Source organism: Virgibacillus necropolis (assembly GCF_044793635.1).
Classification (GTDB): Bacteria; Bacillota; Bacilli; order Bacillales; family Amphibacillaceae; genus Virgibacillus_F; species Virgibacillus_F necropolis_A.
On the sequence record NZ_CP084992.1, the window covers coordinates 3,687,447 to 3,745,117 of the forward strand.

The following is a 57,671-nucleotide window of genomic DNA, read 5'->3' on the forward strand; positions in this document are numbered from 1 at the left end:
TTACGCGGTGTATTATTTCTGGTGGAGATAAACGGTTTAATTTCCTATCCAGCATTAGCTGATAGGCTGCTGCCCATTGGTTATTTGATTTGGATTTTGATTTGATGTTTTTATCAATTAAAAGCTGCAAGTCCTCATAAAAACCATTCATATATAAAAATTCCAAACCCTTTTTCATAATTTCATTTTCATTACTTTGCATACATAACTTACGAACAAGGTTTAGTACCGTTTGTTCATCGTGTTGTACTGAAAGCATAGATATCGCATGTGCCAACGATAGCTTTCCATTTTGGATGATGTCTAGTTTAGAATTATTTACAGATTCAGTAGTCATTTTTATACTCCTAACTGTAAAAACTTTTCTGAAAGTTTAATACATAATACCACAAAATTATACAAAACCCATGAGCATAAGTGCCTGATATTTCGACAAATTTCGCGTTATTCTATCAAGAAATTTACCCTTGATAGAAAGTGTGAAAGAAGGGGCAACTTACTTTAGAGTAAAACCAATAATACCCTGGAACCTTACTGTTAAGCCGGATTCCAGGGTATTTTATTTGATTTTTTCAAATCCTTTAAAAGAAGTGTGGAGATGAGCCATCTAACTGTAAGGATATTTATATAACTTTCTTCCTGCTTAATAAGAATCAGTTTGATGACCTTGTTACTCTACCTCTTTAACGTTCAATTATTTATTTCGTCGTTGATATATTGAAAAACTTTTGATATCTTGCTTTTTAATTCTAATATCGATATTTTTTATTTGGAACGAGGTACAATAATAATAGAGACATTATCTGAATAGGGAAGGGAGATTGGTATGATGGTTAAAGATCAAAACCTGACAGACGAGCAATGGAAAGCGATTCGCGAAAATGATAAGAGGTATGATGATGATTTTTTCTATGCCGTGAAAACTACTAAAATATTTTGCAGACCTTCATGTAAATCCCGTGTTCCGAACTTTGATAATGTAACTATATTTTATCGTCGGGATGATGCACAAAAAGCAGGATACCGACCATGTAAAAGGTGTAAATCAGGTGGATACCAGTTGCCTGACGAAGAGTGGGTACTTCAGGCTGAGGCATACATGAAGGAAAATTATTCGAACTATTTAACGCTAGCTATCATAGCAGAAGGTTGCCATGGCAGTCCATATCATTTACATCGCGTGTTCAAGCGTGTGAATGGAATTACGCCGCTTGAATTCGTGCTTCAAATCCGCATGGATAAAGCGATACACTATTTAAAGCATACAGACAAATCTATCAAAGAAATTAGTACCCTAATAGGCATGCCTAATGCTGCTTACTTTTCCACAACTTTTAAAAATAGAACAAATATGACACCAAGAATGTTCCGCGAAAATTATAAAAAGGAGGTGTTACGTGATGAAAAATAGTAAAGAGCAAACCGTATATTATGGGCACATTGACAGTAATGGTTGGTCACTTTATCTTGCGGTTACAGAAACAGGACTTTGCTTTGTTGGAAAAGGGGGGATTAGTGAAATGAACCAATGGTTTGAAAAGTATAGACCAAAAGCCAGGTTGGTTGAGGGATGGGATAACGTATCAACGTATGCGGCTGAACTAGTAGAATATTTAAACGGGTACCGCAAAGTCTTTGATTTATCAGTAGATTTAAGCGGCACAAAATTTCAGGAAGCAGTTTGGACTGAATTGCAAAATATTCCATACGGTGAAACGAAAACGTATACGGACATATCCAAAAACATTGGCAAACCAAGTTCAGTTCGTGCTGTAGGAACAGCAATTGGTGCGAATCCTATATTAATTGTTGTTCCTTGTCACCGTGTTATTCGTAAGAGTGGGAAACTAGCGGGCTATCGCGGGGGAATTTTAATGAAGGAAAAATTAATTGGGCTGGAAAGTATGTAAGCACCTAATCTTTGTTAGGTGTTTTTTTAGCAGTTAAGAAAGCATAAATCCTTTCTTATTGCATAAGTGCAACTAAGGCTTGGCGATAAGCCAAGTTATTTAAGAAGTTGCTGAAGACTTTGCCACTTAATAATACATATAAAACAAGACAGCCACAAAACTGATACTTACTTTTGTAAGAAATCTCATTGTGCACCTCCAATGAAAATATTTCTCTCGAAGTATCTTTTAAATGAAGTTTCACTTTATATCTTCAACTTAAGATTAGTACACAATCTTTAAGTGAGTATTGAGTTAATGTAAATTTTGGGTAAATTTATACATAGGTATAAGAGGAAATAAAAAAATAGCCCGTTAAGGCTATTTTTTTATACAAATAATTGATTTCGAAAAAAGTTAACGTTGGATGAAGGAGACCATTGTAGAGACGTGATCAAAGCGTCTTCCATTAGACGAATGGGAACAGAGTTATTTAGATCCACCAACCACATTTCATGGGCAAATTCTTGTTCTGTGCAACCGGCAAGATAAGCAATTTTATTACCATCCGGGGACCAAGTTACAGGTGTGGCATAACAATCAGATAAGGCGTGAATCCGATCATTTTCTCCTCGTCTTCCCACCGTCCTTACATGATTGAAATAACCTTTCTCAAAGAAAGCAGTTGCACTGTAAGCTATTATTCTCGAATTTGGATTCCAAGTTGGGTTGTAGTTTTTAGCAAGTGGTCCTCCTTCTAATTCAAATACAGTTCCAGTCGAAAGTTCAATTGTGCGGATGAGCGAGATACTGACGCCAGGAGTTGTATAAAGCACAAAGGAATCATCAGGAGATAATTCGACTTCATGCATAGGGCCTTCGGTGTTTTGCGTTATTTGCCTTTTCCCAGTACCATTAACCGAAATCCGGTAAAGTTGGCTAGTGCCATTTTCATCTGGTGCTTGAAAAAGTAGTTCTCTTCCAGTTGAAAACCATTGAGCATCGGTTGCATTGGGCTGTCGGATACTTTGAGCCTGATGGGATGTGACGTCATAAATAACAATTTGATCCCTTGTTGTATACGTCAACTTTTTGCTGTCAGGTGACCAATCCAGATTAATTATATCTTCCTCGTCTATTTGATCTATACCTGCAATTGACCCTGCTGACAAGTAAATTACGTATAAGATTCTGTTTCGACCGACAAATGCAATTTTATTGCTGTCAGGAGACCAAACAGGACTTGAAAATGTGTCCGCTAAGCCATTTGTTAGCTGGACATTCCCACCGTTTCTAAGATTAAATAGCCAAATATCGTATTGTCCACCACGATTTGTTGTATAAGCAATAGCACCTCGCACTGGATTAGGATAGTTCATGTAATCACTTCCTTACTTATTTACTAAAAAGCTCGATCAATCACTTTTTTTCCTCTAAAATAGACTTTTCGTATCTCCTCGATATCCGTAACATCCAATCCAGGAATTCCATCTACAACTAAAAAGTTCGCATCCATTCCATTTACTAATCTACCGAACTCATTACCATTCCCAAGAATATCTGCTGGGTTTGCGGTTAATAAGGAAAGGATATCGTTCTCGTCATAGCCATTTTCTTTTAATAGTTTCATGGAAGGATGGGCAATTAACATAAGCATATCAGGCCCCTTTAAATCCTGGTCTTGAAATGGTAGCCAACTTGCATCTGGATATGGTGGTAGATAAGCGTCTGTTGCAATGGAAACAGGGATATTTTTTTGCGTTAATTTTAGAATGTTTTCTGGTGAATTTGGTTCAAGATGAGTGCCGCCCATTGGAGTTGCTACAATTTTTACACCTTGTTGCTTGGCCCTTACAATTTGTTCATCCGTAATTCCGTGAGCATGATGGAGCACATCAAGCCCTGCGTCCAGCGTCATCTGGATTGCATCATAACCAGCGACATGAGCACCGATTTGTTTGCCAAATTGATGATAAATCTCAACTATTTTGTTTAATTCTTCAAGGGTGTACATGATTTCACCAGCCCGTGGAACTATATCTGCCGTAAAATTAGCTGGTGTTGCATTAATGAATATATTCTCCCCAGGATAGTCGCTGCATTGTGCCATTTCCTTTACCAAAAGAAAGTTTGATAGATCCTTTTGTTTTACCGGACTTGATTTTGTAATGGATGTAAAGTGTGTTAATTCCTTAAATCCAATGGATATACTCGTAGCTGCAAATGAAATGTCCAGTGGGATGTCTTTAACCACTTCACGATATTCATCAATTGAGAAGTCACACATGGGATGCCCACAAATTTGTTCGCCAAGTGCGGTTATTCCCGATGATAATGCATGAAGAAGAATAGCCTTTCCGGAAAGGAAATGGGTTTCATTTGTAATGGGATGTAGGGATGTAGGTGCAAATTCTAATAAATGGGTGTGACAGTCGACTAAAGAAGGTGTGATTACATAACTGGAGTAGTCGATTACCTCTGTTTCAGCGTATTTGTGGCGAAAATCCGTCCAGCTACCAACTTCTATAATTTTTCCATCTTTTATGAACATGGCCCCATCGTAAATCGTACCTTTTTCACTTACTGTAACTAGTTTTTTTCCTCGAATAACATAAGCATTATTCATTAATTACACCACCAAAAAAGGAGTTAAGAAATAACCAAGTATACATGCGGTTGCGACTCGAATTATCAATCCTACTACAGCAGCCATAAGTGTTTCCCGCTCGTTTAAATCAGATGTTTCCGCCCACGTGGCTGGAACCTGACCGAAGATTACCGATAGTGGTAGACCGGAGTTTGCCAAAATAAACGAACCAACAATTAAGCGTGGATCAATGGAAGCAGCCAATTCGGCCAGCTGAGCAACCGCGAGTGTCGGAGCTGCCAGGATGGAGACAATACCTGTTGATGGTTCAATGCTTATCAGTGTCAGAATGGATGCAAGACTGGATTCAATTGGCTCCCATATTCCCATGAATTTCAAAATGCCGATCAAGAAAAATACAACGGCGACAGCTGGAATAATGATCAAGAATAGTAACTCAGTTCCTTCTTTTGCGGAAGAAAATATGGTGTTCATAAACTTCGTGTTTGGTGTGAACCGTGGTAGCTCCTCTAGTGAAACTTTTCTGGTGTCACGGTAAATCGTTTTGGATAAGACAAATGGAACAACAATGATCGGTACAAAGATTGATAGAATAACGAGTGGAAAAGAATTAATATCGAATGCTGCCAACGCAATAAGTCCTAGTACAAATGTTGCAAAGGATTGTGGCGATTGAATCATTGTAGATACAGCTATTTTTTGTTCAGCTTTTGTCGCATTTGCTTTTACTAGGATTGGTCCAGCAATTTTCCCTGCTGCGTTAACATCACCCAGGATATTGTAAACACTCGGAATGATGACAGCTGGGTTTATTTTGAACAATTTCATAACAGGGACGAAGATTCTAATCAACCCATCTGTAAATCCCAGCCTTTCCAATATACGTCCCATAATGACACTAACGATAATCGCAATACCGACTTCACCAGTCAGAAATACATCAACGACTATTGGTTTGACTTCTTTAATTACGGTATCAAATAAATTCGATAGAGAATTTGGTGCAAAGAAAAGAAGAGCTAGCGAAATAAGAACTAACAAAATACCAATTACTTCATAATAATGCCATTTCGATCGATTAGAAGGAATGTTTGCTTTAGTGCCTTGTTTATTCTCCATAAAAAATTCCCCCAAGCCATTTTTCTTAGTGAAAATAAACCCCATTTAAATTTAGGATATGAAATCATGAGAAAATGTGTGTTTGCCCAACGCTCTCTATTATGCGAATCTTTTACACTATATTTTAGAAAATTTGGTGAATCTTATTGCTTAAATTGGTATGATTAGATTTAAAATAGGGTTGTTTTGGTAAGTTTCAAGAAATTGTAATGAGGTGAACGGGTGGAAAAAAAGGACAAAAAGAAAAAGTCCGATAAATGGGAATGGATTACTGAGGTGCTCTTGTTTATACCCGAACTAATAATATTTCCTATTAAATTACTGTTTAAAGGAGCAGTTAGTATATTTAAATATTGGAATTAATAGCTGACATCATCCTTATTAAGCTTTTTGCATGGCTGTCCTGTAGGGAGTATTGGAATACAAAGGTACAAGGAAGGAGGTTTCTTAAATGAAAAAGAATACGGGTGTTACATTCCAAGTAAGAATATCTAATTATGAGAAAGGTAGAGAATGGTATGAAACTCTTTTTAACAGAAAACCCGACTTCGTACCACATGAAGATTTCGCTGAGTGGGAAATAATTCCTGATGCTTGGATTCAGGTAGCTAAAGGGAAACCCGCAATAGGTAATGGCCCTATTCGATTGGGAGTAGATGATATAAAAAATGAAAGAGAACGCCTTATGAAAGAATTGAATATAGGAATAGAAGAAATTAATACAAGAGAAGGTGTGCCAGCGGCCTGGTGTTCCTTCGAAGATCCTTATGGAAATAGGATAGGGTTATATCAGGATCTTTAATTATTAGGACGTTATTCAAAATAGGGGTAGTTAGTTTATTTAAATATTGGAATAAAGATTAATGATTTCTATAATAGAAAAATGAAGGGGAGATAACTATGACAAGACAATTTTGGATAAACTTGCCGGTGAAAGATATCGATAAATCAAAAGATTTTTTTGCAAAACTTGGATTTTCTGTTAATAAGCAAAATAGTAATCAGGCGGCATTGGTCATTGGAGATAAAAATGCTCCAGTGATGCTTTTTCAGGAGTTAGCATTCAAGAATATTATTAGAAATGAAATCGTCGATACAAATCAAGCTTCTGAAGTTTTACTGTCCATTGATGCGGCTAGTAAAGAAGAAGTAGATGAATTGACAAAGAAGGTAGTAAATGCGGGCGGTTCAATCTTTGAGGAACCTGCAGAGCACCATGGGTGGATGTACGGATGCGGTTTTGCTGATTTGGACGGTCATCGGTGGAATGTGTTGTATATGGATATGAGCAAGATGCCAAAAGATTAAGAATTTAAAGAGCTAAACCCTAAGCTAACTGGTGGCTTCGTTACATAAAAATACATAAAAACGAGTTTGGATTACAAACTCGTTTTTATGTATAGATTTTGTGAATGTTTGAAGTTTTGTACCCTATGATTCAAATAAGAGGTTACTTCTTATTCACTAGATTAATTATTACTTTTTTCTTCACTAGCCGCCATTTTATCGCTAGTTTCTTTCGTCTCATATCTTAATCGGTCAAGATCAATATCATCAAGCATGTTATTTTTACCAGATATGTTTTCCAGTAAATCTTTTACATCAATACCCGAAGAAGCTTTTAGTGATTCCTGTAAAGTAGACATCAAATTTGTTGCATAACCTGTTACTTTATTTGCGCCGCCTTCACTCCCACTACCGCCAGTATCGACTACTGTAATTTTATCAATGTTGGCTAATGGACTTGCTACCTGTTTTGCATATTCAGGAAGCATTTGCATAACCATATCGAGAATAGCCGCTTGACCGAATTCCTCGAATGCTTCGGCAATCTTTCTTTTTGCTTCTGCCTCTGCCAAACCTTTCAAACGAATAATCTCTGCTTCCGATTCTCCCTGAGCTCTTTGGGAATCTGCTTTTGCTAGACCATCCACTCTTACTCGCTCGGCTTCGGCTTTCGCCTGGGATTCGATTCGGTATTGGTTTGCTTCTGCCTCCGCAATTTCTTTTGCCTTGTTTGCTACTGCACCTTGCTCCACAGAATAGCGGTCTGCATCGGCTTTCTTTTTGACTTCCGAATCGTATTGCTTTTCACGACGAAGTATTTCTTTTTCTTCCAGTTCAATTTGCTTCTTACGCTCGATAATTTTGATTTGCATTTCTTGCTCGGTAACTTCCTGTTTCGAACGGGCAGTTTCCAAATCATATGCTTGGTCAGCGCGAGCTTTTGCAGCATCTTGTTCATAACGATACTCAGCCGTTTTTAACTGATTCACTTTTTCGGCTTCGGCAATTTCAGTTGCACGCTCTAATTCGGCTCTTTTTGCATCCTTTGCTGCCTCTGCCCGTTTAATCCGTGTTTCTTTATCGGCTTCAGCTGTAGCGATATCCGCATCACGTTTAACCTGCGCAATCCGTGGTTTACCTAACGAATCTAAATAACCATTTTTATCTTTTACATCTTTAATGGTGAAGGATACAATGATCAATCCCATTTTAGCTAAATCCTGGGAAGCGACTCGTTGAACTTCTTGTGAAAATTTATCCCGATTCTTATAAATTTCTTCTACCGTCATCGAACCAAGGATGGAACGAAGGTGACCTTCTAGGACCTCTTTTGCCTCGTTTTCACGATCTTCTTTCGTTTTTCCTAAGAACTGCTCTGCGGCGGTGGCGATTTCTCCAATCGATCCACCAATTTTGATGATCGCAGTTCCATCAGCCATAACCGGTACGCCTTGCTCGGTGTATACTTCTGGTGTTGTAACTTCGAGTTTACTAGATAACAAGCTTAGTGGCTCTGCCTGTTGGAAAACAGGTAATACGAATGTACCGCCACCGCGAATAATTTTTACTTTATTGCCGGATTCATCTACATGAACATTCTTTCCACCAAGATAGCTACCTGTTACAATTAGTGCTTCATCAGGTCCTGCTGTCCGGTATTTGGTAATAAATACACCAATGAGAGCAATAAGTAAACATGCGGCAATACCAACGACTATCCAAACTCCTGTAAACATTTCTTTTCCCCCTAATCTGTTTAAAAATTTATTAAAATACTCATCCAGCTGGAATCGTATGTTTAATCATCTAAATTTTCATATGGATCGACATATAAGACACCATTTTTCACTTCAATAACGAGCACTTTCATTCCTTCATCAATAACTGTATTTTCATAGCTTGAAGCGGGCTTAGAAATCATGCCGCTTTTACTCTCGATGACAATCTCACCAAAGCCATTTTCAGGAATAGGTATAATAATTTTTCCGACTCTTCCTACTAAAGATTCTTCCGTATAACTAAGTGATTCTTCTGCGGAGGCCATTGGAATAAGAACAAAAATATTTAGAAGTGTGTCCAGTATGAATGCGATAATAATAGAAATAACAATGATGAATAGACTGGATATAGATGTTACGAGCTCCATCACGTACCCTGAAGCAGAGAAGAAAGTAATAAATGCTAGGAGAAGGGCAGGATGTAGAAAACTAATGGATTGCCCAACCCCCTCAAGGATATCTCCAAAGAGGATGTAAAGAAGTGTCAAGCTTCCTGCCACAATCAGTAAAATGACATAAATCGTTTCAATTGGTGCTCCAAATATAGTCATACGCATCAATCCTTCTTATGTAATGAATTTTATTTTCCATGTTACTTACTTGTACGAATGTAATTAATGATAGGTTTCAAAAAAATCAAAAAATTTTTAAGGGACCGGGACTCTGGTGAATCTGAAGTGGTTATTATCCTTTCAATAATAGTAAGAATAAAACTTGCGCGAGAACGTTTGTTCTGGTTAAATTAGATTATAAGATTTATTTTGGATTTATGCAAGTCTTGATTGTGGGAGTCATTGTGGATGAATTAAGGTAGAGGTACTACTTCAATCAGACTCTTATCTAAGGATTCAATAAAATTTATATAGGCTAAATAATAGTTAGATTTTTGTGTTAATATAATCATAGGAAATCTATTGCCTATGCAGTAATAATGTATATCGTTATCTAGGATGTATTCGGAACGTACAATGGCTGTGATTGTTGCAAGGTGGTTGATTTTTCGAGCATTTGATATATCATTATCACTATTAACTACTGCTATATCAATCTTCACATAACTAGCATCAACGAAAATGGCGAATTATTGAACTCTTACATAATCAAAATGTTTGAACAGAGGTGTTTTCTATTGAAAAGCGAGCAAATCAATCGTCATTTTCAACAACTAAAACAACAGAGAGACACTTTTTATAAGGACAAGGGTATAAATTTTGAAGAACCATGGAGAAGGCCGATGCCAGATAAGTGGTCAATAGGTGAATCCTTATACCATCTGCTACTAATGGTACGGTTATTTCGCCGATTTTCTACAATTTATATTCCTGTTATGATGCCATTAGCTTATTTACGCAGGAATAAACCTTATAAAATAGAGACCCATGATATTTATCAAGACTATCAAAAAAAGAAAAAGAAATCGATGAATGCCCCGTTGTTAATAAAACCACCTGAAGGGTTAGCCAATAAGTGGAGTTTTGAAGAAACCAAGGAACTACTAGGAAGAGAAACTGATAAACTTATGGGAAATCTCAATACGATTAAGCAAGATGTAGCGGGACAAATCTATTATCCAGATCCAATTGCAGATTATCCAAATTTGGTACAATGTGTACATTTACTAGCGATTCATGAGCAACACCATTTTAACATTATGGGTAAAATAAATAAGTGAAGTAGAAAAGGAGATTATTATAATGTATGAACAAAAAACGAAAGAAAACGATCGCAGTGTCATCGAATTCATTGAAAATGTCGATAGCCCTAAAAAGCGTGAAGAAGCATATAAGTTATTAGATATTTTCACCGAAACAACAGTTTGTAAAGCAAAGATGTGGGGGACAAGTATTATTGGATTCGGTTCGTATCATTATAAGTATGCTTCTGGACATGAGGGTGATGCCCCGTTAGTTGGCTTCTCACCTCGAAAAGCGAAAATTAGTTTGTATTTTGCGACTGGGGACTCAAAAAGGGAAGAATTATTAAAGGACTTTGGAAAACATACGTCAGGAAAAGCTTGTGTGTATATTAATAAAGTAGCAGATATTGATGTGGATGTATTAAAAGCATTAATCAATCAATCTGTGAAGTTTTTGAATGAAACCTATCCGAATAATTAGCAGGAGTTGTTACCGTTGAAATCTCGTGAACACAACATATAAAAACATAATAATTTCATAAGAGGACCTCCATTTTAACCAGATATATCTATATGAATCTTAAAAACTGGAGAAATAAATATGATAAATGATAAGCTTTTTTTAGATTATTTAAAGGATGTAAATCAGCATTTTGAAGGCTGGGATTTTTCCTATATATCTGGAACAGGGAGGATGGGAAGTGAGTTACTTTCATGGTCATATGGAAGTATGGCTAAGCCTCTTATTCAGAATGCTCATTCCATGCTCGATATGGGAACTGGCGGTGGGGAGTTTTTGTCCATGCTACGTCCGTTTCCAAAAAAAATAGTTGCGACAGAAGCGTACAAACCAAATGTCCCAGTTGCTAAAAATAGGCTAGAACCTTTAGGTGTTCAGGTTGTTCAGATTGAAGAAGATTCGGAACTTCCATTTGAGAAGAATCAATTCGATCTGATTGTTAATAAACACGAGGCTTATTCCCCGAAAGAGATAAAACGATTACTTTCGAATGGTGGGATTTTCCTCACTCAGCAGGTCGGTGGAACGAACGATTCTGGGATAAATGAAAGTCTAGGTGCCCCTGTTAATGATGAATTTATAAACTGGAATCTAGAAGCCGCATTGAATGAATTGGCGGGTCATTCGTTTAACGTAACTTTTAGCAACGAAGAATTTCCAGTCGAACGTTTTTATGACATAGGTGCATTGGCATACTACTTAAAGGCAATCCCATGGCAGGTGCCTGATTTTAGTGTAAAGAAATATGAAGAGAAGCTATATCAGATTCATCAACAAATTCAATCTGTGGGATATTTTGAAGTGAAACAGCATCGGTTTATAATTTTAGCAAAAGCGGTATAGATTAATTTTTTATAGGCTAGGAGTGATGATTATTTGATATACGAAAACTGTTAACAACCTATTTTGCTTCAACAATCATCGCTCTTACGTTAGCCTTCTTCTCTTTAAATGATAGTTACCCTGAACCTAACCTTGGCAATTCAGTTATGGGTTAGTTTTTAACGTACATTGAGAATAATTGAACTTCTGCGAAAGCACCATTAAAAATTGGTGCTTTTTTTGTGTTTAAAATTTTTGGGTTTTGAAGCGTGGATAACTAATGCGCATAAACAACAGGGCGCTTGCGCTTTTCTTATTGGGTTAGGTGTGATATAAGTCACTTCCTGAAATTAGTTTTAGTTTTACTATAAGTAATAATAAATTAATCCAAAGGAAGGAGTCGTGAAAGTGAATAGGGGATCAGATCATACTATTACCGATAAATTTAATCGACCACTCCGGGATTTACGTATATCTGTCATAGACCGTTGCAATTTCCGCTGCACATACTGCATGCCTGCGGAGGTATTCGGCTCAGATTATCCTTTTTTGAAAAAACAAGAGCTTCTTAGCTTTGAAGAAATAACTAGGGTCGCTCAGTCATTTGCAAAATTAGGAGTCAACAAAATACGAATAACCGGCGGAGAGCCGTTAATGCGAAGGGATTTAGAACAATTGATTCAAAATCTATCATGTATCCCGGGAATTAAGGATCTTGCCATGACAACCAATGGTAGCTTGCTTTCTAAAAAGGCAAAACAGTTGAAGGAAGCGGGCTTAAAACGGGTAACAATTAGTTTGGATTCGCTTGATAACGAGAAATTTGGTCGAATTAATGGCAGGGGAGTTAAAGTTGATAGCGTATTAAACGGAATTAAAGCAGCACAAGAAGTTGGTTTGAAAGTAAAGGTGAATATGCTAGTTAAGCGTGGTGTAAACGAGCATGAGATTATTCCCATGGCACGTTTATTCCAGGGAACTGGGACAGTACTACGATTCATTGAGTATATGGATGTTGGGAATTCAAACGGTTGGACGTTTGCTGATGTTATATCAAAAGAAGACATAATTAATAGATTAGAAGAAGAGATGCGGCTAGTACCAATAGAACCTGATCACTATGGCGAGGTAGCAACTAGATATCTTAACAAGGATTCGGGCGACGAATACGGGTTCATTTCTTCCATAAGTGCACCGTTTTGTTCATCATGTACGCGGGCACGCTTATCTGCTGACGGGAAAATTTATACATGCCTGTTTGCTGCAAACGGAACAGACCTTCATACCCCAATAAGAAGTGGGGTTAGTGATGATGAATTGAATGGAATAATCAGCCAAACCTGGGGTAACCGAACGGACAGATATTCAGAGGAAAGAACTCCAGAAAAAGTGGCAGAACGGAACAAACAAAAAATTGAAATGTCCTATATTGGCGGATAAGGAATTAGTAATGATACCGAATGGCACCAACTTGATAAGAAATTACAATAGTGTGATATCCGTCACATCATTCACTTTTTTGCTTGGTTACAATGAAGTCAATAAATAGTCAATCTGTTGAGGAGGTACGGTAATGGCGGATATAAATGGGAATGAAAAGGCTGCTCGTCTGCATACGATGCTACAAGAGACGCTTGAACCAATAACGATGAAACTCGAAAAGATTGAACAAGAGATGATAGAAATCCGCAAAAACCAAGAAGAATTAAAAGTGTTGTTGAAAGAGAACAGAAAAGGTTTCTGAAAAATTTAAGTTGGAAGGGATGAATGATGATGTCAGGTCCGGCATTAAAACATGTAGATAGCCACTCGGCCATTCATGAGGCAGCTTTAATTGAAGCGACTGAACTAACTAAAATACTTGATCATCTGGTAACGAACAATCAATTAGATAAAGCTTTAGAGGTCGCTTTTGTCATTGTGGAGCACTGGGAAACACGAACACTTCAGCACGCAGAATCAGAAGAAGAGGGGTTATATAAAGAATTAGAGGAGTCATCACCAGAGTTAAGAGATTCTATTATTGCTTTAAAACGTGATCACAATCTATTGCGATTGTTGGTCAAGGAAATTAAAACTATTTTAGATGGAAAAGGAGTAAGTGACGAGGTTGTTCAGCGACTCCAAGCCTTAATATTGGTTGATTTGCTGCATAACCAGGAGGAAGAAAAAATATTGCCGCACCACTAATAAGTCGGATGCAAATGTTGGACCAGATAATGAAACCAGATTGGAGGTGGTCGTCCTTGACTTCCGAAGAAAAAACATCTAAGCCAGAGCGGTCTATACGGGCAATAGCGCCAGAATTATACGCTAATATCATTTCTGAATTGGAAAATGCCCATATTCATCCATACGATATTCAAGCTAATGCTGTAAAAGAGGATGGTGGATATAAGCTCATTATACGATTTGGCGAAGATTTCGCGCATACTGAGTCTGAATTTTTTTCATTTCAATCTATTGAAAGAATGGACACTGACTTAACTGAATTTGTAAAGAAAATTGGTGAAGCTTGTAAGCAAGTAATGATTCAGGATTATTATAAAATGATGAAAATGTAAAGCGAAGGGGATGATGAAATGTTTTCATATGAAAATGATGCAAACTTTGTTCAGGATCGCGAGGACTTAATTGCAATACTACGAATGAGATTTGGTGATATACCATCTGGTGTTGTGGAAGCCGTGTATGAACTAAATGAATTGGACACTTTAGAGCGGTTAATATTGGTTGCAGCAAACGCTCCGAGCCTGAAGGTTTTTCTAGAGGAATTGGAGGAAGGCAACGGTAGTTTCCGTATTATGGGCGAACGTTTTAATCCAATCGAAGCATTGTCCGAAAGGGATGGTATCAATGGGGAAAAAGGAAAATAAGTTATTTCAGTCATTAAAACATTTAAAACCTGGCGAGCGAATTAATGATGGGTGGACAGAGGAAAGTCCCCGTCCAAGAGATTCGGAAGATCTTTACCGCAGACGCTGGCAGCATGATAAGATAGTTCGCTCAACCCATGGTGTCAATTGTACAGGATCATGTAGCTGGAAGGTATATGTGAAAGATGGGATTATAACTTCTGAAACACAGCAAACAGACTATCCAACCACTGGTGACGACTTCCCTGAATATGAACCACGTGGATGTCCTAGAGGGGCAAGTTTTTCCTGGTATACATACAGTCCCATTAGGGTGAAACACCCATACATGCGTGGGGATTTATATGAACTATGGAAAGCAGAACGTGAACAAGGATACGATCCAGTTGAGGCTTGGGAAAACATTGCAAGCAATCCTGAAAAACGTGCAAAGTATGTTAATGCAAGAGGGAAGGGTGGCTTTGTTCGTGCCAGCTGGCAAGAGACTTGTGAGATCATTGCCAGTGCTTCAATTTATACGATAAAAAAATATGGTCCTGATCGTGTTGTAGGATTCAGCCCAATTCCTGCAATGTCAATGGTCAGCTATGCAGCGGGATCGCGTTTCCTTTCGTTAATCGGTGGATCAATTTTAAGCTTTTATGATTGGTATGCTGACTTGCCACCTGCGTCACCGCAAGTATGGGGAGAACAAACGGATGTGCCAGAGAGCGCGGACTGGTACAATGCTAAATACTTTATTATTTGGGGAACCAATTTGCCGCAAACCCGTACACCTGATGCTCATTTTATGGTTGAAGCAAGGTACAACGGTACAAAGGTTGTTGGTGTAAGTCCTGATTATGCGGAATATGAAAAGTTTGCTGATGTCTGGTTACCTGCAAGAGCAGGTACAGATGGAGCTCTCGCAATGGCGATGACCCATGTAATTCTAAAAGAATTTTATGTTGATAAAGAAACACCATACTTTATTGACTATGCGAAAAAATTTACTGATTTACCTTTTCTCGTCACGATAAATGAAGCGAATGACGATTGTCGTTCTGATCGTTTTTTACGAACAGCTGATATTGATGATACCCATGACCTTGGTGACTGGAAAACATTAGTTTGGGACGCCAACACCAATCAGTTAGAAGCACCAAATGGAAGTCAGGGTTACCGTTGGGATGAGGGAAGAAAGTGGAACCTTGAGCTAAAAAAAGAAGATGGAAGTCTGATTGATCCCAAGCTAAGTTTTATTGATATGGCTGATGAAACAGCTATGATAAGCTTTCCAGACTTTGCAGTAAAAAATGGTGGAGTAGTAAAACGTGGTGTACCAATAAAACACATTCAGGATAAACATGGAAATGTACGAAAGGTAACAACAGTCTATGACCTTATGATGGCCCATACAGGCGTGAATCGCAACCTACCAGGTGATTATCCAGTCGATTATCACGATCCGAAACCATTCACACCTGCGTGGCAAGAAAGCATTACCGGTGTTAATAAGAATCACGTCATTCAAGTGGCAAGAGAATTTGCAGATAATGCAGCACGAACAAAAGGTAAGTCGATGATTGCGATGGGTGGAGGAACGAACCACTGGTATCATAGCGATCAAATTTACCGTTGCATTCTAAACCTTGTTCTATTGACAGGGTCTCAAGGTGTAAATGGTGGAGGCTGGGCACATTATGTTGGTCAAGAGAAAGTACGACCACTTGAAGGCTGGCAACAGGTTGCTTTTGCTAATGATTGGTTAAAACCGCAGCGATTGCAAAACGGTACTTCGTTCTTCTACTTTGCAACAGATCAATTTCGTTATGAGGCAGAAATTAATCAGGACCAGTCAAGTTGGGGTGGAAAGTATAATAATATGCATCCTGCAGATGTCAATGCACTTGCAGCAAGACTTGGGTGGCTTCCGTCATTCCCGCAGTTTACACAAAATTCAATTGACATTGTCAAAGAGAGCCGGGCACGAGGAGCGCATAATCACCAGGAAATTATTGATGATGTCGTGGAACAAATAAAGGATGAAAAATTAGAATGGGCAATTGAAAACCCAGATGATCCAAAGAACTTTCCTAGAGTATTCTTTAACTGGCGCTCTAATTTGTTAGGTGACAGTGGTAAAGGGCATGAGTATTTTGCCAAGCATTTAATTGGTGGGGAAGATCAAATTTTAGCTGAGACTGAAAATTCATGGCAGCCAAAAGACGTTAAGACAGACGGTGAAGCACCAACTGGAAAGGTTGATCTCTTAGTCAGTATTGATTTTCGCATGACGAGCTCGGGTTTGTTTTCCGATATTGTTTTACCTGCAGCTACATGGTACGAAAAGTTTGATATCAGTAGTACGGATATGCATCCTTTTGTTCATCCGTTCAATGCAGCTATTTCCCCTCCATGGCAGGCGAAAAGTGATTGGGATACATTCCGTGAAATTGGTAAAGTATTTTCCGAACTTGCCAATAAGCATTTGCCGGCTACGGAAGATTTAATGATGACACCTCTTGGTCATGATTCCAAAGGTGAAATTGCACAGCCTCATGGAAAAATTAAAGACTGGCGAAAAGGTGAAATTGAAGCAATTCCAGGTAAGACAATGCCTAATTTCCAAATTGTTAAACGTGATTATCCGAACGTTTATCAACAAATGACAACGATAGGACCAGAGATTAAAAAAGGCTATGGCGGAAAAGGGGTAACCATACCTGGCGAAGATGTATATGAAGAATTAAAAAGCCGCTTAGGTGTTTCCAAACGGGAAGGTATTGGTAAAGGTAATCCCGATTTATATTCCGATAGAAAAGCAATTGACGCGATTTTGTTAATGTCAGGGGCAACGAACGGGAAACGTGCTGTAGCGGGTTGGAAGTCTCTTGAAGCTAAAACAGGACAGAAGCTAGAAGAAATTGCAAAAGGGCGCGAAGAGGAAGATGTTACATTACATGATTTAACCATTCAACCTCGTCATGCGATTTCAACTCCAGTGTGGAGTGGATTAGAGAAAGATAATAGACGTTACTCGCCATTTACTGTGAATACAGAGTATAACATTCCATGGCGTACGCTCACGGGAAGACAAAGTTTTTACCTTGATCATGAAATGATGCTCGACTTTGGTGAAGGATTGCCATTATATTTACCACCATTGTCACATGGTCCATTTTTAAAAAACGAAAAAGAAGTTAAAAGTAATGGGAAATCGATAACAGTAAGATATTTAACTCCACATCAAAAGTGGGGAATTCATACGATGTTTACTGATACTACCAACATGTCCACGTTGTTTAGGGGCTGGCAAACGGTATGGATGAATGAGGAAGACGGTGCTTCGATTGGGATTAAAGATAATGACTGGATCGAGGTTTACAACCGAAACGGTGTAATAGCGGCAAGAGTTGTTCTTACCTACCGTATTCCAAAAGGTATGGCTTACATGTATCATGCACAAGATCGAACATTGGGTGTACCAGCAACAGCTATCAACAAAAAACGTGGCGGTACGCATAATAGTGTGACACGTATTTCTTTAAAACCTACCCATATGATTGGTGGCTATTCACAATTAAGCTATGGTTTCAATTACTACGGCCCAACAGGTCATCAAAGAGACACCATTGCAGTTATAAGAGGACTTAAGGAGGTTGATTGGCTTGAGGATTAAGGCACAGGTAGCGATGGTTATGCACCTTGATAAGTGTATTGGATGCCACACGTGTTCGGTAACATGTAAAAATACTTGGACTAACCGTCCGGGGACAGAATACATGTGGTTTAACAACGTGGAAACTCGTCCAGGTCCGGGTTATCCTAAGGCTTGGGAAGATCGGGATAGGTATAAAGGTGGATGGGAACTTAAAAATGGAAAGCTAAAACTTAAAGCTGGTGGACCAATTTCCAAGCTTGCAAATATTTTTTATAACCCGAATATGGCGAGCATGGACGACTTTTATGAACCTTGGACATATGACTATGAAAACTTGATTAATAGTCCTAAGAAGGAAAATATCCCTGTAGCACGACCAAAGTCAATGATCACGGGGAAATATATCGATAAACCAGAATGGGGTCCCAACTGGGATGATGATTTAGCTGGTGGAAGTGAAGTTGTACCTCAGGATCCAAATGTGCAAAAGTTACAAGAGCACATTTCAATGGAATATGAAAAGACGTTTATGATGTATTTACCAAGAATTTGTGAACACTGTCTAAATCCTTCATGTGTGGCATCGTGCCCATCTGGCGCGTTATACAAACGAGATGAAGATGGGATTGTACTGGTTGATCAGGATTCATGTCGCGGGTGGCGTTTTTGCATGAATGGTTGTCCGTATCACAAAGTTTATTACAACTGGAATACACATAAGGCTGAGAAGTGTAATTTCTGTTATCCAAGAACAGAAGCAGGACTACCAACAATTTGTTCGGAGACTTGCGTGGGAAGAATTCGCTATATTGGTGTTGTTTTATACGATGCAGATAAGGTGAAAGATGCAGCATCTGTCGAGGATCCACAAGATCTTTATGAATCACAGCTTTCTTGTTTCCTTGATCCATTCGACCCTGAAGTTATCGAAGAAGCAAGAAAAGCAGGGATTAATGACGCATGGATTGAAGGGGCACAGAATTCACCGGTATATAAAATGGCAATCAAATGGAAAATTGCTTTACCATTACATCCTGAATATCGTACATTACCAATGGTTTGGTATGTGCCACCGCTTAGCCCGATCATGAACCATATTACAAATGAAAACGAATTAAGTACGGACGGCTATATTCCAGCTGTAGACCAAATGCGTATCCCGATGGAGTACCTGGCTTCGCTTTTGACAGCTGGAGATACGGAAGTAATTCGAAAAGTACTTCTTAAGTTAACTGCAATGCGTGTTCATATGAGAGGAAAAACAGTTGGTGGTATCGATCAATTTCGGTCAAGTGAGTTAGTAAGAGAAGCAGGCACAACTCCTGAAGAAATTGAGGATATGGTTCGTTTATTAGGTGTTGCCAAATACAATGAACGATTCGTAATTCCAACTGGACGTCGGGAGATGGATGATGATCTGCATTATAAACAGGGGGCGTGCAGTATTGAAGACCTGGCACCACCTGAAGGTATGGTAACCTATCCATTTGGAAAGGGTGAATAAGCTATGGATCAACAACAACGCGCGTTACTAGCCATAACTTCTCGTCTGTTAAGTTATCCTCTAGATACATTTAAACAGGAACAAACAGATATTAAAAACTGCATTATGGAAAACATCACTTCAGAAGAATTACTTAAAGAATTGGAAACTGCATTTGTTTCTTTACACAGTTTGACGTTACAGGAACTTCAGGAATTATATGTGGCAACATTTGATTTGAAATCCAAGCTCGGACTGTACCTCACAGCACACGAGCTTGGAGATAGCAGCAAACGTGGTGCCGCGCTAATTAAACTACAAAAAATAATTAATGAGGCTGGATTTGAACGGATGGAAGGTGAATTAGCCGATTACATGCCAATGCTTTTTGAATTCTTGGCAGTAGCACCTGAAGATTCCCATCATGAACGCTTGCAAAGGCGTCTTGCTGTTGCTGTGCAGCGAATGGTAAACAATATTGCCGATGAAAACCCATATTCTGCAATTCTATTAATCTTAATGGAATATGTATTTCCGGTACCAACCAAAGAAGAAGTCGAGAAATTGGAATTTGAAAGAGAAGAAGCAGATTTAGAAGAAATGCCATATCCAATTATGTATCAGTAATTAGGTGAGAAATTATAACAAAAGGGGGATATGCAGATGACCGCTATTTTCTGGTGGGCCATTTTCCCGTACATTACAATAGGAATCATGATTGTTGGAGTGCTTTACCGGTATGCTTTTCGTCAGATGAGTTGGGCAGCACCATCAACAGAAATCTTTGAAAAAAAATGGCTGCGCATTGGATCACCTTTGTTCCATTGGGGTATAGTATTCGCCTTTATTGGCCATCTAATGGGGATGGTAATTCCTAAAGGGTTTTATGAATTTTTAGGAATTACCGACCATCTATATCATATTGGAGCAATTTATGGTGGTGGTCTTGCTGGTTTAATGGTGGTTGTAGGACTTGTCATCTTACTTATTAGAAAAATAACGATTGACCGAGTACGCGTCCATGCAACATTTGCTGACTTTTTCACTGTCATTTCGTTGCTGATTGTTGCTGGAATGGGGGTATATATGACGCTCATCTATAATACAACAGTAGTTGAGTATGAATACCGGACAACAATTGGGCCTTGGTTTCGTAGTCTGTTTGTATTTCAACCAAACTATCAATTGATGGAAACTGTCCCACTTATTTTCAGAATACACGTAATTTCAGCCTTTGCGTTGTTTGCATCAATTCCATTTACCCGGTTAATTCACTTTTATAGTGTACCGTTAAAGTATCCACTTAGAGCACCACAACAATATCGCTCGAGATCAGGATTTAAAAGAAAAGGGTTATAAATGATTAGAAAAACCGGTTGCTAGCTAGAAGCAACCGGTTTTGTAAAAGAATTAGCGAAATACAATCCGGTTTCAGCTGGTTATACAAAACAACAGGCAACCAAATGGCTGCCTGTTGTTTTAAGATGCATTTTCTTCGATTAACCTTGGAAACATAATGTTGTTTTCAAGATGAACATGATTAAAGATATCTGATTCTAGTTCCTGCAGTTTTAGATAGGTTAGATGGTAAGTTTTACAAGCACCATCAGGCAATTTATAGTCATTTGTTACTTCACGTATTTCAGATAATAGATTTCCGGAATGCTCATGTTCACTTTCAAGCATATTAATTGATTCTACAACTTCTGCTAATACAGTTTTTTTCTTTTCTTGTTCATACGCTTTAATTTTCGGGAATATCATCTCTTCCTCACGAATTAAATGGAGTTCAAGTTCTGTTTTTAGTTGATGGAACTTCGAAAATACTTGGGAGAGCTCCGGATGATTCTTGCTGTGAACCCGATAAACTTTTGTAACGAATCCACTAAGTTCAGGCAATACCTGGTTTAGATATGCATGGTGTTTGTTAACCACGTAATCGATTAGTTCATTATAGCTCTTTTCTGTCCAGTCGATTTGTTTTTCCTGCATTGCGATCGTGGAATTATATAATTCATTTATTTCTTTTAGAATGTATTCTTTATCTAATTGCTTTTTATCGATAGCTTCACCAATTGGACGATCTCCACCACAACAAAAATCGATTTTATAGCGTTTTAAAACTTGACTTGCCATTGGAAACTTCACTACAATATCGCCAGTCTTTGATTGTTCGGTAAATAGTTGTTCCATTATAATCCCTCCAATTATTTATTTCACCTTTACTATAATCCTTTTTCAGCTAGTAGTCTGTGAGGTAAATCACAGAACAGATAGAAATTATCTATTATGATAAGATGGGATACAATTGTGTATAGGTCGTAGTGTGCGAGAGCATATTTCTGTCTTTGGAGGTAGTTGGAAATGATAAATTTATTATACTTTAGCATTGTATTTGCATTTTGTTATTTCATTCAAAGATTGTTTTTGAAAAAAGAATTCTCTTCCACTGCCTCGGGTGCAATCGTGATGGGGAATGGAATATTTCTTTACAGCGCAATGCAACAGTTTCCATCCCTGTATGATTATGGGGAAATTTTTGCGTTCATTCTTGCTGCAGTATGGGCATTGATCGTAATATCGATTATTTCAACAATCCCAAAGCATTCATTTAAAAAAAGACACTTTCCTAACTCCATTCATGTATTTGCAATTGGGACATGGGTGGCTGGGACTTCTGTTTTAGGAAATGTTATTCATCAGTTTTCTCTCAATCTAGGGATATTCCCATATATTATGGGAATATTGAATGTGGCTCTTTATATATGGTACATGTATCATATTTTCAAAGCATACAGGGAGATTTTTCGGACATCGGCAAAAAATCAGGTTCATGGTGTGATTTTGCTTTCCACAGTCAGTACTCAATCGATTGTACTTTTACTATTTAACATTTTTAATAAAGGACTACCTGACTGGGGGAGTGCGACTTTAATTGGTTTTGGCATATTATTATATTGTATTGGATTATACTTGATCTTTAGGCGTTATGTTTTTATACGAAACTGGAACATGAAAGACGATTGGAAAAACACAAACTGTATTTTACATGGTGCAATCTCAATTACGGGTCTAGCAACAGTGACAACAGGAGTGTTTAACTATAATTTTATTTTATTGTTGTGGATTTGGGTAATTGCTCTATTCGTCATTGTTGAAGGTATTGAAATTTCGCGGATTATTATTCGAATCAAAAGTTATGGACTTGTTCTGGCGATAGGAAGTTACGATGAATCTCAATGGTCAAGAAACTTTACGTTCGGTATGCTATATGCATTCACAGCTCGTTTTCAAATGGATACCAGTTCAATCTTTTACCCAATACGAAATATAATAATTGAGTACGGACCATGGGTAGTCCTGCTATTTCTAGTCAATGAAATATTATTATTCTTCAAAGTCAAATGGAATAAAAAACGAGATTTGAAACAGGGAGAGGTCGGGACAAATGGAAGCAAAGCATAAAGGAATAAAACGACATGAGGCACTTTATTCATTGTCACATCATCACCATCATGCATTGGTTGTTGCATTACATTTAAAACAGGCGGGTACTGAAAAAAGTAAACTTTCGTTAGAGGAGATTAAAAAGGAGGTACAGGATTTCTGGGAACCAGGTGGACTACAGCATTTTCGTGAGGAAGAAGAAATCCTGCTAACAGCTTACGCTCAATACGCCTCAATCGATCAACCGGAAATCGCAGAAATGCTTTTGGAACACATAAAGATTCACGCCAAAATTGATTCACTAGGTAAGTTAGAAGGTAATCCCGTCTCTTTAATGAATGAACTGGGTGAATTACTTGATGGGCATATTAGAAAAGAAGAACGTGTAGTTTTTCCAATGATTGAAAGTGCACTACCAGAGGATAAGCTTAAGGAATTGTCCTCTCATCTGCATGTTAATGACACAAAGTTGTAAAAAAGTTTGATTTTCGAGATGAAAATAAGGGGATTCCCCGATATTCAGAAACTGTAAACTTTTATATAGTGGATATATGAAAAGATAGACGTAGCTTCAACATGTGTTTAGAAGGAGGCAAGTTACAGATGAGTCCTGTCAGTCAATTGACCGTGGAAACGAATACCGCACACTTTTCGAGTAAGTGCTTTAAAAAGATACGTGAAATTATGTACATGGAGAAATTCAGTACAGCTTCAAAAGTATTTTGGGAAGGTGATCCCAATGAGAAGTTATATTTTATATTGGAAGGCACTGTGAAGTTAACAAAATTGAGCGAAGACGGCAAAGATTTAACACTGTATTATTTTTTTCCTGGAGACATGTTTGGAGAATTTGATCCAATGCATAAACAAACAAGTGCATTCACTGCAGAAGCAATGGATGATTGTATTATTGGAGTAATTCAACAAAAGGATTTAGAAATGGTCCTTTGGCAAAATGGTGATTTAGCAATTGAATTCACACAGTGGATGAGTCACATGCAACGTTTTACACAACTCAAACTAAGAGATTTGTTATTTCACGGTAAGAATGGTGCACTTGCTGCCATCTTAATAAGAGCTGCTAATACTTACGGCATCAAAAATGGAAATAAAATAGTTATTACAAAAAAATTTACGAACAGTGAAATGGCCAATTTAATTGGAGCAACCCGTGAAACTGTGAATCGTATGCTAGCTGCATTCAAACGAGATGAAATGATTACATGTGAACATGGGCAAATTGAAATTCTAAAACTAGCTGCATTAAAAAAGTTGTGCAGATGTGAGGAATGTTCTTTGGCGATTTGTAGATTATAGGTTTAAACATCATCCAGCACGGATCAGTAAGTGAAAATTGGTGGTTATTAGCCCTTGCCGATGGTAGAATATAGTAATAACTATATTCAAATTGGTGAAGGGTGATTAGATTTGTCTGAACAAATCCGCGTATTAGTTGCAGATGATCATGTAATTGTTCGAACAGGATTAAAATTATTGCTCGCACAGCAAGATGATATTGTGGTTATCGGTGAATCGGCGGACGGGAAAGAAGCAGTGGAAACAGCATTGTCTATCCGTCCAGATGTTGTAATTATGGATTTAAGTATGCCCCCTGGAACAAACGGAATTGAAGCAACAACACAGCTGAAAAGACTTGATCCAGCTATTCATGTGTTGATTTTAACCATGCATGATAATGAGAACGAACTATTTCGCGTTCTTCAGGCAGGGGCATCTGGTTACGTTCTAAAAGATGCTATTGATTCAGAATTAATTAATGCTGTTCGTATTGTAGCGAAAGGGGAGGTATATTTATACCCTTCCGCAACGAAAAAGTTGGTGGAGAATCTTCTCCAGGAAATTTCCAATGAAGAATCACCGTCTACATATAAACTGTTATCTGATCGGGAAAGAGAAACACTTGTATTAATTGCAAAAGGATATGGAAATAAGGAAATTGGAAATTTATTGTATATAAGTGTAAAAACAGTTGAATCACATAAAAGCAAAATCATGGCGAAGCTAGGTCTGAACAAACGCCATGAGCTTGTTGATTATGCGATTAAAAGAGGAATGCTAGATCTTGATTATTATACTTGATGTGAGAAAACCTCCTGTGACGGAGGTTTTTTTACAAGGAAAGTATAAAACTTTGGCGTTAATCTGTCTAGCTCCAGCGCCTAGCCCCTCGAGGTTTTAAGTCAAATCTCTTTGTGATAAAAATCATCACTAAGAGATTCGTCTTAAACTTGTCGGGGCTGACCAAGGCGCTTGCGCTTTTCTTAACGATTATCAAAAAATGTTTTAAGCTCATGAAACGAACGGATGAGCTTTTCAAAAAGACTATTTGCTTTATCCCAATCTTCTTGTATGACAGATTGCTCAATAGCCTTACTAATAGTGGCCATTGTTGTTGCTTCAACAACTACGGAAGAACCCTTTAATGCATGGGCAGATTCGGACGCTGATACGCTATCTTGTTCATATAGGCTGTCATGTAACTTGTCTAGCAAGTTTGGAGTTGATTCGATAAATACTTGAATGAATTCTTTAACCACATCATCCCCATAGGTGTTTTTCAACTTTTTTATGTTAACTGGAGATGCTCCTTGCTCTATCGTATTGAAGGGGCTTTTTGACATCCATTTATGAAGAATCTTCTCTAATTGTTCTAGTGTAACAGGTTTACTGAGGTAATCATTCATGCCCGCTTTTAAATACCTATCTTTGTCAGACTGCATGGCATTGGCTGTCATAGCAATGATTGTTGTATTGCCTTTTTTTTCTGTCATTTTACGAATTTCTTCAGTTGCTTCGACGCCATCCATTTCGGGCATTTGAATATCCATAAATACAATTGCGTAGTCTTTTTGATTTATTTTTTCAATGGCTTCTTTTCCATTCATTACAGCATCAACTGTATAACCAAGTTTTTTCAATTGATAGATGGCAACCTTTTGATTTACTGGATTATCTTCTACAAGTAAAATCGATGCATGCGTATCTGTCTTTTCATTTTGCTGGCTCAAAATACTTTGTGGATTAACCATTGTCTTTGTCATTTCGAAAGTGCTGTCTGCGTTAGGACCTTGAACAGGTTTCCTTTGTTCTTCGCCAGCTTTGATTGGAAGGTTAAACCAAAATGTTGCACCTTTATTTTTCTTACTTCTAACCCCGATTTTACCACTCATCAATTCTACTAAACGTTTAGAAATGACCAATCCGAGTCCCGTTCCTCCATATTTCCGTGTTGTAGACCCATCTGCCTGAATAAACGGCTGAAAGAGTCGACTAATTTCTTCATCTGAAAGACCAATACCAGTATCGATAACACTAAAATGAACGGATATTTTATTGTTATCGTTAGTATAAAGTTCAGTATGAATCATAACACTTCCATGTTCGGTAAATTTAATCGCGTTGTCTGTAAGGTTTAGTAATATTTGACGGAGACGAATCGGATCGCCAAACAGATATGTAGGAATTGCAGGGTCGATAAACGTATATAAAGAAAGCCCTTTGGACCGCGCCTTTGATAATAAAATTTCCGCAATTCCCTCAACAAGTTGCTTCATGTTGAAAGAAACACGGTCGATCATCATTTTACCTGCTTCCATTTTTGAAAAATCAAGAATATCATTAATGATGGTTAGTAGGGACTGGGCCGAATCATGAATAATGTTAACTGATTCCCGCTGTTGTGTGTCTAACTTTGAGTCATTCAAAAGATCTGTCATCCCGATAATTCCATTCATAGGTGTTCTGATTTCGTGACTCATATTAGCAAGGAATTGAGATTTAAGTTCGGAGGCTTCCAGTGCCTGGTCACGAGCAAGTTCAAGGGCATCTTCCATTTTCATTCGATCTGTCATGTCAATTCCAGATCCGACAACTTCTTTAACTGCTCCGTTTTCATAAATGGGGGAAAGAGATACATAAAGTGATTTACCTGCTTGCTCCATGATGTAATTGACATGATTCCCCTCAAAAGCTTCTTTAAATTTAGTAGTTAACAATACAGCTAGTTTTTGATCATAGATGTCAACAGGTCTTTGATTACGTATTTTTTCAGTAGTTATGTTGAGATCTTGTGCCAATTTCCCTTCAGAAAGTGTATAAATGAAATCGTGATTGTCATTTTGTTGGTATTTGAAAACCAGTCCTTGTAAATTTTTTACGGTATATCTAAAGTCATCCTTCAAGGCTTTTTGTAGTGCTTCTTCAGTTGCTTTCCTTTCCGAAATATCCTGGACGATACCAACAAAATGCACATTATTTTCAATATAAAATTTGGAAACGGCAAGATCCATTGGAAACGTTGAACCATCCTTTCGTTTTCCAACTACTTCACGTCCAATTCCGATAATTTTTGCTATACCGGAGTTTAAATAATTATTGAGATAACCGTCATGGTTACTTTTGTATGGTTCAGGCATTAACATGTTGACGTTTTTTCCGATTACTTCATCGGCAGTGTATCCAAATATTTTCTTAGCGGCCTGGTTAAATGACTCGACTTGACCATTCCGATTTATTGTAATAATTCCATCCAAAACATTATCAAGTACAAGTTGCGCAATTTTTTCTTTTTCTGATGAAGAATTTTCTAATGGCATCTATATTATCTCCTTGTATTTTGGGTTAATCTTAATTATATCGTACAATAGATGGGTTTGTTAGAAAACTTAAATAACATAATTGGGCATAATTCATAGTCAGTTTTTCATCTTTAATCAAATGGTAGTAATTTCACTGAGACAAAGTGGGTCAAGTTCATTTTTAGTAAATAAAACCTCATTCACTTGAATCCAATTAATGTGATTCAATAAAAAGGATGGATGTCCAGCATTCGCAAATAGTCCCTCTTCTATTTCAGGTATTATATTTTTTCGGTATAGAGAATGATAGTATACGGGATCCTGTGCTAGAACTGGTAGCACTGCCTGACAGTTAGATTCATTTCGTAGCTTTAGCATGTATTTGACTACTTTTGAATCGATAAAAGGCATGCCACAAGCGACAATCCAGATTGTTGGTCGGTTAGCTAATGATAGGGCGGCATGAATTCCCCCAAGTGGCCCCATTTGTTTATGGTAATCCGTAATAATTCGAATATCTCTTGGAACTACCGATAAAAAGGATCGTGGCTGGTTTGTTACAACGAGAATCTCTGAGCAAACCTTTTTCATTTCATGTATTTGCTTCGTAATGATTACTTGCCCGTCGAATGGTAAAAACGATTTTAAAGTGCCATCAAATGTATCATTGGGACCTCCCGCAAGTATTGCACCTGTAAGCATTCTTTACCCCCCCTTAGAATAATTTATTTAACCTTAACTTAAAAAAGGAATGATGACTGTTAGAATTGTCACAGTCGGATGTAATTTAAAGCAAAATGCTTTTGCACAACCATTTAATAGAATATGATTAATCTATTGTTTTAAAAAATAGTTCAAGCTAGTGCGACATGTTAAAATAAAAGTCGTGGATATTCGAAAAAAGCCCAGAAAATAGGGACAAACAACAGGAACTCCCACTAATATGTCGAAATTCATAGTATAGCGATTTCTAAATAAGTGAGGTGATAATCATTAAAATTGCCAGAATTATATTTGCCGTTTTATTAGTAATTATAATAATCCTTTTAGTAGATGCGTTTCCATCTAATCAAATAGATAAATCTGTTAAAGACACAAAGGAGGAGAGTGTTGTGAAAAAGTCTAAAAACCAAGCAGCCGCTGTTACAGAAACTAGTTCACTACAGCGACAATTGGACGAGTATATTAAAAGTGAACCCCATTTAGCTGGAGCCTTGATTGGAATAAGTGTCAGATCAGCTGCAACAGGTGATGTAATCTATGAACATAATGGCGATACCAGGATGCAACCTGCTTCAAATATGAAGTTGTTTACCGGCGCGACTGCATTATCTATCCTTGGTAGGGACCATACGTTTACGACGGAGATTTTGGCCGATGGACCGATAATGGCCGGCACGATTCAGGGTAATCTCTATCTAAAAGGAAAAGGTGACCCTACACTTTTATCTACTGATTTCACTGATTTTACTAAAGAGATTAGTGAACATGGTGTAACAAAAATAAACGGAGATATCATTGCAGATGATACGTGGTATGACGATATTCGAATTTCGCCGGATTTGATCTGGGACGATGAACAATATTATTATGGGGCGCAGATTTCTGCCCTGACTGTATCGCCAAATTCGGACTACGATGCAGGATCGGTGATTGTTGAAGTACTCCCCGGAAGTAGTGTGGGAGAGAAACCTGAAGTTTCCGTCTCACCTCAAACGAATTATGTGGAAATTGTTAATCATGCCAGGACAGTACCATCAGGAGAAGAAGAGGAAATTAAAGTGGGGCGTGAACATGGAACAAATGTAATTACGATTAATGGCTCCATTCCTGTTGATTCAGGGGCAATAAAAGAATGGATGGCTGTTTGGGAACCAACAGGTTATGCGTTGGATTTGTTTCAGCAATCATTGAAGAGTCAGGGGATATCTTGGACAGGTGATGTAAAAGTAGGAAACGCTCCTGATACTGCTGAAGTTTTGATAGCCCATGAATCCATGCCTTTATCAGAGCTACTCGTACCGTTTATGAAGTTGAGTAACAATGTACATGCAGAAGTGCTTGTAAAGGAAATGGGAAAAGTTATAAAAGGCGAAGGAAGCTGGAAAAAAGGTCTTGAGGTAATGGAAGAAGAACTTCTTAAACTTGGAATGAATATCGAAACAATGAAAATCAGAGATGGTTCAGGGATTTCAAGCATCAATCAAATTCCACCAAATCAGATTTCAAAGCTTTTATATGTTGTTCAAAAGAAAGATTGGTTTCCAGCTTTCATCCATTCCTTGCCCGTTGCTGGTGCAGAGGACCGAATGGTGGGTGGAACCCTTCAAAATAGAATGGAAGAAATCTCTAATCATGCAACGATACAGGCTAAAACTGGAACAATACACTCGGTTAGCTCCTTATCTGGTTATATAAATTCAAGGGAAAGTGAAACCATAATTTTCTCTATTGTAAGTAACCATCTTTTGGATGAGGATGATGGAAAAGATATCGAGGATAAAATTGTAGAAATACTTGCTAGTAAATAATAAAGAAGTAGGAAACAGACCGGTATACCTAGTATCCGGTCTGTAGATTATTTCCGATTGTTGTCCTCGTCTAATGAATCCTGATTTTTCTTTTTTATTTCAGGAGAGTCTTCGGCAAATTCAGTACTGAAGTTTTTTGCGGTAAATTTCTTAGGTCCTTGATGCACATCCTCTTCAAATACATTTCTGTCCATATACTTATGGAAAAGTACTTCCCCAACCGCCAATACAACGGCACTTATAATAGACGCTATCATAAGTGGAATTGCTTCTTCAATAACACCTTCTCCAACAAGCCAAATGATAAAAAAAGCAAGTCCCAGATCAGCAAGTGTTGCTACTGTATTGCTCGTATGCGGTAAAACGAATGCATCACCTAAATAGGAAACTCCAGTTAAAATTAAACTTATTAGAAGTACGTCACCAAAATCAACACCAAAAATCAATCCTAAGACTACAAAAAGAACGGCTGTTACCATGATAAACTTTATTAAAAACGCGGATAAATGTTTAATTATTTTCATCCTCCTTTCCACAAGCAGTAGTCGTTTGATGTTAACTGCTTATTTTGTCATTTTTAAAAGTTTTAAAAGATCTTCTGATGCTGCTTCATAGGAGGAACTTTTAATATTTTTCTCTATACTTACAATAAGATTGAGTGCCTCAGGATTTGTAACCGTTAGGATTTTAACATTGCCTTTAAACATTTCATTCATTTTTTTCTTTGCCTGATTGAAGTTATCATGACTTTCGCTCTGTGAATCCTCAACTCCCTCGGGTTCTCCCTTTCCAGACATACCCTCGGTTCCGCTTAATACGTCATTTTGCATCTGATCATATTGGTGGGAGGTAGTTTGCTTTTCTTTCCTTGCTAATATGACAGAGTCATCGACGACAAAGACCTTGACACCAGTAATACCTTCTCCTTCCAAAATTGACTCAAAGTAGGAAGAAACGCCACCTTCATGAATGCCAGAACTTCCAATTGAACTATATATGTCTTGACCCATACCATTGTTCGTGGTCCCGTGTTCATTGGTTGTTTCCGTTTTTTCACCAGATTCACTTGGAATAATTGAAGGATCATTCAGATTCGTATCTGTTTGATAATGGGAGACATTGTTTATATCTGCTCCATCAGGTTGATTTGCGTCTATAGCTTCTTCTTGCCCATTAGCGCAGGCTGAAAGCACTATCGCAATCCCTAAAATAAAAGCCATTGCCTTACCTTTCCATATCTTCATAGGTTTTCCCTCCATTTTAACGATTACCTCTATATTGCCCTAAAACTTTTCATGTATGATTGGATTTTTTTGTAACATAATAAAATAAGTTTATTGATAAAGAGGTGAATTCTATGGCTGATGATAAACAAAATGAAAAATCGGAAAGCGAACGATTGTCCCGCAGAAAATTTATTAAGAACTCAGGATATGCAGTTGGCGGTCTAGCGGTTGGTGGGGTTATTGGTAGTGTGATTCCATGGGATACCCAAGAAAAAACAACACCACAAACAAATAATAAGAAGACAACTAACTTTACCCATGCCTTAATGAATTTTAGCCAGGCAGAATTTAAAATGGTTGATGCTGCGACGGAAAGAATTTTTCCAAAAGATGAAAGCGGTCCAGGAGCAAAAGAATTAGGAGTGGCCTATTACATTGACCATCAATTGGCAGGTTCATATGGATTAAATGCTAGAGATTATATGCAACCGCCATTCTATCATGGTGAAAAAGTTCAAGGGTATCAAGGCAGGCTTAGGCGAAAAGAGATTTTTCGGATTGCTTTAAAAGAAATGCAGAATTATAGTCAAAAAAAATATAAAAAGGGATTTATAAGTTTAACCAATGAGGAACAGGATACTATTTTGACAGATTTTGCGGAGGACAAGGTTAACGTGAAGACAGTATCTACGAGTGGATTCTTTGATTTGCTTCGCAGTATGACATTAGAAGGGGTATACAGTGACCCGCTTTATAGTGGCAATATTGATATGGACGGATGGAGAATGCGGAATTATCCAGGTAATCAGATGAATTATACAGATATCATAGAAGGTGATTTCAAGGACATACCCCCAAAAAGCCTCCGCGACCATATGTAAGAAGAAAAGCGAAGGCGACTGCTTAGCGACGTACAGATAGATGGGCATGTGAAATGTACGGTGATCTTTCCGTACGTTCAACAGGACCAACTATCTGCTAGTCGCTAGGAGCCGCAGCTAGACAAGAAAAGCGAAGGCGACTGTTCAGAAGCGGACGCATAAGCAAGGAACCGAGAAACGCATGGGTTTTGCGTTTGAAGTGTTCATTGATTATGACGGCAGCTTCTAGGAGGCGCAGCTAGACAAAGAAAAGCGAAGGCGACTGTTCAGGCGCCGGAATTTATAATTTCAACTTAAATATGAGGTGATGAAATGGTCAAAAAAATGCCGAAAACAGATGTAGTGATTGTCGGGGTAGGTTGGGGTGGAGGTATCATTGCTTCCGAACTTACGAAACAAGGGCTAAATGTTGTAGGTTTAGAAAGAGGTCAAGAGAGACATACGGAAGATTATTATATGGTACACGACGAATTGCGATACGCAGTTCGATATGAATTGATGCAGGATTTATCAAAGGAAACACTAACATTCCGTAGTAATCAAAAAATGCGTGCACTTCCAATGCGCCAGTATGGTTCCTTTTTAATGGGGAGTGGCCTTGGTGGAGCAGGTGTTCACTGGAATGGTCAAACATTCCGTTTCCTTCCCTATGATTTTAATATTCGAAGTGCAACGATTGAGCGATATGGTAAAAAGAAAATCCCAGCCGCTATGACGATTCAGGATTGGGGTATTACGTACGATGAGATTGAACCGTATTATGATAAATTTGAAAAAATGGCTGGAATTTCTGGTGAGGAAAATCCATTGGGTGGTAAACGATCAGATAAATATCCAACACCTCCAATGAAGCACTCCCCACAAATGAAAATGTTTAAGAAGGCAACAGAAAAACTAAATTATCATCCATATACTATTCCTTCAGCGAATTTATCAGAAGCCTATGAGAATCCAGATGGTATAGCGAGAGCGGCATGTCAGTATTGCGGTTTTTGTGAACGTTTTGGTTGTGAGTATGGTGCAAAAGCAGACCCCGTTGTCACCGTAATTCCAGTCGCAGCAAAAACAGGGAAATTCGATCTCAGAACGCATTCTTGGGTGAGAAGGGTATTACATAACGGTGAGAAAGCAACAGGTGTACTTTATACCGATGTGACAACTGGGGAAGAAATTGAGCAGCCTGCTGATGTTGTTGTGCTTACCAGCTATGTATTCAATAATGCTAGATTATTATTGAACTCAAAGATAGGTCGACCGTATAATCCTTCCAATGGAACAGGCGTTATTGGTAAGAATTATGCCTACCAGGTTGTAAAAGGCGGGGCAACTGGTTATTTTGATGATCAAAAGTTTAACAACTTTGCAGGTGCTGGGGCACTTGGAATGGTGATGGATGATTTCAATGGTGATAATTTTGACCATTCAAATGTAGACTTCATTCATGGTGGCTATCTGAGTCTTACACAAACGGGGCTCCGGCCAATTCAAAACAATCCGATTCCAAGTGATTCACCGACCTGGGGAAAAGAATTTAAACAAAACTCGCTAAAATATATTAATCAAACATTGTCTGTGGGGGCAATGGGAGCAAGTTTGCCTTATAAACACCATTATCTGGATCTTGACCCAACATATACGGATACATTTGGTGATCCGATTATTCGAATGACATATGACTTTGAGGAACAAGATCGTCAACTTGCCAAGTTTACAGCTAAAAAATCTAGTGAAATTTTGCAGGAGATGGGAGCAGATAAGGTTGATTCCATGGAGGAACTCGGACCCTATAATATTACCACATACCAATCCACCCATAATACAGGCGGTGTGATTATGGGTGCTAACCCTGAAACATCAGCAGTCAATAATTATTTGCAAATGTGGGATATGGATAACATGTTTGTCGTTGGGGCATCCGCATTTCCGCACAATGGCGGTTATAATCCAACAGATACAGTTGGTGCACTCGCTTATCGAGCAGCGGAAGGTATCATGAAATACAGTAAAAGCGGCGGGATGCTTGCCTAATAGCTGGGTATACTAGCAAAACAACCTGATTTCACCAGTAAAACCAGACAAACCATCCAAGTGGAAGGAAGGTGTTAGATAATGCTTTCAAACATTGGTGTACCAGGATTGATCATTATTTTGGTTATTACCTTAATCATTTTCGGTCCAAAAAAGCTTCCGGAAATCGGATCAGCATTTGGAAAGACACTGTCAGAATTTAAACGAACTACCAGCAACATTATGGATGATGAAGATGATTCAACTAAGTCAAATAAAAGTCGTTCAGAGGTGTGATTTTTTAATGTGTAAGTAAAGTATAAAATGTGACATTGAATATTTTGGTCACTATGCAGGGGGACGTCCAGCTCCAGCGCGATCCATACGTCGCTAAACGGGCGCTTACGCTTTTGTTCGCGTATTACTTGAGCGCTATCCTTAATGAGGTTAGTGCTTATTTTTCGTGAAAAATTTAAAGGAAGGCACATTATGCCTTCCTCATGATCTATTCATTCGATAATTTTAACAAATCAAGAATCTTAAAGAATATACTTAGAATGATGGCGACGATTGTTGCTAAGCCCATCCCGGTTAGTTCCACTCCTCCAAGATGTATCGTTGCGCCACTGATTCCAATCACGAGAACTACTGTGGTAAGGATTAGGTTCTGTGAACGGCTGTAATCAACATTAGCTTCTACTAACATCCGTACCCCACTTGCGGCAATAATTCCGAATAGGAGAATTGAAATTCCGCCCATAACAGGTGTTGGAATGGAAGAAATCAATGCTGCCAGTTTTCCACAAAATGAAAGGATTACAGCTATTACTGCCGCCATACCAATAATCCATGTGGAGTATACCCTTGTAATAGCTAAAACACCGATGTTTTCCCCATACGTTGTGTTAGGTGTTGCACCAAAAAAACTTGAGATAATAGTAGAGATACCATTACCAGCCAACGATCGATCAAGGCCAGGATCCTTTGTTAAATCTTTCTTTACTATATTTCCTGTTACAAATAAATGTCCGATATGCTCAGGTATAATAACGAGTGCAGCAGGAAGGATAACGAGAATTGCTGACCAGTCAATTTTCATTTGGTAAAAGGTAGGCATGGCAAACCATGCGGCCTCTTGAACCTTTGTTAAATCGACAAGTCCAAAAGCAAAAGCAATGAAATATCCAGCGACAATTCCAATTAGGATAGGAATAATTTTTAAAAATCCTCGTAAGGTTACCCAACAAATAATTGTGATTGCTAAGGTTAAGAATGAGACAAGTGCTACTTTAGGATCGATTGCCCATGTCGCAGCAGCGTCCGCTGGGGCAATCCACCCGGCCATTTCTGCTGCTGTTGGTACAAGCTCAAGACCAATTACTGCAACGATTGCACCCATTGCTGCAGGTGGGAAGATTACATCTATCCATCCGGTTCCTGCAAATTTCACAATCAGAGCTACTAGACATAATACAATCCCAACAACCAGGAAGCCTCCTAGAACATAGCTATAGCCTGTCCCACCCGAATATTGTCCTAATACCAGAAACACTGGTGAAATGAAGGCGAAACTCGACCCTAGATACGCAGGAATTTTTCCTTTTGTAATAAATAAGTATATTAAGGTTCCAATCCCGTTCATTAACAGAATAGTTGCAGGATTAACATTGAAAAGTACAGGTACTAATACGGTTGAACCGAACATTGCGAATAAATGCTGAATGCTAAGTGGTAAGCTTTGTAAAAATGGTAAACGTTCATCAACTTGGATTTCATGTTGTGCCATGTTTTTCTCCCCCTTTAGAAATGCGGTCCATCGATTACAATCGTTATTAGAAAAACTCGGCATTCGCCTCGTCCTTAATAGCGAATGACGAAGTATTTCTTATACTGATTTCCTAAGAATCCTTTATACTCCTTCAGTGAAACAAAAAGACACCTTGCCTAATTAGGCAAGGTGTCAGTGTATAAATAAACATCCCGAAAAAAGGAATTAATTCCTCTCGAAATTTATTTAAAAAACAGATATCATCTGTTCCACCTTGCCAGTCTCACAGGACTGAATTAAAGGTAACCGTATGAACTTATCTTAGTTATTATGACAATATCTGCAGAGTGTGTCAATCATTTTTTTGAACTGGAAATGATTGTAATTAATAGTTTAGGGTTTTAAGCATAGCTGCTTTTTCACCTTCATATTATGGGAGTAGGAGGTGACGATAATTGGTGGATAGACAAGAAGTACATAACTATGGGGAACTGACGTATCCTGATGGCATGCTTTCCATCATACGTAATGGTTTGCCAGAGGCTTCAGGTCCAAAAAACGTGACAATTATTGGAGCGGGTATGTCTGGTTTAGTAGCGGCTTCGTTGTTAAAAGCCGCTGGTCATCATGTTACAATACTTGAAGGAAATAACCGGATCGGTGGAAGGGTTTATACAGTAAGAGAAGCTTTCACACCAGGTAATTACTTGGACATGGGTGCCTTACGATTTCCCGATTCACACGAGCTAGTTATGGCGTACATTCAAAAATATAATTTACCAATTAATCAATTCTTTAACACTACTGATGAAGATCTTTTATTCGTTAACGGTATTTTGACGACTGCCACTTACTATGAAAAAAATCCCGATGTATTACAATTCCCACTGCCTCCAGAAGAACTGGGGAAAACCGCAAGAGAATTATTGCAAACTGCTGTTCAGCCCTTCCTCAACCTATACGATAGCAGTACTCCTGAAGAACAGGAAAAATTACGGGATAAATTTGACCGTTATTCATTTGAAGATTTTTTACGCTTTAATCCATTTGGGGATAGCCTATCATCAAATGCAATCCGAATGATAAAAGTGGTTCTTGGTCCTGAAGGATTTCCAGAGTATTCATTTATCGATATTTTATTTGATATTATTGGAACAGTCTTCGATCCTAATATAAAATTTTATGAAATTACTGGTGGGAATGATCTGCTACCAAAGTCTCTTTTTCCAGAATTACAAAACAATATTATTTTCAACCAAAAGGTCAATCGAATTTACCCAAAGGAAAATGGGGTTACAGTGACTACCCGAGATTTATCAACTGGCAATTACCATGCATTTGATAGTGACTATACAATTGTGACGGTACCATATTCCGTATTTCAATTTATCGATGTTTATCCATATCATTCGATTTCCTATGAAAAATGGAAAGTAATAAGAGAACTTAATTATGTACCATCTGTCAAAATTGGTTTGGAATTTAAATCAAAATTTTGGGAAAAAGAGGGAATTGGAAATATTATTACTGACTTTCCTACACGTTTTACATATAACCCTAGCCATGATATTGGTGAAGCAGGGCCTGGCGTGATGCTTGCGAGCTATAGCTGGGGTAACAATGCCTTGCTCTGGAATAGTTTAGATGAGGAGGGTAGAATAAGAGAAGCGTTAAGTGGTTTGTATAAGATTTATGGCGAACAGGTGTACAGGGAATACATACAGGGAGCCACGTTTAGTTGGAGTCAAAATCAATTTTCAGCAGGTTGTTTCACCTTATTTGCACCAAACCAAGCCTCAGATTTTGGTGAAGCCCTTTATCTGCCAGAAGGTAGAGTTCATTTTGCCGGGGAGCATACATCGTCCTTTCATGGCTGGGTCGAAGGTGCTATTGAATCAGGAATACGGGCTGCTTATGAGGTTAATAATAGAAATGATTAATAGATAAAAAAACTAGTTTCCCCCACAGGAAACTAGTTTTTAAAGTTTTTTCGGATAGAGGAATGATGAATCGATCCAGCTGAAGGCAGCTTAACTAATTAATATCCACTGCCGAAGCTGCCGCCGCCGTTTACAAAGCCGCTTGCTCCAACAATAATAAGCAAAATAAAGAGTACCACGATTAACGCAAATCCTCCGTTGTTTCCACCGTAGCTCATTAAAGTTTCCCCCTTTCACAGTAGGATTAATACTATGTTATGATTTGCAAGCGTTGATGTATTGGACATTTATTGAGTTTTAAGTGAAATGGGTGAATAGCGGGGGAAAGCTGTCATACATAGTGTTAGGCGATTATCTGTAACTTTAATATCCATTTACCTTCTTGCCAACAACAAAAAAGGTTATAATGAATAATGAACTTGAAATAGAGAGGATTTTAATTTTTTATGAATAATGAAATATATAAAGCATCTGATGAAAACATGAAACCCTTTTTGCAAGAGGCTTGGAATGCATCTGGTTTTGGTGCTCCAACAATTATCCAAGAAAAAACGAGTGCATTAATAAGCGAAGGGCATGACGTTATTGCAGAAGCGCCAACAGGAAGTGGAAAAACGCTTGCGTATTTATTACCACTTTTACAAAAAATCGACGCAACCAAGAAACAAATTCAGGTGGTTATTTTAGCATCTAGCCATGAACTTGTAATGCAAATACATCAGGAAATTCAAAAATGGTCTAAGGGCAGTACTATTATAACTGCATCCCTGATCGGTGGAGCAAACATCAATCGGCAAATCGATAAATTAAAAAAGAAACCGCAAATTGTGGCTGGCACACCTGGGCGTGTTTTTGAATTGATCAATAAGAAAAAAATAAAAATGCATGAGGTTCAAACGCTTGTATTGGATGAAGCGGATCAATTGATTGTTCCAGAGCATTTGAATACAATTGAAAACATCATAAAAACAACACTGAAAGAGCGGCAGTTATTGTTATTTTCAGCAACACTTCCACAGACAATGGAGGATGTTGCTAAACCATACTTGAATGATCCAACGGTAGTTCGTGTTCAAGAATCAGAAACGAATAAACCGAAAGTTGATCACGTTTATATTTTGTGTGAAGCACGTGACAAAATGGACATGCTAAAAAAAATTACAAACATACAAGGTTCAAAGGTGTTAGCGTTTATGCGAGATATTGGAAATCTATCTGTTGTTGCAGAAAAATTGACCTATAAAGGGCTAATTGTTGGAGTTTTGCATAGCGACACAGGCAAAGAACAGCGTGCTAAAGCATTAAAAGCATTTCGAACATCTGATAAAGCGTTGTTACTGGCAACAGATGTCGCTGCGCGTGGGTTGGATATTGTGGATTTAACTCATGTCGTTAATGTTGATTTGCCCAAAGACATTACCCAATATACGCATCGTTCCGGAAGAACTGGGAGATTAGGATCAACAGGGGGCACTGTGGTTTCGATAATTGAGCCATATGAGCTAAAACGATTAGAAAAATTTACAAAAGAGCTTGGGTTTGAACTAAAGGAAAAAGTGCTATATAAAGGGACTCTTACAGATACCAACTAGTTAGTATTGGCTATAGTACATCTACATTAGTTTTATGAAAGAAGTTTTTGTGGAGAGACATCTCTGCACGAAAACTTCTTTTTATAATTTTAAAAAATTAAAGTTAAAGAAACGGAAAATAGTATTGACAATACATATTAAGAACGATATCATTTAAATACGTTTTCAATAAAGAACAAAGTGTATTCTATAGACTTTTGAACGAAAGTTGGTGAAAACATGAAAAGAAAATGGAAAAGACCAGTGTTAGAGGTATTGGATTTTAGCATGACTATGAAAGGTTGGCACGATGATGGGCATGATCATGGTGATGATTGTGAACATAGTGGTGGTGGAGTGATCGGTGAAAGTTAATTTTATTCGTATTATTTTCGCCCTTATACAGTAAGTATAAGGGTTTTATGCTTGCCGCCACTATATACATAATAATTAGCAGAATTCGGGTGATTGACATGTATGGATTAGTTAAAACTAAGCGACAGCAAAAGAATTTTGAAATTACTTGGGAATTTTTTTGTGATCAATTTGGTTGGCAAAATGACCCTTACGCTGAGAATGGATGCAGATACAACCTTTACTTACTTGGAAAATGTTTTTATAGAAGAAATAAGGTTATTGGAACAATTGAGTTTATTCCATATGACCCAAAAAATCCAAATAGTACGGTAGAGAAAAGGTTTTCCTTTTCTAAATTTGATGAAATAAGATTATATCATAATAGAATATGGGAGATAGATAAGCTATGTATTCATAAGGATTATCAGCGGAAAGGACATTTTCATGATTTTTTACAGATATTATACGATCATGCTTTAGAATATAAGCCCAAATTCTATGTGGCACTTATTGAAAAGAAGCTTTACCGGATGCTTAGAATCTCATTTGGCCAGAGAGTAAGACAAAGCGGGGATGCGTTGGTTGGGCCGACTACTGAATTAATTCCAACAGTTATCGAAATAAGTGAAATGATGAATGACAAGGAATATGTGAAAAAGGTATTAGAGAACTAGATAAAAGAAGTAGCAATTAATAACGTCTATTTAAAAAAGTTTAACTATTGACATGTTCTTTATCAAGAACTATAATAAGCATTAAGCAGAAGTTTATATCTTTACGCATATTTATAATTTAACTACATATCTATGATTTATCTAACATAAATTTTTTTAAACAATTTGTTCGTTATATAGAATTAAAGTGTTTATTTTGACTTACCCATTTCAGTAAAGAAAAAAGGTGATACTAATGAGTAGAGTGAAACGGGATACGCTTATTGGGAATATAAAGGGAAAAGAAATTAATCTAAAGGAGTATTATTTAACCATTAAGAAGCGTCTCTGGATTATAGTCGCTGTAACAATCATTTCAACATTAGCCGGATATTTCTATAGTAATTACAATAATGTCCCTTTATATCAGACTTCCACAAGAATAATTATAGGATCAGATAGCGGGGATATGAGCACGCTCATGGTTATGATTAAAGATCCTATTATTATGGAGAAGGTTAAAGATGAATTACTGCTAACACGATCTACCGAGTCAATAGCTGAAGGGATTAGTGTTGAAGTAATAAATGACTCTCGAGTAGTTAAAATTTCAGTTATCGATCAAAACTCAAAGACTGCTGTAGAGATTGCAAACGCGACAGCAGAAATATTTAAGCGTGAGATCGTGAATATCTTAGATTTTAGAGGTGTTCAATTATTATCTGCTGCAAAGGAAAATCCCGTTCCCATTAATGAGACACAGAACAGAACTATTATAATAGCATTTGTGTTTGGGATAATTGTTGGGGTTGGATTGGTATTTTTGATGGATTCTCTAGATGGAACTGTTTACCATGACAGTGATGTGGAAGACATTCTAGAGGTACCAATATTAGGTATTATCTCCAATATGAATAGAAAAAAGGTAGTTGACAAAAATAGGAAAGTTCCAGTTTTAGAATCGAGGGGGGAGACAGTTGGTATTGAGAAAAGGAAGGCAGAAGGCTACTAGTAAAAAAAACTATCTCGTTACATACTCTAATCCAGATTCCATGATTTCTGACCAATTCAGGGCAATTCGTACAAACATTAACTTTTTAACAGAAGATAGAAAGAATCGGTTATTTATCATAACTTCACCGGGTACTGGGGAAGGGAAATCAACGACAACAGCAAACTTAGCAGTTTCGATGGCTCAACAAAAAGAAAGAATTCTTTTGATGGATGCGAATCTAAGAGATCCTATTATACATGACATATTTAAAATACCGAACGAGGTTGGATTAACGAGTATACTTTCCGGCAAAGCACATTTAGATGATGCTGTACAGAAACCAGGGATTGGAAAACTTGAGATCTTAACCAGTGGAGAAACGACCTTCAATCCAGCAGAGTTGCTAGGTAATACAAGAATGACTGAACTACTTAAAACAGTAGCTAATACGTATGACATTGTACTTATTGATTCTTCACCATTATTGACATCCACAGAAACGAGAGTATTAGCCAATCAATGTGATGGAGTTGTTTTAGTATTAGGTCGTGGAAAAACGGAGCTTGAGAAGACCATTGAATCCAGACGGGTTTTAGATCTAGCCCATGCAAATCTAGTAGGTGCAATAATAAACGAAAAATAGAAATGTGAAATTTTTTTACCTTTTATGTTCTTTATTAAGAATTTACTGTGCGTTTTAAATTAGTCTTTAGGTGATGTCTTCTTACCTTTATCAATGAAGGCACTCGGTCATGCTGTGGGTTGAAAGAAACCTTAGACGCGTTTGTTGTCAATAGTGTGATGTGAGGTTGGGTTTGATGCCCATTATTTTTATACATATATCAAATTCTTATGTTTCCAACAAAATGTTCTTATGTATAAGGTTTTATTAAAAACCTTATACATAAGAATTTTTTACATTGAATTGAAATGGGAGGAGGAAGTTCATGACATATCGACAGAGGCTGTCCTTATTTATCATACTTGATTCCTGTATTGTATTGACAGCCATATTTATAAGTGGATTTTTAGTAAATGCAAGCATTCAGGTTATTACATTACCAATCGTCATCAGTTCGATTACTATTTTATTTTGTCATCATATTTTTTCTTTTAAGTTAAAGCTTTATAAGAAGGCATGGGAGTATGCAAGCATTGGTGAATTGTTAGTGATTTTTAAAGTGGTGTCATACGCCATTTTATTTGCGGTGATTGTCCAGCAACTATTTATACAGGAAATCTATTTTAGGATGCTAGCTGTTACATGGTCGCTCCATATGTTGTTTATAGGGGGATCACGTTTTATGTGGAGACTTTATCGTGATTCATTTATTTATAAATCGGATAACAAAAAGAGAACATTAATTGTTGGCGCCGGGTCAGCAGGTACAATGGTTGCAAGGCAACTTTTAAAGGATAACGATAGCAATCTCTTACCTGTTGCTTTTATCGATGATAATATCAATAAACACAATTTGGATATTTTAGGGATTCCTGTTGTTGGAGGAGTTGGCAAAATAGAAGAATTGGCAAAGGAACTCGCTATTGAAAATATCATTATCTCAATTCCGTCACTTCGTAAAAAGGAATTAACGAACATTTTTCAGGAATGTGCAAAAACAAATGTAAAAACGAAGATTCTTCCACTACTCGAAGATTTGGTTACTGGTAAAGTCTCCATAAATCAATTTCGTGATGTTCAGGTTGAAGATCTTTTAGGAAGAGATCCTGTTGATATCGATATTGCTGGTATCTCAGAAGATATCACCAATAAAGTAGTCTTAATCACAGGAGCAGGTGGTTCGATTGGATCTGAAGTGGCACGTCAAATTTCAAACTTTCATCCTAAACAGTTAATTTTACTTGGCCATGGTGAGAATAGTATTTATTTCATTGAAATGGAGTTAAAGGAAACATTTGGAAATAGCCATATTGAATTCATTACAGAAATAGCAGATATACAGGATGCAAGTAAGATGCGGGCAATAATGAAAATGTATAATCCTGATGTTGTTTATCATGCAGCGGCACATAAACATGTGCCACTAATGGAACGTAATCCTGAAGAAGCTGTTAAAAATAATATGATCGGAACAATGAATGTAGCGATTGCTGCCAGTTGGAACAATGTGAAAACCTTTGTAATGGTTTCAACTGATAAAGCGGTCAATCCAACAAGTGTCATGGGGGCATCTAAGAGACTATCAGAAATGATTGTACAAGGAATGAATGAGAAAAATCATACAAAGTTTGTTGCTGTTAGATTCGGCAATGTGTTAGGAAGTCGGGGAAGTGTTATCCCTTTATTTACAAAACAGATTGAAAAAGGTGGGCCAGTAACCGTAACCCACCCCGACATGGTCCGTTATTTTATGACCATTCCAGAAGCATCGAGATTAGTGATTCAAGCAGGTGCGCTTGCAAAAGGTGGCGAAGTTTTTGTCCTAGACATGGGGGAACCGGTTAAGATTGTGGATCTTGCGAAAAACCTTATTAAATTGTCAGGTAACACTGTGGAAGATGTTGGAATAGAATTTTCTGGGATAAGACCAGGAGAAAAGTTATTCGAAGAGCTATTAAAACAGGATGAAATCCAGGAAGAACAAGTATATCCCAAAATCTACGCCGGCAAAGCAACAGAACTATACTTATCTGAAATTGAGGAAATCATAACCAACTACACCAATTTAGACAAAGACACACTAAGGGAAAAGTTATTAACCCTAGCTAATCAAAATGCAGCGATTCAGACAAAGCCAGTTATGTCAGTATCCATATAAAGGAGTGTAGAAAAATGAAAGTGAAAAAAGCGATTATCCCAGCTGCTGGGTTAGGAACCAGATTTCTTCCGGCAACGAAGGCAATGCCAAAAGAAATGCTGCCGATTGTTGATAAACCAACAATCCAATACATAATCGAAGAGGCAATTGAATCTGGTATTGAAGATATTATTATCGTAACAGGTAAAGGAAAAAGAGCCATAGAAGATCACTTTGATCACTCATTTGAATTAGAACAAAATTTGTTTGAAAAAGGAAAATTTGACCTATTAAGTGAAGTCCAGAAGTCTTCTAAACTAGTGGATATTCACTATATCCGTCAAAAGGAACCAAAAGGGTTAGGGCATGCGATTTGGTGTGCACGTAAATTTATTGGAGAGGAGCCATTTGCGGTTCTATTAGGCGATGACGTTGTAGAGGCAGAAACTCCATGCCTGAGGCAAATGATTGATCAATATGATCGAAATCATGCCTCTATATTGGGAATACAACCAGTGAAAGAAACAGAAGTATCAAGGTACGGAATTGTCGATGGGAGCATGATTAGTAACCGATTATACCAGGTTAATAATCTTGTAGAGAAACCAAATCAGGAAGTTGCCCCATCTAATCTGGCAATCTTGGGGCGTTATATTTTAACACCGAAAATTTTTGATATTTTACAAGACCAAAAGCCCGGTACTGGTGGTGAAATCCAACTTACAGATGCGATTGCTGAACTAAATAAACGTGAAGCAGTTTATGGTTATGATTTTGAAGGACATAGGTTTGATGTTGGGGATAAAATGGGATTTATCCAAACTACGATTGAATTTGCTTTACAACGAGATAATTTGAAAAAGGAATTATTAGATTATCTTTCATCAGTAGTTGAGCGGGAGTTAACGAAGCAAACAGGTGAAATACATGGCTAACAAAATTCTGTTTTGTGCTACGGTCGACTATCATTTTAAAGCATTTCATTTGCCATATATGAAATGGTTTAAGGAACAAGGCTGGGATGTTCATGTTGCCGCATTTGGAGACATAGACCTGCAATACACAGATAGAAAATACAATATTCCATTTCAACGATCACCCTATAGTCGATCAAATATCCAGGCCTATAAGGAACTTAAGGAAATCATTGAACAAAATAATTATACGATTATTCATTGTCACACTCCAATAGGGGGAATAGTAGCCCGCCTTGCTGCACGAAAGGTCAGAAAACAGGGTACGCGGGTCATTTATACTGCTCATGGATTCCATTTTTGCAAAGGAGCACCACTATTTAACTGGCTCCTGTATTATCCTATTGAAAAATGGATGTCACGTTTAACCGACTGCCTGATAACCATTAATCAAGAAGATTATCAATTAGCCACCACCCAATTACAAGTAAAACATGTTGAACACGTCCATGGGGTTGGCGTTAACACAAATCTTTTTAAGCCAAAAACAGAAAATGGGAAAGCAGAATTAAAAAAGTCATTTGGCTATAAAGCCGATGACTTTTTATTGTTTTATGCAGCAGAGTTTAATAAAAATAAAAATCAACAATTTCTACTACGTTCCTTAGCTTTAATAAAGGATGATGTTTCAAATGCAAAGCTTTTGTTTGCCGGAGAAGGTGCATTACTTGAAAGTTGTCGAGAGCAAGCAAAAACACTTGGGGTCAGTCACATGGTGGATTTCCTGGGGTTTCGTAAGAATATTCAAGATATTGCTCCAATGTGTGACATTGCCGTTGCATCGAGTTTCCGTGAAGGATTACCAGTAAATATTATGGAAGCTATGGCGTGCGGATTACCGGTAGTGGCAGTCGATAATCGAGGGCATAGAGAACTTGTTCAAGATAACAAGACCGGGTGGCTATTGGCTGAAAATGATGTCGTTAATTTTTCTGAAAAAATAATAGCACTTGCTAATGCTAATGAAGTGAGAGAAAAGTTGGGGAATAACGGGCGGCAGGCGATTTTATCAACGTATAGCATTCCAAAAGTTCTCGCTGAAAAAAGTCGAATTTATACATCTTATATGGAAGGAAGTGAGATTCCGGAATGGGCAGTCCATTAAGGGTATTACACGTAGTAGTCAATATGAACCGAGGTGGTGCGGAAACACTTATTATGAACCTGTATCGAAATATCGATCGCTCAAAGGTTCAATTTGACTTTTTGACTTGTAAAGAAGGGATATTCGATTCAGAAATAATTGCAATGGGTGGGAAAGTTCATCGAATTCCATATATCACCGAAATAGGTCACAAAGGTTATATTCAGGAACTAAACAAATTCTTTAAAACAAATTCGGAATATAAAATTATTCATGCACACATGGATAAAATGAGCGGACTCGTCCTCAGGTCGGCAAGGAAAGCGAATGTGCCGATACGAATTGCCCATAGTCATAATACGAAAAGTGAAGGTGGATTTGTGTCAAAACTATATAAATGGAACGCAGGAAGATCCATTAAGCCAAATGCGACTCATCGATATGCCTGTTCACATGCTGCCGCAAAATGGTTATATGGAGACGGGATAACAAACACTTTGATTCTCAAAAACGGAATTGAACCGGATAAATTTCAGTATACGCACCTAGCACGTGAGCATATTAGAAGTGAGTTAAAGATAGAAAATGAAGCGTTAGTTCTCGGGCATGTTGGGAGGTTCTCACACCAAAAGAATCACCTGTTTTTATTAGATATATTTGCTAGCATCAGTAATGAAGTTCCAAACGCTGTACTAATACTAGCCGGTGATGGTCCATTAAAAGCTAAGATTATTGAAAAAGCGGAGAGGTTAAACATTGCTGATAAAGTGAAGCTCGTTGGAGTTAGGGAAGATATAAATCTATTGCTGCAGGCATTTGACATATTTGTTTTTCCATCCTTACATGAAGGATTGCCCGTAACTTTGATAGAAGCTCAAGGAGCCGGGTTACCATGTGTCATTTCCAATACGATAACAAAGGAAGTCGACATGAAAGTTGGATTAGTTCACTATCTTTCAATAAACGATCAAACTAGCTGGCTAACTACTATTAGTAATCTAGCGCAAGATAATAAATCTAGAACAATATCCAAGAACGCTTTATCACAGAATGGGTATGATATTAGAAAAACAGCTGTGTTAACGGAAACATCTTATTTAGCATTAGGGCGAGAAGTTATATGAATAAACTAACGATATTTACGCCTACCTTTAATCGTGCCTATTGTCTTCATAAATGCTATGAAAGTCTTAAACGGCAAACATGTAAAGATTTTACCTGGTTGATTATTGATGATGGATCTACTGATAATACGGAAGAGATTGTTAGGGGATGGATAAATGAAGGGATCGTTGAAATAAATTATCATTGGCAAATTAATCAGGGCATGCATGGTGCACACAATACGGCTTATGAGCTTATTGAAACAGAACTTAATATATGTATTGATTCTGATGATTTTATGACAGATAACGCTGTGGAGAAAATCCTAACATTTTGGAGCCAATATGGAAGTAATGATGTGAGTGGTATTATTGGTCTTGATGCGTTTGTTGATAACAAGTTAATTGGAACGAAATTACCGGAACACCTGAAAAGTTCTACACTGTTTGATCTATATAACAAGCACGGTGTAACTGGGGATAAGAAGTTGGTTTATCGTACAGATTTAAGCAAGAAATACCCTTATCCAGTTTTTAAGAATGAAAAGTATGTAGGATTGGCTTACAAGTATTACATGCTCGACAGGGATTATGAAATGTTACTTATGAATGAGGTATTATGCTGTGTTGAATATCTACCAGACGGATCCACAAACAACATGTTAAACCAGTATCGAAAAAATCCTAAGGGTTTTGCTTTTTATCGTAAAGAACTTATGAAATTACCATTCGTGAGTAGTTCTTTTAAATATAGGCAAGCAATACATTATGTCTCTAGTAGTTTTTTAAGTAAAAATTGGTCGTTTTTAAAAGAAACACCAAGTAAAATATTTACCATTTTGGCTGTCCCATTAGGTGCAGCATTATTTATTTATGTTAAAACAAAAACAAGGATTGCCTAAAATTTAACCCATTTTGGCAACCCTTGTTTTTGTTTTGAAAGGAAATATCCTATGACTATTCTTTGGTTTAATCTTTCATTAGTGTTAATCTTCTCCTTTTTTGCAAGGTACTACTCAGTCCCTGCATATGCAACAGGATCTAACTGGATAAAACCAAATAAAGTATTAATAGTTGGTGCGTTAGCATCTCTCGTTGCTGTATCAGGTCTTCGGTCAAATATTGGAGATACTTATTTTTATAAGTATGCTTACGAATTAAATGATTTCACTTGGGAATACATTCTATCGCAAAAGGATATTGGATTTGGTTTCCTGCAAATGTTCTTGAAAAATTATATCTCTGAAGATCCACAAATTTTAATTTTTGCAACAGCATTAATTACAAATGTAATTATTATCATCGTTTTATACAAGTATTCCAGAATGATTGAACTCAGTTTGTATGTGTATATAACAGGTGGCTTATTTTTGGTGTCAATGAACGGAATCAGGCAGGTTCTTGCGGCAGCAATTGTATTTGCAGCGACCAAATTTTTAATAGAGGGCAACTGGATAAAATATTTTCTTGTCATCCTTTTCGCATCTTTGTTTCATCTAAGTGCACTTATATTATTGCCGATATATTTTCTGGTCAGATTCAAGGCATGGTCAAAACCAACTGTGGCGTTATTAATTCTTGCGGTTTTTTTTGTTATAGGGTTCGATAAATTTTCCGCACTACTATTCACTGCTATTGAAGATACGCAGTATGGACATTATAAAAATTTTGCTGAAGGTGGGGCAAATAGCTTACGGGTGGCTGTAGACTTAGTTCCTCTCATGATTGCTTATTTAGGAAGAGAGAATTTGAGAAGGATATTTCCCGATAGTGACTACATTGTAAATATGGCCTTACTTGGATTTGTATTTATGATGATATCAACACAAAATTGGATTTTTGCTCGTTTTTCCATTTATTTTGGATTATATCAATTAATACTGATTTCATGGATCGTTAAGTTATTCAGAGATAAAGATGAGAAACTTATTTATTATGGAATATTAGTTTGTTACCTTGCTTATTTCTTTTATGAGAATGTTATTAATTTAAATATTTCATACAGGAGTGAGTACTTATTCTTTTAGATAAAGGGGGATATAATAAATGGCCATTCTCGTTACTGGAGGAGCTGGATATATTGGAAGTCACACTTGTGTAGAGCTTCTGAACGAGGGTTATGAAATTATAGTGGTTGACAACTTTTCAAATAGTAAACCGGAAGCATTAAAACGAGTATCTGAAATCACGGGCAAAAGTTTTAAAATCTATCCGGTTGACGTACTGAACAAGGATGAATTAGAAGAGGTGTTTTCTAACCATAAAATTGATTCGGTTATTCACTTCGCAGGATTTAAAGCAGTTGGAGAGTCTGTAACGTTTCCACTTAAGTACTATCAGAATAACATTACAGGTACAGTTGTTCTTTGTGATTTGATGAAAAAATACAAGGTTAAAAATCTTGTATTTAGCTCATCGGCAACCGTTTACGGTTCTACGGATCAAGTTCCGATTGTTGAAAATACACAGCTAGGAGCAGTAAACCCATATGGTAGAACAAAACAAATGATTGAAGAGATTTTACAAGATTTACATCATTCTGATCCGACATGGAGCATTGCTATTTTAAGGTATTTTAATCCAATAGGTGCACATGAAAGCGGTAGGATTGGTGAGGATCCAAACGGTATTCCTAACAATCTTATGCCATATATATCACAAGTAGCCGTTGGAAAGTTACAGAAACTAACTGTTTTTGGAAATGATTATCCAACAAAAGATGGAACAGGAGTAAGAGATTATATCCATGTAGTGGACTTGGCAATAGGTCATCTGAAAGCTTTAGAAAATGTGCAATCAACTTGTGGTGTGGATGCTTATAATCTGGGAACAGGTAAGGGATATAGTGTGTTAGAGATGGTTGGAGCATTTGAAAATGCTTCTGGAAAAAGTATCCCAATTCGCCTTTCAAAACGGCGACCGGGTGATGCAGCCACGTGCTTTGCAAATCCTTCTAAGGCAAAGGAGAAACTAAATTGGCAAGCAACAAGAGGAATTAATGTTATGTGTGCAGATACCTGGCGATGGCAACGTAACAATCCAGATGGATATGAGAAAGTATTAAAAACAATAATAGGAAGTCATTCACCGGTGCAGAATCATGCAGCGGGTTTTTTAATGCCTGAATAAGCAGGGGAGGGGCTTAAAATATTGAAACGGGTATTAGATTTAGTCATTTCACTGACCTTGTTAACCGTTTTTTTACCAATTATGGTTGTTGTTGCGATAATGATTAGAGTTAATATTGGCGCTCCCATATTGTTTAAACAGCAAAGGCCCGGATTACATGGAAAGCCTTTTCATCTATACAAGTTTCGCACAATGCTTAACTCACAAGGTGACGGATCAGACCAATTGAGGTTAACAAACCTCGGAAGGTTTCTAAGAAAATATAGCTTGGATGAACTTCCACAACTCATCAATGTTGTAAAGGGTGAAATGAGTTTGGTAGGGCCCAGACCATTGTTAATGGAGTATTTATCACTTTATACGAAAGATCAAAGGTCACGCCATACGGTAAAGCCCGGTATTACAGGGTGGGCACAGATAAATGGCCGAAATGCTATTGAGTGGGAAGAAAAGTTTAAATTGGATACCTGGTATGTGAAAAATCAAAGTCATATACTCGATTGTAAAATTCTGATGTTAACTATCATTAAAGTCTTAAAAAGAGAAGGAATCAGTCACCAAGATTCAGTAACAATGAAAAAGTTTAGTGGCACGAAAGAAGTGCTTTAATATGCGGATCATTATTTTAGGAGATGGCGGACATAGCAGGGTTATCCAGGAAATGATCTTCTCTACTTCAGGAAATGAAGTTGCTGCAATTTTGGATGATAAGTATGAGCAAGGATTTCAGCAAAAAGGAATTATTCATGCCCCGATTTCTTTCCTGGCGAAATTACTTCGAAAAGATACCAAAGTAGTGGTTGCAATTGGAGGAAATAAAATAAGAAAAAAGATTGTTGAAAGCTTAAATTTGTTGCCCGAAAACTTTTTATCTATCATTCATCCGACTGCGGTAGTAAGTGCCACAGCCAAAATAGGGTGTGGAACAGTTGTTATGCCTAATGCTGTTATTAATGCAAAGGCTGAAATTGGCATGCATTGTATCATCAACACCGGAGCAATCGTAGAACACGATAATAGAGTTGGTAATTATACGCATGTATCTCCAAATACCACATTAACAGGAAATGTTACTACTGGTGAAGGCGTACATGTTGGTGCATCGGCAACGATTATCCCAGGAAAACATCTTGGCAGTTGGTCAGTAATTGGAGCTGGTTCAACAGTCATTGAGCATATACCATCTTACAGCAAGGCTGTAGGATGTCCAACAAGAATTATTGAAAGGATACTGATTAAGTAAAATATTGAAAAGTTGGTGGTTATAAATGACGAAACCTAGAATATATCTTTCTCCACCACATATGAGTGGAAAAGAGCTTCATTATGTAAAAGAAGCATTCAATACGAACTGGATTGCGCCACTTGGACCAAATGTAGATGCATTTGAAAATGAAATAGCAAATCGAGTAGGAGTCAAGGAAGCTGTTGCCGTAAGTTCTGGAACCGCAGCTATCCATTTGGCTCTATCTTTATTAAAAGTGAAGAAAGGAGATACAGTGTTTTGTTCCACTCTTACTTTTGTAGCAAGCGCTAATCCGATTTTGTATCAAGGAGCAGATCCAGTATTTATTGACTCAGAGCCTGACACATGGAATATGTCACCTTTAGCTTTAAGAAATGCCTTGCAACAAGCATCACTAGAAGGAAAACTTCCTAAAGCAGTCGTCGTTGTCAATTTATATGGTCAAAGTTCAAAGATGGATGAACTTCTACTGATCTGTAATTACTTTGATGTACCTATAATCGAGGATGCTGCAGAATCACTTGGTTCTACTTATAAAGGAAAGCCAAGCGGTACATTTGGTAAATTTGGTGTTTATTCTTTCAATGGCAATAAAATCATTACGACATCTGGTGGTGGAATGTTAATTTCAGATGATAAGGAAGCCATGCAAAGAATCCGGTTTTTAGCAACTCAAGCACGTGATCCTGCACCACACTATCAACATAGTGTTATCGGATTTAACTATCGCATGAGTAATCTGTTAGCAGGAGTTGGAATAGCACAACTAAAGGTTTTAGATAATCGAGTGGAAACACGAAGGAAAATATTTGACCGCTATTATAATAGATTAGCTGATCTACCTGGAATCACTTTTATGCCTGAACTAGCAGACACGAAGACTAATCGATGGCTTACGACGTTAACCATTAATGAAAAAGAAGCGGGAATTTCTGTGAAACGATTGTTAGAAATCCTTCATGCAGAGAACATTGAAGCGCGTCCAGTATGGAAGCCACTTCATTTGCAACCACTTTTTCAAAAGGCTAGTTACTATTCGCACATGGAAGGCGAACATGTAGCAGAACACTTATTTACAACAGGAATATGTCTTCCATCTGGATCGAACTTAGCTGAAGAAGACCAACAGAGAATAATTAACTGTATTAGCGACGCAATCAATGGAGTTAGAAAACAAAGTTATATAATCTTTGGAAGACACGAGGTATAGAGAATGATAGGAAAAAATATTCAAAAAATCCGAAAAGAGAAAGGCCTAACCTTATCAGAACTCGCCACAAGAGCAAATGTATCTAAGTCTTACTTAAGTAATATTGAACGGAATTTAAACCAGAATCCTTCCATACAAATAATCGGGAAAATTGCAGGAGTGCTGGGTGTTGACCTTCGAACGCTGCTTGGACCACATTCTATTAACCAGCTATTTCCGGAAATGGAATGGCTTGATTTTGTAAACGAGTTAAAGAATTCTGGTGTGGAGAAAGAACAACTTCAGGAATTTAAAACAGTGATTGAATTTGTGAAATGGCAGAATGAGAATATGGACGCAAATAAGAAGAAATAAGCTAATTTCAAGGAGGGAGGAAAATGCCATTAAAGGTTCTTCATGTTGTTGGAGCCATGAATAGAGCTGGAACAGAAACGATGCTGATGAACATCTATCGAAACATTGATCGCCGGAAAATACAGTTTGATTTTATTTCATATAGCAGCCAAGATGCACATTATGATCAGGAAATAAAAAGCTTGGGTGGAAGGGTCATTAAGTTATCCAAAACATGGTCAATAAAAGGAATCTATGATGTGATAAAGCAATACGGTCCATACGATGTTGTTCATTCCCACACATTATTTCATTGCGGAATTGCAAATTTAGCTGCTTTATTTGCGGGAGTGAAAGTAAGAGTAGCGCATGCCCATACTACATTAGACAAAAATAATAGTTACTCAAGGAAAATGTATATCAAGTCAATGCGACTTATGATTAACACATTTTCAACTGACCTTCTGGCTTGTAGTAATAAAGCGGGAGGTTATTTATATGGAGAGAACAGATTAGTTAAGTTAAAATATTCCTATTTTCCAAATACAATTGATTATTCAACCTTCCTACAAGAGCCAAAAATAGAAATCACAAAATTCAAGATGGAAGAAGGACTTGGTAATAGTTTGGTTATTGGTCATATTGGTAGATTTATAGAAGCAAAAAATCATACGTTTTTGTTAAAAATCATGAAAAGTGTTATCAAAAGAGAACCTACTATTAAGTTGTTATTAGTGGGAGATGGGGACTTAAGGGAAAGGTTAGAAAATGAAGCTAAGGAACAAGGTTTACAAGAGAATATAAGGTTTGTAGGCATACGAAATGACATATCAACCATGCTGCACAGTATGGATGTATTTATTTTCCCATCTTTATATGAAGGATTAGGTCTAGTTTTATTAGAAGCCCAGGCGAGTGGATTGCCGTGTGTAGTATCAGAGGCCATTCAGCCAGAGGCGGACTTAAAATTAGGCTTAGTTTCTAAACTTTCATTAGTTGATGGACCAGATGTTTGGGCACAAAGGATATTAGAAGTAGCAAATAAAAAAGAAACAAACACAAATAAAATAATTGAGGCTTTTGAAAAAAATGGATATTCCTTAACTAGAGGAATTACAAGTTTGATGAATATCTACAACTATAGCGATGGTGGTGCGCATGAAAAATATAATAATCGCTTCCTTTGATATGGAAGTTGGGGGAGTTGAAAGAAGTCTTATCAGTTTGCTAAACAACTTTGATTATAACAATTATAAGGTAGATCTTATGTTATACAGTCATACTGGAGATTTTATGGATTTACTCCCGAATGGGCCGAATCTCCTTGACGAATCCAATAAGTATAAAACTTTTAGAATGTCTATCGGTCAAATTATAAAGTCTGGAAAACCCGTTATAGGGCTGACAAGAACGCTGGCGAAATACAGAGCAAGTGCAGATAAATCACCAGAAAGTGGATATAAGCAAATGCAGTATATGTGGAAATACGCATTACCATTTTTACCAAAGTTGGAAAGACAATACGATGTGGCAATTAGTTATTTATGGCCACATTATTTTGTAGCTGAGAAAGTAATGGCAAGAACTAAAATTGCATGGATACATACGGATTTTTCAACTGTAGAAACGAATAGTGAAATGGATTTAAAAATGTGGAGTAAGTTTAATTATATTGTAGCGGTATCTGAGGATTGTAGAAAAGCATTCATCAGGAAATATCCAGAGTTAGAAATGAAGGTAAAAGTGATTGAGAATATTACTTCACCGGACATTGTGACTACCTTATCGAATGAAAAAATGGATAATCCAATGCTTGAAGAGGCTAGGTTTAAAGTGATAACGGTAGCTAGGTTATCGCATGCAAAAGGAATCGATAATGCTGTTAGAGCATTAAAAGTATTAAAGGATAGAGGTTATGACAATATAGCCTGGTATGTGGTCGGGTATGGTGGAGACGAGGAAATGGTAATTAAGTTAATAGCTGAGAACAACTTAGATGATTCATTTATTCTTTTAGGAAAAAAAACGAATCCATATCCATTTATGAAAGCAGCTGACCTTTATGTGCAGCCATCTAGATATGAAGGAAAGGCTGTAACAGTAGGGGAAGCCCAGATTCTTTCAAAACCTGTTGTGATTACGAACTATCATACTGCCCAAAGCCAAGTTTTAGATGGGGTTGATGGTTATATATGCGAGATGTCGGTTGAAGGAATAGCTGATGGTATTGAAAGACTATTAAATGATCATGAATTAAGAAAAGTACTTGAATATAACTGTAGTAAATCTAATTATTACAATGATGACGAGTTAAATAAGTTATATAAACTGTATACACATAATAATGACTAGAAAAATTAATTGTATACTACAATACCAGGAGGTTTTAATTTAATGGATAATGTTTTACTGTTAGATACATCAGTGGGTTCTCTTAACAAAGGGGACGATATAATAATGAAATGTGTTCGATATCATTTGGCAGAGATTACTAAAAATGACTATTTACTAACATTACCAACTCATGTTTCTCCTTTTCATTGGTATCAAGTAGCGAGAAGATCGAATAGAGTTAAGGTTTATAGTGAGGCAAAACATAAATTTGTAGGTGGTTCAAATTTACTAACAATGGATATGCTAACTCATTTTCCGCAATGGAATATTAATGTCTTTAATTGTGGTCCATTAAAAGGAAGTATTTTATTCGGTGTTGGTGCAGGAGCAGGCAATAAGATAAACCGTTATACAAAAATGCTATATAAAAAAGTTTTGTCGCATGATTTTACTCATAGTGTTAGAGATGAAAGAACAAAAAGATTACTAGAAGATATGGGATTTAAAGCGATGAATACAGGTTGTGCTTCATTGTGGATACTCACTCCAGAATTTTGTAAGGAGATCCCAACACAAAAGGCAGATTCAGTAATCTTTACACTTACTCATCATGCTAAGGATAATCAATGCGACCAACTATTGATAAATGTACTGAATAGAAATTATAAGAATATCTATTTTTGGATTCAGGATAAAAAAGATTTAAATTACTTTAATACCTTTGACAATACCGAGAATATCAAAATTGTCCCGCCTACTGTAGAAGCATTTGAAAATGTACTAAATACGAATGTTGATTACATTGGAACACGTTTACATGGGGGGATATATGCAATGAGACATAAAAAACGGGCAATTATTATTGGGATTGATGAAAGAGCCCGTGGAATGAGTGAAACATATAACCTAAATCAAATTGATAGAAATGATCTTAATAATTTAGAAGAGATTATTAATTCAACTATTGTAACGGATGTAAATTTGAATTTTAACATAATAAATAATTGGTTAAACCAGTTCATACCAAAACAAAAGATAGAATTAGATATGGAACCTGAAACTAGGGGTGTAATATGAAAAGTATAATTCTTGATGAAATAATTGTAAAAGGTAATAGGGTAGATTATTTCTTTCGAGTTAATGGAAAAATACAGAAGTATTTTAAACATAGTCATCATTTATTTTTTGAATACAATGATGATGTATCTGAAATCCCGATAAGTATTTTAACTATTCCTTTCGTTGCTAATGTAGCACCACTTGCATGGATAACAGACTCATTGGTTAGCGTAGCGGAATTAGATGAATCGTTTCATGATTGCCTTAGCAATATAAAGGAAGCTTATCAAAATATGTATCCTGATGTTTTGTTTAAAGGGGAAATACTTGCATCTAGTATTGTTAACAATTCATATACACCCCAGTATGAAGCAGCACAATTGTTTAGTGGAGGTCTTGACGCACTTGCTACATATATTAGAATAAAAGACAAACAGCCATTACTAATAACGGAATACGGATGGCACCATAATGAAATTAATAAAAGTGAAGTATGGAATCAAGATAAAAAACATGTTGTCGGTTTTGCAAAAGATCACGGATTGGAAAATATTCTAGTTCTTTCGAACTATGGGACGTTTTTGAATGCACAAGTTATTGACCGTGATTTTCTAAAAAAAATGGGAGATTCTTGGTGGCATGGATTGCACCATGGTTTAGCAATTATATCGGCAGCTATCCCAAGTGCCTTCAAGCTAAATGTAAAATGTATTTATATAGCTAGTTCATATTTTGAGGGGTATAAAGCAAAATGCGCATCTGATCCAACAATTGACAATGAGATAAGGTTTGCATCTGGTAGAGTA

At 37.2% G+C, this 57,671-nt stretch carries 58 protein-coding genes (2 of these 58 cut by a window edge); 45 read left to right on the forward strand and 13 right to left on the reverse strand.

Translation table 11 applies throughout. The features are described from left to right. Positions 1-337 carry the start of an AimR family lysis-lysogeny pheromone receptor gene (locus LG329_RS18255; RefSeq protein WP_404452275.1) on the reverse strand. 692 nt of this gene lie to the left of the window's left edge, so only the first 337 of its 1,029 coding nucleotides appear in the window; it begins with the start codon at positions 335-337; its stop codon lies beyond the left edge, outside the window. Positions 338-829: 492 nt separating this feature from the next. Here LG329_RS18255 and LG329_RS18260 point away from each other — a divergent pair, with 492 nt between their 5' ends. Beyond that, entirely contained in the window at positions 830-1,411 is a 582-nt protein-coding gene (locus LG329_RS18260; protein WP_404452276.1) for a bifunctional transcriptional activator/DNA repair enzyme AdaA, read from the forward strand. After that, positions 1,401-1,910 carry a methylated-DNA--[protein]-cysteine S-methyltransferase gene (locus LG329_RS18265; RefSeq protein WP_404452277.1) on the forward strand — a complete coding sequence of 170 codons (510 nt, stop codon included), beginning with the start codon at positions 1,401-1,403 and terminating at the stop codon, positions 1,908-1,910. Before LG329_RS18260 ends, LG329_RS18265 begins: the two co-directional genes overlap by 11 nt. Positions 1,911-2,278: 368 nt before the next feature. Here the strand turns inward: LG329_RS18265 and LG329_RS18270 are convergent, their stop codons facing one another. The 3 genes from LG329_RS18270 to LG329_RS18280 are packed head-to-tail and all read right to left on the reverse strand — an operon-like array spanning position 2,279 to position 5,616. Continuing rightward, on the reverse strand, positions 2,279-3,268 hold the full coding sequence (locus LG329_RS18270; RefSeq protein ID WP_404452278.1) for a TolB family protein: 990 nt from the start codon (positions 3,266-3,268) through the stop codon (positions 2,279-2,281). Between the two features lie 23 nt (positions 3,269-3,291). Then, positions 3,292-4,515, reverse strand: coding sequence for an amidohydrolase family protein (locus LG329_RS18275; RefSeq protein WP_404452279.1), 1,224 nt, complete (start codon positions 4,513-4,515; stop codon positions 3,292-3,294). Between the two features lie 3 nt (positions 4,516-4,518). Next, positions 4,519-5,616 carry a hypothetical protein gene (locus LG329_RS18280; RefSeq protein ID WP_404452280.1) on the reverse strand — a complete coding sequence of 366 codons (1,098 nt, stop codon included), beginning with the start codon at positions 5,614-5,616 and terminating at the stop codon, positions 4,519-4,521. A 451-nt stretch (positions 5,617-6,067) separates the two neighbouring features. On the opposite strand from LG329_RS18280, the gene LG329_RS18285 reads away from it, so the two are divergent. Further along, positions 6,068-6,418, forward strand: a complete 351-nt coding sequence (locus LG329_RS18285) for a VOC family protein (RefSeq protein ID WP_404452281.1) — start codon at positions 6,068-6,070, stop codon at positions 6,416-6,418. Positions 6,419-6,516: 98 nt separating this feature from the next. After that, positions 6,517-6,924 carry a VOC family protein gene (locus LG329_RS18290; RefSeq protein ID WP_404452282.1) on the forward strand — a complete coding sequence of 136 codons (408 nt, stop codon included), beginning with the start codon at positions 6,517-6,519 and terminating at the stop codon, positions 6,922-6,924. Between the two features lie 161 nt (positions 6,925-7,085). Here the strand turns inward: LG329_RS18290 and LG329_RS18295 are convergent, their stop codons facing one another. Both LG329_RS18295 and LG329_RS18300 read right to left on the reverse strand, forming a co-directional pair. Further along, positions 7,086-8,639 carry a flotillin family protein gene (locus LG329_RS18295; RefSeq protein ID WP_404452283.1) on the reverse strand — a complete coding sequence of 518 codons (1,554 nt, stop codon included), beginning with the start codon at positions 8,637-8,639 and terminating at the stop codon, positions 7,086-7,088. 62 nt (positions 8,640-8,701) lie between these two features. Continuing rightward, a complete protein-coding gene (locus LG329_RS18300; protein ID WP_404452284.1) occupies positions 8,702-9,232 on the reverse strand; it encodes a hypothetical protein in 531 nt (176 codons plus the stop codon). A 578-nt stretch (positions 9,233-9,810) separates the two neighbouring features. Between LG329_RS18300 and LG329_RS18305 the strand changes: the two genes are divergently transcribed. From LG329_RS18305 to narI, 12 genes are all read left to right on the forward strand, one after another. Continuing rightward, complete coding sequence (locus LG329_RS18305) at positions 9,811-10,353, forward strand: DinB family protein (RefSeq protein WP_404452285.1); 543 nt, start codon at positions 9,811-9,813, stop codon at positions 10,351-10,353. Between the two features lie 22 nt (positions 10,354-10,375). Then, on the forward strand, positions 10,376-10,798 hold the full coding sequence (locus tag LG329_RS18310) for a DUF1801 domain-containing protein (protein ID WP_404452286.1): 423 nt from the start codon (positions 10,376-10,378) through the stop codon (positions 10,796-10,798). A 120-nt stretch (positions 10,799-10,918) separates the two neighbouring features. After that, positions 10,919-11,680 (forward strand): class I SAM-dependent methyltransferase, encoded by a 762-nt coding sequence (locus tag LG329_RS18315; protein ID WP_404452288.1) that lies wholly within the window; start codon positions 10,919-10,921, stop codon positions 11,678-11,680. Between the two features lie 387 nt (positions 11,681-12,067). After that, positions 12,068-13,099 (forward strand): GTP 3',8-cyclase MoaA, encoded by a 1,032-nt coding sequence (moaA, locus tag LG329_RS18320; RefSeq protein ID WP_404452289.1) that lies wholly within the window; start codon positions 12,068-12,070, stop codon positions 13,097-13,099. A gap of 133 nt (positions 13,100-13,232) precedes the next feature. Beyond that, on the forward strand, positions 13,233-13,403 hold the full coding sequence (locus tag LG329_RS18325; protein ID WP_404452290.1) for a hypothetical protein: 171 nt from the start codon (positions 13,233-13,235) through the stop codon (positions 13,401-13,403). A gap of 23 nt (positions 13,404-13,426) precedes the next feature. Then, a complete protein-coding gene (locus tag LG329_RS18330) occupies positions 13,427-13,849 on the forward strand; it encodes a hemerythrin domain-containing protein (protein WP_404452291.1) in 423 nt (140 codons plus the stop codon). 56 nt (positions 13,850-13,905) lie between these two features. Continuing rightward, positions 13,906-14,223, forward strand: a complete 318-nt coding sequence (locus LG329_RS18335) for a hypothetical protein (RefSeq protein ID WP_404452293.1) — start codon at positions 13,906-13,908, stop codon at positions 14,221-14,223. Between the two features lie 18 nt (positions 14,224-14,241). Further along, complete coding sequence (locus tag LG329_RS18340; RefSeq protein ID WP_404452294.1) at positions 14,242-14,535, forward strand: hypothetical protein; 294 nt, start codon at positions 14,242-14,244, stop codon at positions 14,533-14,535. Continuing rightward, the gene (locus LG329_RS18345) at positions 14,516-18,196 is read left to right on the forward strand and encodes a nitrate reductase subunit alpha (protein ID WP_404452295.1); all 3,681 of its coding nucleotides are present in this window, start codon (positions 14,516-14,518) and stop codon (positions 18,194-18,196) included. The genes LG329_RS18340 and LG329_RS18345 overlap by 20 nt, the downstream gene beginning before the upstream one ends. Next, entirely contained in the window at positions 18,186-19,682 is a 1,497-nt protein-coding gene (gene narH, locus LG329_RS18350; RefSeq protein ID WP_404452296.1) for a nitrate reductase subunit beta, read from the forward strand. Before LG329_RS18345 ends, narH begins: the two co-directional genes overlap by 11 nt. A gap of 3 nt (positions 19,683-19,685) precedes the next feature. Next, positions 19,686-20,288, forward strand: coding sequence for a nitrate reductase molybdenum cofactor assembly chaperone (gene narJ, locus LG329_RS18355; protein WP_404452298.1), 603 nt, complete (start codon positions 19,686-19,688; stop codon positions 20,286-20,288). A 36-nt stretch (positions 20,289-20,324) separates the two neighbouring features. Continuing rightward, positions 20,325-21,020, forward strand: a complete 696-nt coding sequence (narI, locus tag LG329_RS18360) for a respiratory nitrate reductase subunit gamma (protein ID WP_404452300.1) — start codon at positions 20,325-20,327, stop codon at positions 21,018-21,020. 120 nt (positions 21,021-21,140) lie between these two features. Here the strand turns inward: narI and ric are convergent, their stop codons facing one another. After that, positions 21,141-21,854, reverse strand: coding sequence for an iron-sulfur cluster repair di-iron protein (gene ric / locus LG329_RS18365; protein WP_404452301.1), 714 nt, complete (start codon positions 21,852-21,854; stop codon positions 21,141-21,143). A 171-nt stretch (positions 21,855-22,025) separates the two neighbouring features. Here ric and LG329_RS18370 point away from each other — a divergent pair, with 171 nt between their 5' ends. The 4 genes from LG329_RS18370 (at position 22,026) to LG329_RS18385 (ending at position 25,208) form a co-directional block, all read left to right on the forward strand. Then, positions 22,026-23,126: a hypothetical protein gene (locus tag LG329_RS18370; RefSeq protein WP_404452302.1), complete on the forward strand. Its 1,101-nt coding sequence runs from the start codon at positions 22,026-22,028 to the stop codon at positions 23,124-23,126. Beyond that, positions 23,110-23,583, forward strand: a complete 474-nt coding sequence (locus LG329_RS18375) for a hemerythrin domain-containing protein (RefSeq protein ID WP_404452303.1) — start codon at positions 23,110-23,112, stop codon at positions 23,581-23,583. The genes LG329_RS18370 and LG329_RS18375 overlap by 17 nt, the downstream gene beginning before the upstream one ends. A 128-nt stretch (positions 23,584-23,711) precedes the next feature. Further along, the gene (locus tag LG329_RS18380; RefSeq protein ID WP_404452305.1) at positions 23,712-24,425 is read left to right on the forward strand and encodes a Crp/Fnr family transcriptional regulator; all 714 of its coding nucleotides are present in this window, start codon (positions 23,712-23,714) and stop codon (positions 24,423-24,425) included. A gap of 111 nt (positions 24,426-24,536) precedes the next feature. Next, positions 24,537-25,208: a response regulator gene (locus tag LG329_RS18385; protein ID WP_404452306.1), complete on the forward strand. Its 672-nt coding sequence runs from the start codon at positions 24,537-24,539 to the stop codon at positions 25,206-25,208. A gap of 182 nt (positions 25,209-25,390) precedes the next feature. On the opposite strand, the gene LG329_RS18390 is transcribed toward LG329_RS18385, so the two are convergent. After that, entirely contained in the window at positions 25,391-27,724 is a 2,334-nt protein-coding gene (locus LG329_RS18390) for a PAS domain S-box protein (protein WP_404452307.1), read from the reverse strand. A 117-nt stretch (positions 27,725-27,841) separates the two neighbouring features. Continuing rightward, the gene (locus LG329_RS18395) at positions 27,842-28,408 is read right to left on the reverse strand and encodes a molybdenum cofactor guanylyltransferase (RefSeq protein ID WP_404452308.1); all 567 of its coding nucleotides are present in this window, start codon (positions 28,406-28,408) and stop codon (positions 27,842-27,844) included. Between the two features lie 410 nt (positions 28,409-28,818). Here LG329_RS18395 and dacB point away from each other — a divergent pair, with 410 nt between their 5' ends. Then, a complete protein-coding gene (dacB, locus tag LG329_RS18400) occupies positions 28,819-30,237 on the forward strand; it encodes a D-alanyl-D-alanine carboxypeptidase/D-alanyl-D-alanine-endopeptidase (RefSeq protein WP_404452309.1) in 1,419 nt (472 codons plus the stop codon). A 47-nt stretch (positions 30,238-30,284) separates the two neighbouring features. Here the strand turns inward: dacB and LG329_RS18405 are convergent, their stop codons facing one another. Then, complete coding sequence (locus tag LG329_RS18405) at positions 30,285-30,761, reverse strand: YndM family protein (protein WP_404452310.1); 477 nt, start codon at positions 30,759-30,761, stop codon at positions 30,285-30,287. A 39-nt stretch (positions 30,762-30,800) separates the two neighbouring features. After that, positions 30,801-31,481, reverse strand: a complete 681-nt coding sequence (locus tag LG329_RS18410; protein WP_404452311.1) for a hypothetical protein — start codon at positions 31,479-31,481, stop codon at positions 30,801-30,803. Between the two features lie 113 nt (positions 31,482-31,594). Between LG329_RS18410 and LG329_RS18415 the strand changes: the two genes are divergently transcribed. From LG329_RS18415 to LG329_RS18425, 3 genes are all read left to right on the forward strand, one after another. After that, a complete protein-coding gene (locus tag LG329_RS18415) occupies positions 31,595-32,344 on the forward strand; it encodes a gluconate 2-dehydrogenase subunit 3 family protein (protein WP_404452312.1) in 750 nt (249 codons plus the stop codon). Positions 32,345-32,656: 312 nt separating this feature from the next. Beyond that, a complete protein-coding gene (locus LG329_RS18420) occupies positions 32,657-34,372 on the forward strand; it encodes a GMC family oxidoreductase (protein ID WP_404452313.1) in 1,716 nt (571 codons plus the stop codon). An 81-nt stretch (positions 34,373-34,453) separates the two neighbouring features. Further along, a complete protein-coding gene (locus tag LG329_RS18425) occupies positions 34,454-34,648 on the forward strand; it encodes a twin-arginine translocase TatA/TatE family subunit (RefSeq protein ID WP_404452314.1) in 195 nt (64 codons plus the stop codon). Between the two features lie 208 nt (positions 34,649-34,856). Here LG329_RS18425 and uraA read toward each other — a convergent pair whose 3' ends face one another. Then, positions 34,857-36,137 carry a uracil permease gene (gene uraA / locus LG329_RS18430; protein ID WP_404452315.1) on the reverse strand — a complete coding sequence of 427 codons (1,281 nt, stop codon included), beginning with the start codon at positions 36,135-36,137 and terminating at the stop codon, positions 34,857-34,859. 440 nt (positions 36,138-36,577) lie between these two features. Here uraA and LG329_RS18435 point away from each other — a divergent pair, with 440 nt between their 5' ends. After that, positions 36,578-38,059, forward strand: a complete 1,482-nt coding sequence (locus LG329_RS18435) for a flavin monoamine oxidase family protein (RefSeq protein ID WP_404456771.1) — start codon at positions 36,578-36,580, stop codon at positions 38,057-38,059. A 98-nt stretch (positions 38,060-38,157) separates the two neighbouring features. On the opposite strand, the gene LG329_RS18440 is transcribed toward LG329_RS18435, so the two are convergent. Then, the gene (locus LG329_RS18440; protein WP_404452316.1) at positions 38,158-38,277 is read right to left on the reverse strand and encodes a YjcZ family sporulation protein; all 120 of its coding nucleotides are present in this window, start codon (positions 38,275-38,277) and stop codon (positions 38,158-38,160) included. A 228-nt stretch (positions 38,278-38,505) separates the two neighbouring features. On the opposite strand from LG329_RS18440, the gene LG329_RS18445 reads away from it, so the two are divergent. From LG329_RS18445 to LG329_RS18540, 20 genes are all read left to right on the forward strand, one after another. Beyond that, a complete protein-coding gene (locus tag LG329_RS18445) occupies positions 38,506-39,651 on the forward strand; it encodes a DEAD/DEAH box helicase (protein WP_404452317.1) in 1,146 nt (381 codons plus the stop codon). 219 nt (positions 39,652-39,870) lie between these two features. Further along, on the forward strand, positions 39,871-40,005 hold the full coding sequence (locus LG329_RS18450) for a paeninodin family lasso peptide (protein WP_404452318.1): 135 nt from the start codon (positions 39,871-39,873) through the stop codon (positions 40,003-40,005). A 98-nt stretch (positions 40,006-40,103) separates the two neighbouring features. Next, entirely contained in the window at positions 40,104-40,661 is a 558-nt protein-coding gene (locus tag LG329_RS18455; protein ID WP_404452320.1) for a hypothetical protein, read from the forward strand. A 235-nt stretch (positions 40,662-40,896) separates the two neighbouring features. Continuing rightward, a complete protein-coding gene (locus LG329_RS18460; protein ID WP_404452321.1) occupies positions 40,897-41,652 on the forward strand; it encodes a YveK family protein in 756 nt (251 codons plus the stop codon). Then, on the forward strand, positions 41,618-42,277 hold the full coding sequence (locus LG329_RS18465; protein ID WP_404452322.1) for a CpsD/CapB family tyrosine-protein kinase: 660 nt from the start codon (positions 41,618-41,620) through the stop codon (positions 42,275-42,277). The genes LG329_RS18460 and LG329_RS18465 overlap by 35 nt, the downstream gene beginning before the upstream one ends. A gap of 304 nt (positions 42,278-42,581) precedes the next feature. Next, positions 42,582-44,414 carry a polysaccharide biosynthesis protein gene (locus LG329_RS18470; RefSeq protein WP_404452323.1) on the forward strand — a complete coding sequence of 611 codons (1,833 nt, stop codon included), beginning with the start codon at positions 42,582-42,584 and terminating at the stop codon, positions 44,412-44,414. 14 nt (positions 44,415-44,428) lie between these two features. Continuing rightward, positions 44,429-45,328, forward strand: a complete 900-nt coding sequence (gene galU, locus LG329_RS18475) for a UTP--glucose-1-phosphate uridylyltransferase GalU (RefSeq protein WP_404452324.1) — start codon at positions 44,429-44,431, stop codon at positions 45,326-45,328. Next, complete coding sequence (locus LG329_RS18480; protein WP_404452325.1) at positions 45,321-46,472, forward strand: glycosyltransferase family 4 protein; 1,152 nt, start codon at positions 45,321-45,323, stop codon at positions 46,470-46,472. Before galU ends, LG329_RS18480 begins: the two co-directional genes overlap by 8 nt. Next, complete coding sequence (locus LG329_RS18485) at positions 46,457-47,575, forward strand: glycosyltransferase family 1 protein (protein ID WP_404452326.1); 1,119 nt, start codon at positions 46,457-46,459, stop codon at positions 47,573-47,575. The genes LG329_RS18480 and LG329_RS18485 overlap by 16 nt, the downstream gene beginning before the upstream one ends. Beyond that, the gene (locus tag LG329_RS18490; protein ID WP_404452327.1) at positions 47,572-48,456 is read left to right on the forward strand and encodes a glycosyltransferase family 2 protein; all 885 of its coding nucleotides are present in this window, start codon (positions 47,572-47,574) and stop codon (positions 48,454-48,456) included. The genes LG329_RS18485 and LG329_RS18490 overlap by 4 nt, the downstream gene beginning before the upstream one ends. 51 nt (positions 48,457-48,507) lie before the next feature. Next, positions 48,508-49,581 carry an EpsG family protein gene (locus LG329_RS18495; protein WP_404452328.1) on the forward strand — a complete coding sequence of 358 codons (1,074 nt, stop codon included), beginning with the start codon at positions 48,508-48,510 and terminating at the stop codon, positions 49,579-49,581. 19 nt (positions 49,582-49,600) lie between these two features. Further along, positions 49,601-50,683 carry a UDP-glucose 4-epimerase GalE gene (gene galE, locus LG329_RS18500; RefSeq protein ID WP_404452329.1) on the forward strand — a complete coding sequence of 361 codons (1,083 nt, stop codon included), beginning with the start codon at positions 49,601-49,603 and terminating at the stop codon, positions 50,681-50,683. Positions 50,684-50,704: 21 nt separating this feature from the next. Continuing rightward, positions 50,705-51,292 carry a sugar transferase gene (locus LG329_RS18505; RefSeq protein ID WP_404452330.1) on the forward strand — a complete coding sequence of 196 codons (588 nt, stop codon included), beginning with the start codon at positions 50,705-50,707 and terminating at the stop codon, positions 51,290-51,292. A gap of 1 nt (position 51,293) precedes the next feature. Next, positions 51,294-51,926, forward strand: coding sequence for an acetyltransferase (locus tag LG329_RS18510; RefSeq protein WP_404452333.1), 633 nt, complete (start codon positions 51,294-51,296; stop codon positions 51,924-51,926). Between the two features lie 25 nt (positions 51,927-51,951). Next, positions 51,952-53,139, forward strand: coding sequence for a DegT/DnrJ/EryC1/StrS family aminotransferase (locus tag LG329_RS18515; protein ID WP_404452334.1), 1,188 nt, complete (start codon positions 51,952-51,954; stop codon positions 53,137-53,139). A gap of 3 nt (positions 53,140-53,142) precedes the next feature. Further along, positions 53,143-53,493 carry a helix-turn-helix domain-containing protein gene (locus LG329_RS18520; RefSeq protein ID WP_404452335.1) on the forward strand — a complete coding sequence of 117 codons (351 nt, stop codon included), beginning with the start codon at positions 53,143-53,145 and terminating at the stop codon, positions 53,491-53,493. A gap of 23 nt (positions 53,494-53,516) precedes the next feature. After that, positions 53,517-54,659, forward strand: a complete 1,143-nt coding sequence (locus tag LG329_RS18525; protein WP_404452336.1) for a glycosyltransferase family 1 protein — start codon at positions 53,517-53,519, stop codon at positions 54,657-54,659. Next, the gene (locus LG329_RS18530; RefSeq protein WP_404452337.1) at positions 54,631-55,824 is read left to right on the forward strand and encodes a glycosyltransferase; all 1,194 of its coding nucleotides are present in this window, start codon (positions 54,631-54,633) and stop codon (positions 55,822-55,824) included. The genes LG329_RS18525 and LG329_RS18530 overlap by 29 nt, the downstream gene beginning before the upstream one ends. A 42-nt stretch (positions 55,825-55,866) precedes the next feature. Beyond that, on the forward strand, positions 55,867-56,883 hold the full coding sequence (locus LG329_RS18535; protein ID WP_404452338.1) for a polysaccharide pyruvyl transferase family protein: 1,017 nt from the start codon (positions 55,867-55,869) through the stop codon (positions 56,881-56,883). Continuing rightward, positions 56,880-57,671, forward strand: the 5' portion of a protein-coding gene (locus LG329_RS18540; RefSeq protein ID WP_404452340.1) for a peptidase. Its footprint extends 474 nt past the window's final position; only the first 792 of its 1,266 coding nucleotides appear in the window; the start codon lies at positions 56,880-56,882; the stop codon falls past the right edge of the window. Before LG329_RS18535 ends, LG329_RS18540 begins: the two co-directional genes overlap by 4 nt.

Coding starts and splice junctions, on each gene's coding strand:
- LG329_RS18260 (WP_404452276.1), top strand. CDS start 830: ATGGTTAAAGATCAAAACCTGACAGACGAGCAATGGAAAGCGATTCGC.
- LG329_RS18265 (WP_404452277.1), top strand. CDS start 1,401: ATGAAAAATAGTAAAGAGCAAACCGTATATTATGGGCACATTGACAGT.
- LG329_RS18270 (WP_404452278.1), bottom strand. CDS start 3,268: ATGAACTATCCTAATCCAGTGCGAGGTGCTATTGCTTATACAACAAAT.
- LG329_RS18275 (WP_404452279.1), bottom strand. CDS start 4,515: ATGAATAATGCTTATGTTATTCGAGGAAAAAAACTAGTTACAGTAAGT.
- LG329_RS18280 (WP_404452280.1), bottom strand. CDS start 5,616: ATGGAGAATAAACAAGGCACTAAAGCAAACATTCCTTCTAATCGATCG.
- LG329_RS18285 (WP_404452281.1), top strand. CDS start 6,068: ATGAAAAAGAATACGGGTGTTACATTCCAAGTAAGAATATCTAATTAT.
- LG329_RS18290 (WP_404452282.1), top strand. CDS start 6,517: ATGACAAGACAATTTTGGATAAACTTGCCGGTGAAAGATATCGATAAA.
- LG329_RS18295 (WP_404452283.1), bottom strand. CDS start 8,639: ATGTTTACAGGAGTTTGGATAGTCGTTGGTATTGCCGCATGTTTACTT.
- LG329_RS18300 (WP_404452284.1), bottom strand. CDS start 9,232: ATGACTATATTTGGAGCACCAATTGAAACGATTTATGTCATTTTACTG.
- LG329_RS18310 (WP_404452286.1), top strand. CDS start 10,376: ATGTATGAACAAAAAACGAAAGAAAACGATCGCAGTGTCATCGAATTC.
- LG329_RS18315 (WP_404452288.1), top strand. CDS start 10,919: ATGATAAATGATAAGCTTTTTTTAGATTATTTAAAGGATGTAAATCAG.
- LG329_RS18325 (WP_404452290.1), top strand. CDS start 13,233: ATGGCGGATATAAATGGGAATGAAAAGGCTGCTCGTCTGCATACGATG.
- LG329_RS18330 (WP_404452291.1), top strand. CDS start 13,427: ATGATGATGTCAGGTCCGGCATTAAAACATGTAGATAGCCACTCGGCC.
- LG329_RS18340 (WP_404452294.1), top strand. CDS start 14,242: ATGTTTTCATATGAAAATGATGCAAACTTTGTTCAGGATCGCGAGGAC.
- LG329_RS18345 (WP_404452295.1), top strand. CDS start 14,516: ATGGGGAAAAAGGAAAATAAGTTATTTCAGTCATTAAAACATTTAAAA.
- narJ (WP_404452298.1), top strand. CDS start 19,686: ATGGATCAACAACAACGCGCGTTACTAGCCATAACTTCTCGTCTGTTA.
- narI (WP_404452300.1), top strand. CDS start 20,325: ATGACCGCTATTTTCTGGTGGGCCATTTTCCCGTACATTACAATAGGA.
- ric (WP_404452301.1), bottom strand. CDS start 21,854: ATGGAACAACTATTTACCGAACAATCAAAGACTGGCGATATTGTAGTG.
- LG329_RS18370 (WP_404452302.1), top strand. CDS start 22,026: ATGATAAATTTATTATACTTTAGCATTGTATTTGCATTTTGTTATTTC.
- LG329_RS18375 (WP_404452303.1), top strand. CDS start 23,110: ATGGAAGCAAAGCATAAAGGAATAAAACGACATGAGGCACTTTATTCA.
- LG329_RS18380 (WP_404452305.1), top strand. CDS start 23,712: ATGAGTCCTGTCAGTCAATTGACCGTGGAAACGAATACCGCACACTTT.
- LG329_RS18390 (WP_404452307.1), bottom strand. CDS start 27,724: ATGCCATTAGAAAATTCTTCATCAGAAAAAGAAAAAATTGCGCAACTT.
- LG329_RS18395 (WP_404452308.1), bottom strand. CDS start 28,408: ATGCTTACAGGTGCAATACTTGCGGGAGGTCCCAATGATACATTTGAT.
- LG329_RS18405 (WP_404452310.1), bottom strand. CDS start 30,761: ATGAAAATAATTAAACATTTATCCGCGTTTTTAATAAAGTTTATCATG.
- LG329_RS18410 (WP_404452311.1), bottom strand. CDS start 31,481: ATGAAGATATGGAAAGGTAAGGCAATGGCTTTTATTTTAGGGATTGCG.
- LG329_RS18415 (WP_404452312.1), top strand. CDS start 31,595: ATGGCTGATGATAAACAAAATGAAAAATCGGAAAGCGAACGATTGTCC.
- LG329_RS18420 (WP_404452313.1), top strand. CDS start 32,657: ATGGTCAAAAAAATGCCGAAAACAGATGTAGTGATTGTCGGGGTAGGT.
- LG329_RS18425 (WP_404452314.1), top strand. CDS start 34,454: ATGCTTTCAAACATTGGTGTACCAGGATTGATCATTATTTTGGTTATT.
- uraA (WP_404452315.1), bottom strand. CDS start 36,137: ATGGCACAACATGAAATCCAAGTTGATGAACGTTTACCATTTTTACAA.
- LG329_RS18440 (WP_404452316.1), bottom strand. CDS start 38,277: ATGAGCTACGGTGGAAACAACGGAGGATTTGCGTTAATCGTGGTACTC.
- LG329_RS18445 (WP_404452317.1), top strand. CDS start 38,506: ATGAATAATGAAATATATAAAGCATCTGATGAAAACATGAAACCCTTT.
- LG329_RS18450 (WP_404452318.1), top strand. CDS start 39,871: ATGAAAAGAAAATGGAAAAGACCAGTGTTAGAGGTATTGGATTTTAGC.
- LG329_RS18455 (WP_404452320.1), top strand. CDS start 40,104: ATGTATGGATTAGTTAAAACTAAGCGACAGCAAAAGAATTTTGAAATT.
- LG329_RS18460 (WP_404452321.1), top strand. CDS start 40,897: ATGAGTAGAGTGAAACGGGATACGCTTATTGGGAATATAAAGGGAAAA.
- LG329_RS18470 (WP_404452323.1), top strand. CDS start 42,582: ATGACATATCGACAGAGGCTGTCCTTATTTATCATACTTGATTCCTGT.
- galU (WP_404452324.1), top strand. CDS start 44,429: ATGAAAGTGAAAAAAGCGATTATCCCAGCTGCTGGGTTAGGAACCAGA.
- LG329_RS18480 (WP_404452325.1), top strand. CDS start 45,321: ATGGCTAACAAAATTCTGTTTTGTGCTACGGTCGACTATCATTTTAAA.
- LG329_RS18485 (WP_404452326.1), top strand. CDS start 46,457: ATGGGCAGTCCATTAAGGGTATTACACGTAGTAGTCAATATGAACCGA.
- LG329_RS18490 (WP_404452327.1), top strand. CDS start 47,572: ATGAATAAACTAACGATATTTACGCCTACCTTTAATCGTGCCTATTGT.
- LG329_RS18495 (WP_404452328.1), top strand. CDS start 48,508: ATGACTATTCTTTGGTTTAATCTTTCATTAGTGTTAATCTTCTCCTTT.
- galE (WP_404452329.1), top strand. CDS start 49,601: ATGGCCATTCTCGTTACTGGAGGAGCTGGATATATTGGAAGTCACACT.
- LG329_RS18510 (WP_404452333.1), top strand. CDS start 51,294: ATGCGGATCATTATTTTAGGAGATGGCGGACATAGCAGGGTTATCCAG.
- LG329_RS18515 (WP_404452334.1), top strand. CDS start 51,952: ATGACGAAACCTAGAATATATCTTTCTCCACCACATATGAGTGGAAAA.
- LG329_RS18520 (WP_404452335.1), top strand. CDS start 53,143: ATGATAGGAAAAAATATTCAAAAAATCCGAAAAGAGAAAGGCCTAACC.
- LG329_RS18525 (WP_404452336.1), top strand. CDS start 53,517: ATGCCATTAAAGGTTCTTCATGTTGTTGGAGCCATGAATAGAGCTGGA.
- LG329_RS18530 (WP_404452337.1), top strand. CDS start 54,631: ATGAAAAATATAATAATCGCTTCCTTTGATATGGAAGTTGGGGGAGTT.
- LG329_RS18535 (WP_404452338.1), top strand. CDS start 55,867: ATGGATAATGTTTTACTGTTAGATACATCAGTGGGTTCTCTTAACAAA.